Raw genomic sequence first — 55,622 nt, forward strand, 5'->3', positions numbered from 1 at the left:
GATTCGACTCATGGTGCGCGCGCCCTTCTACGCCACTTCGGGCGTACAGCATCTTAAGTCCAGGCCGGGAATTGTCCTCACGGTTCGCCGAGGTCCCAGTAGTGGTCTGCAGCGCTTAGGCCGGCTAGGTCGCACCTGGAAAGCTCGGATCCAGTTGTCGACGTAATGCCGCGAGGCGCTTGCTCAGTTGTTCGCGCAAGCTCAACAGTCCTTCCCTCGAATGAGCGTAAGTCAGTAGCCTCGATCCTTGGAAGTCAACAGGAGTGTCGGCGCTGTGAGTGAGAAGAATCACTTCCCGCTGAAGAGCATCAGCGAGGCCTATTTCGTACGCAACGTTTGGATTTGAACCTGAAATGTCAGCGACCACAATTCGGCTCCGTGTTAGCGATCGCCAGATGTCTTGAACAAGCATTCGCCCATCGTTGTCCTTTGCTAGGTCCGACTGAAACCCGCAATTCCTGCACGCTTCGGAGATCGTCGCCTCTACCTCCCGCGACCAAGGCATCGAATATGGCATGGCGACGAATACGCGCGCCGTGTCGACCCTTGGAGCGGAGGCACCCAAGAACGAGTTTGTCGGCACTTGCGTACCGGCTCTGAGTCGTTGAGCCAGCACACTGGCTAGATTCCGCCAGATCCTAGGGAACGCGTCTGCAATTGGCTCCAGGCGAGGCCAAGGTATCGTTGCGACAACGGTGCCTTCCGTCGCCACCGCTGTGACGGTGTACTTGGCGGACGGATCAAGCAAAGGTAACTCGCCGAAGAATTCCTCCGGAGCGAGGGACCGAACTAGTGCCCCCTCTCGCCGAAGCTCGACGCTTCCCCCAAGAATCATGTAAATGACTTGGTCGGCGCGATCACCTTCCTTGTAGATCACGTCTTCGCTCGCTACTTCGTATGCCTTAGCAAGCGCAGCTACTTCCTTGGTCACTGAGGCGCAGTCGACGAAGAGCTTCTGCCGAGAGAGAAGGAGATGCAGGGCGCGCCGATTCATCGCGAGCTCCCCGAAGTGTTGCGTGCAGGCTAACGATAACTATCGCCGGACTTGCCCGTTCGTTGCAAGGGCCGCTCGTGGCTGCCGCCGTGCAGCCGTCATCTGCCCGAGGGATGGCTCACGAGCTCAATGGATCCTTGAGTCGCAATGAGCAGCTGAGCCCAGGGCAGCGCCAAAGCGTTCTGAGTCGCGCGCTCTGCCGACGCTTGCCGCCGTGAAGACGCCCGTCAGCTAGTCTCGGGGGGCTCCCCCAGAATCCACGGGGGCGCCATCCAACGAGCCGCCGCCTCCCAGTGCCGCCGCCCGAACTCAACCCTTCCGCGCCGCCCCCCTCGACTTCCGCCCCTTCGCCATCAGGTCCTCCTGCAACGAGGTATCCAACGGCGCCCGGCTGTAGATGTTGTTCACCTGCACCAGCCGCGACAGCATCTCCATGAACTTGCGCTGATCCGCCTCCGACAAGGGCGCCAGGATGCGCTTGTCGCTGCGATCGAGCATCGGGTGGATCTCCTTCAGCAGCGCCGTGCCCTTGCCCGTCACGTTCAGGTGATTGACCCGCCGGTCGGTCTCCGAGCGCGTGCGGGTGATCAGCTGCTTGTCGACCAGGCGGTCGAGCACCTTGACGATCGTCGTCTTGTCGAAGGCGATCATGTTCGACAGGCTGGCCTGGTCGATGCCGGGCACCTCCTGGATCATGTTCAGCGCCGCGTACTGCACCGAGGTCAGGTCCAGCGGCTGGGTCTCCTCGGCGAACAGCGCCATCGAGATCTGGTTCAGCCGCCGGATCAGGTGGCCCGGGCGCGAATAGAACTTTTCGAGCGACATGGGGGGCATTGTAGGCAGCCTCGAAAAAGTGGGAACCACGCTTGACATCCGTCAACCAATGAATAGCATACCAACGATCAGCTGTTCATCAATGACCGGAGACCCGTGATGTTCACCTTCCGTCGCCCGACCCGCCGTCGCCTGCTGGCGGCCGGCGCCGCGCTGCCGCTGGCTGCCGCCTTCGCGCCCGGCGTGCTGGCCCAGGCCTTTCCGAGCCAGCCACTCACCATCGTCGTGCCCTTCCCGGCCGGCGGCATCGCCGACTCCAGCGTCCGGCTGATCGGCGCCAAGCTGGCCGAAGCGCTCGGCCAGCAGGTGCTGGTCGACAACCGCGGCGGCGCCGGCGGGCAGATCGCGGCGTCGGCGGTGAAAGCGGCCAAGGCCGATGGCCACACGCTGCTGCTCGCCAACATCGGCAGCCACGCGATCAACCGCACGCTGTACTCGAAGCTGAGCTACGACCCGGTGAAGGACTTCGAGCCGGTGACCTCGCTGCTGAGCTGGACCCATGTGCTGGTGGTGCCCGCCGACAGCAAGGCGACCAGCGTCGCCGCATTGGTGGCGCAGATGAAGGGCAGCGGCGGCAAGATGAGCTTCGCGTCGCAGGGCGTCGGCTCGGGCGGCCACCTGCTGGCCGAGATGTTCAAGGACTCGGCGAAGGTCGACGCGCAGCACATTCCCTACCGCGGCACCGCGCAGGCGATGCAGGATCTGCTGGCCGGCCGGGTCGACTTCTTCTTCGACGGCGTCGGCATCATCCCCTTCGTCAAGGAAGGCAAGGTGCGCGCGCTGGCGGTCGCCGACGGCAAGCGCCTGGCGCAGTTGCCCGACGTGCCGACACTGGCCGAAGCCGGCGTGCCCGGCGTCGAGGTCACCGCGTGGTTCGGCCTGGTGGCACCGGCCGGCACGCCGAAGCCGGTGATCGCGCAGCTGAACCAGGCGCTGGCCAAGGCGGCGCGCGATCCCGAGGTGCAACGCCGGCTCAACGAGACGGCGATCCGTGTCGGCATCAGCACGCCGGAGACCTTCGCCAGCTTCATGGCCGCCGAAACGGAGCGCCTCGGCAAGGTCGTCAAGGCTTCCGGCGCCCGCGCTGACTGATTCACCCCTGTGGAGTTCAACCCATGATGAAGACGATGTCCCTGATCGTGCTGGCCGCGCTGGCCGCGCCCGCGCACGCGCAGTTCGCCAAGCCCGACGACGCGATCAAGTACCGCCAGAGCGCGATGGCGCTGACCGGCGCGCACTTCGGCCGCTTGGGCGCGATGGCCAACGGCCGCGTGCCCTTCGACGCCAAGGCCGCGGCCGACAACGCCGAGGTCGTGGCGCTGGTCTCGAAGCTGGCCTTCACCGGCTTCACCGACGGCTCGGGGCAGGGCAACACCCGCGCCAAGGCCGAAGTCTGGGGCGAGGCCGACAAGTTCAAGACAGCGGCCTCACGCCAGCAGGAAGAGGCCGCCAGGCTGCTGGCCGCCGCCAAGACCGGCAACCTCGACAACCTGAAGGCCGCCTTCGGCGAGACCGCCAAGACCTGCAAGGGCTGTCACGACAACTTCCGCCGCGAGTGACCCCATGCGGCCGCCTGCGGGCGCGCCGCTCCCCGTGAGGCCCGCGCCGCGGGCCTTCTTTCCCGCCATTTAGTTGGCTTACCGATCTTCCACCATTCATTCACTGTCGTTGGAGACTTCGATGCGCAACACGCCGTCCCGTTACGCCGCTCCCCTGCTCGCCACGCTGGCGCTCGCCGCCGGCCCCGCCGCCGCCCAGTCGGTGACCATCTGGGGCATCGTCGACCAGGGCCTGGTCAAGATGAACGACGGCGCATCGATCGCCGCGAACTCGGGCGCCGGGTTGCGCAACGAGACGGTGGTGAAGCCGGCCTGGCAGAACCGCCTCGGCTTCCGCCGCAGCGAGGACCTGGGCGACGGCCTGGCCGCGTTCTTCGACATCGAGCACCGCTTCTCGGCCGACGATGGCGTGGCCGCCACGCCGTTCTGGACCGGGCGCTCTGTCGTCGGCCTGCGCAGCCCGAAGTGGGGCACGCTGACCTTGGGCCGCGACTACAACCCGGCCTTCTACCCGTCGGTTGCGCTCGATCCGTGGGCCTGGAACACCGTCGGCCAGATGGGCCTGGCGACCACCTGGGCACGCTACGCCGGCAACGACGGCGGGCCGCGCAACAACAACATGATCCAGTGGCGCACACCCGATTTCAGCGGGCTGACGGTGCTGACCATGGTGGCGCTGGGCGAGAACGCAACCAACCGCGGCAACGCCGTCGGTGCCAACGTGGTCTACAGCAAGGGCCCGATCTACGCCGCCGCGGCGGTCGATCGCGCGAAGAACGTCGCCGCCGGCAAGCCCGAAGCCAAGATGTGGTTGCTGGGCGGTGCGTATGACTTCGGTGTCGTGCGGCCGCGGGTGCTGATCGCGCAGTCGACGTCGTTCGCGGGCGTCGACACGAAGTCGGCAATGGTCGGCGCGAGCGTGCCGATCGGCCTCGGCCGCGTGCTGCTCGGCTGGTCGAAGATCAACCCCGACGGCGCGAACAACGATTCGACGAAGTGGGGCCTCGGCTTCCACTACGACATGAGCAAGCGCACGATGCTGTACGCCGATGTCGGCTCGGCCAAGACCGACCGGCAGTCACGCTCGAACGGCTACGACGTCGGCATCAAGCACAGCTTCTGATTCGCACCGAATGCGCGTGCGGTGGCGCTAGCGCGCATGGGCACCGGCAGCCCGCCACCGCGCTGGGCATCCCTTCGCACGCGTCGAGCTTCTTGACACACCACTCGTCGAGCTCGACGCCGAGCACGCTAAGTCCTTGATCCGCCAAGCCCCGCAAGGACTGGTACGAATGTTGCAGCCGGGCGCGAGGTCCGTAATTCCTGAGGAGGATTCATGAACTTCAAAGCCCTGGCAGCGACCGCTGCCGCCCTGTTCAGCCTTGGCGGCGCTCAGGCAGCGGTCACCACGATCAACTTCGACGACCTGGCCGCGCCCTGCCTTTTCTCGGGACAGGCGCCCCTGACCAACCAGTACGCCGCGCTGGGCGTGACCTTCCAGGCCGTGAACGGTCCCGAGATGGAAGTGCTCAACCAGTGCGGAGGCTTCGGTTTCAACGCCCACAGCGGAACCGACTTCCTCGCCTACAACACCGCGGTGACGGGCAGCCAGTTCGACGCCATCATCACGGCGACCCTCGGCAGCGCATCGATCTGGGCCGCGTCCAATCAAGGCGGTACCGCGACGCTCCAGGCATTCGATGCCCTGAACAACCTGGTCGACTCCGATTCCCTGGCGCTGTCGAGCAGCTGGCAGCAGCTTTCCATCAGCGGCAACGACATCGCGTATCTGCGCCTCGTGAGCACCGCGTCGCAGTTCGGCGCCTTCGACGACCTGCAGTTCGACCCGGCCGCCATCCCCGAGCCGGCGACGCTGGCCTTGGTGGGCATGGCGCTGCTCGGCATCCGAGCCAGCCGCCGCCGTTCGGCCACCTGACGCCCGGTCCGGGCGCGTTGGTGCCCGTCGCCAAGCACAGCTTCTGATCACGCCGCGCTGCTCGGCGCCGCCGCCATCGCGAAGCTGTTCTTCCCCGACCGCTTGACCTCGTACATCGCCTCGTCGGCCGCCTGCATCAGCTGGCGGCGCTGCGTGCCGTGGTGCGGGAAGCAGGCGATGCCGATCGACGCGCCGATCTGCACCGGCTCGCCGTCGATCGCCAGCGGCTCGCACAGCAGCGTGACGATGTGCTGCGCGATCTGCGCGACGGCGATGTCCTGCGGACCGCTGTGGGTGAGCGCGACGATGAACTCGTCGCCGCCGATGCGGCCGACCAGGTCCGAGGCGCGCCGCACCGCGGCCTGCAGCCGCTCGGCGCAGCGCTGCAGCACCGCGTCGCCGGCCTTGTGGCCGAGCCGGTCATTGACCTGCTTGAAGCCGTCGAGGTCGATGTACAGCAGCGCCATCGCGCCGCCGGCGGCTGCCGCCTCGGCGATGAAGCGGTCGATCTGCGCCTCGCTCGCGGCGCGGTTCTTCAGCCCGGTCAGCGGATCGTGCTCGGCCTGGTGGCGCGCGTCGTGCTCGGCGCGGCGCCGGTCGGTGATGTCGTACATCACGCCTTCGATCATGTCGCTGCCGGTGGCGGCATCGCCCTGCACCGAGATCAGGCAGTGCACCCAGCGCGCGACCGAATCGCTGCGCATCAGCTCCAGGTCGGCCGACACGGTCTCGCCGCGGGCGATCGATTCGTCGATCATCGCCTCGACGCGCTCGGGCCGCGCGAAGACGCGGCGCACGAACTCGCTGCCGCGCCACTGGCGGATCTGCTCGACCGGCACGCCGATCACCTTCAGCACCGTCGGGTTGCCGTTGATCAGCCGGCCGTCGGGGCCGAGCACGAAGATGCCGGCGCTGGTCGAGTCGAAGATCTGGCGGTACTGCGCCTCCATCGCCTCGACGCTGCCGCGCAGCTCGCGCTCGCGCTGCAGCGCCGCGTCGTTGGTCTCGAGCAGCGCATTGGCACCGGCGATCAGGGTGCCGAGCTCGTCGTCGCGGTGGCTCCACGGCGTCGTCAGGCGGCGGCCGCTGCCCGGCTGGGCCTCGCGCAGCTCGTGCGCCAGCCGCACGATCGGCTGCGACACCAGCCGCGCGCCGAAGACGTACAGCAGCAGCGCCAGCACCACCGTCTGCGCCACCATCGCCGCGGCCAGCGCGCCGGCGCGGCCGCGCGCATCGGCGCGCAGCCGCGCCTGGTCGGCCTCGATGCGCAGGCTGCCGACAATTTCCTTGCTGTCGAAAGGCGCGGCCAGCGGCGTGACGATCACCACGTCGGCGACCTCGGCCGCGCGCGGCTCGCCACGCTGCGCGAGCAGCGTGCCGTCGGGCGCGCGCACTTCCACCCGCGCCACCATCGGGTTGCGCGCCAGGCCCCCGGTCAGCTCGTCGAGCAGGATGGCGTCGCGCGCATAGGCGCCGACCGCCGCGGTCTTCTCCACCGCCTGGGCCATCGCGCCCAGCGCCTCGCGCCGGAAGTCGATCGCCCGCTCGTAACCGAGCAAGTACGCCAGCGCCCCGAACAAGACGCTGACGACCGTCGCGCCGACCACCAGCACCAGCGTGAAGTGCAGCTGCAGGCTGCGCAGGCGAAGCACCGGCCAGCGGCCGTTCACCGCGGCGATCGGCTCGGCACGACCGGAGTCAGCGCCCATCCTTGAGCACCAGCACCACGCGCAGGCCCTTGTCGGCCGGCTCGTGGCCGAGGTAGCCGATCGCGTTCGGGTTGTGCTTGACCAGGTCGACCATCGCCGCCTCGTTCGGCAGCGGCTGCGGCGGCAGCGTCTGGCCGGTGAACATCAGCCGCGCCCAGTAGCTGTTGACCTGCGCCACGCTCTGCCCCGTCAGCGCCTGGTAGAAGCCAGCGCGCAGGGGGCTGTCGCGCGGCAGGTCGAAGGTCTGCGCAAAGTCGCCGCCGGGGAAGCTGCGGCTCCTGCCCATGAAGAGGTCGATCGCCTCCTTCTGCGTCAGCGCCTTCAGCGGGTTCGCCGTGTGCACGATCACATAACTGTCGGCCTGCGCGGCCGTGCCGGCCAGGGCCAGCAGCAGCAGGGGCAGCAGCGCGGCGCGACGCATCGTGGCCTCAGAAGACGAAGTCCAGCGTTGCCGACAGCACGTGCCCGCGTGACGCCAGCGGCCCGGCGCCGCCCCACAGGCCCGAGCCGTTCGGCCCGAAACGCACGCGGTCGAGCTGCAGCTTCAATGCGCGCCGGTCGTGGAAATCCCAGCGCGAGCCGATCGAGATCGAGCGCTGGTCCATCCGCCCGGCATTGCCGCCCGCCTGCGCCGCATCCCCCACGGCCTGCGCCTGCGCCGCCAGCTCAGGCCCGACCAGCGGCGCGAGCTGCTCGGCCCACTGCGGCCGCGCCAGCGGCGCCAGCGACGAGCGCGCGTAGGCGCCGGCCACGAAGAGCGTGAAGTCGCCGAAGCGCCGCCCGACGCTGGCATAGGCATGGCGGCCATCGTTCGCCGTGCGCGCGGCGTCGATGACGCTCACTTCGGCGTGCAGCAGCCAGTCGCCATGCTCGTAGCTGGCGCCGAAGCCGGCATAACGCGCGGTGAACCAGTCGAACAGCAGGTTGCGCTCGAGCTCGGCGGCCTCGGCCGCCAGCGGCAGCGGCAATGCCTGCAGCCCGTGCAGGCCGTCGATCAGCGGCTGGTACAGCGCCGTCGGCTGCAGCCGGCTGCGTGAACGCACGAGGCTCAGCTTCAGCGTCAGGCCATCGGCTTCACGCGTCAGCACCGCGCCGGCGATCGCGTTCGAGCGCAGCACCACGTCGCCGGCCGAGGTCGGGCCGGGGATCGTCTGGCGTCCGCGGCCGGCCAGCAGCTTGGCGCGCCAGCTCGCACCGCCGCCATCGCTCCAGCGCCAGCTGGCGTCGCCGCCGTCGAAGGACTGGAACGGGATCCAGCCGTAGAACTCGGGGAACGGCCGCACCCACGGATAGGCGTAGCCGAGGTGGCGGTAGTCGGCGAGCAGGAAGGCGTCGAGCGCGAGGCGGCCCGCGCGCAGGTCCCAGCCGCCGCCCGGGTGCCAGGCCGCGAAGGCCAGCGTCAGCGCCTCGCGCGCCGGGCTGGTCGGCGCGCGCCGGCTCAGCACGGCCTGCGCCACGACGTCCCAACGCGGGCTCGGGCTCCAGTTGAGCTGCAGGCCGAGGCGGCTGTCGACATCGGCCCGGGTGTCGCGCTCGCTCGCCGGCTGCAGGATCTCGCGCAGGTAGCTGTAGCGCGGGCTCATGTCGGATCTCGCGACGCCGAGCGTGCCGAAGCCTTCGAAGCGCAGCCCGCGGCCGGCGGGTTCGGTCTGCGCCGACACGGCGCCCGCCGCAGTCGCTGCAGCGAGCGCCAGCAGGCATGCCACGAGCCGTCGCATCCGGTGCATGGCGGTCATTCTCAATCGCCGCGTTCGGCCAGCGGCAGCTTTTCGTACAAGGTGGCGCGAGCGATGCCGAGCAGGCGCGCCGCGGCCAGCTTGTTGCCGCCGGTGGCCGCCAGCGCTTCGCGGATCGCGCGGCCCTCGAGCTCGGCGATCGCCTGCGGCAGCGGCTTGATCAGCGGCGGTGCGGCGCCGGCGGCGGCTGGCGCGAGCGCCGGAGCGGGCATGGCGCGCACGACAGGCGCCGCCGGCAGCACGGGCAGGCCGGCGGCATCAGCCGGCATGCGCTGCAGCGCGCCTTCCAGGTGCTGCGCATCGAGCCGCATCTCGTCGGTCATCAGCGCCGCCTGCTCCAGCGCGTTGCGCAGCTCGCGGATGTTGCCCGGCCAGGCGTGCTGCCCCAATCGGTCGAGCGCCTCGGTCGACAAGGTCTTGTGCGCCAGGCCGCTGCGCCGCGCGATGTCGTCGAGCAGCGATTCGGCCAGCGCTTCGAGGTCGGTCAGGCGCTCGCGCAGCGCCGGCAGCCGGATCGGCAGGACATTGAGCCGGTAGTACAGGTCGGCGCGGAAGAGGCCCTGCGTGACCATCGCGCCCAGGTCGCGGCTGGTCGCGGCGATCACCCGCACGTCGATCTTGATCACCTGGTTGCTGCCGAGCGGCTCGACCTCCTGCTCCTGCAGCGCGCGCAAGAGCTTGGCCTGCAGCGCCAGCGGCATGTCGCCGATCTCGTCGAGGAACAAGGTGCCGCCGTCGGCCAGCTTGAACTTGCCGTCGCGCCCCTTGCGCTCGGCGCCGGTGTAGGCGCCTGGCGCCACGCCGAAGAACTCGGCTTCGAGCAGCGTGTCCGGCACCGCGGCGATGTTGACGCCGACGAAGGGCCGCGCGGCGCGCGCCGACGCCGCATGGATGGCATGCGCCAGCAGCTCCTTGCCGGTGCCGGTCTCGCCGAGCAGCAGCACGGTCGACTCGGTGCCGGCGACGCGCCGCGCCTGGCGCTTGACTTCCAGCGCCGCCGGGCTGGCGCCGATGTAGCCGGCGATCGTGTACTTCGAGCGCCGGTTGCGCGTCTGCTCGGCGGCGAGCTGGCGCTGCGTGGTCTCGAGCTCTCGCTGCAGGCGGCTGAACTTGCCCATCAGCGGCTGCATCGTGCTTTCCGGGTGGTCCATCAGCACCATGCCGAGCGCGCCGATGACCTCGCCGGCCTCGTCGCGCAGCGGCACGCGGCTGACCAGGAAGGTGCCGGCCTTGTTGGTCAGCAGGTCGACCATGATCGGCTGCCCCGTCTCGATGACCTGCGCCATCAGCGTGTTGGGCACCACCTCCTCGACCCGGTGGCCGACGAACTCCGACTCGGCCTCGAAGCCCAGCGCCGGCAGGAAGCGCTTGTAACCCTCGCTGATCCAGACGATGCGGTGCTCGCGGTCGACGACCATCATGCCCTGCACCGTCTGCGCGTAGAGGTCGAACATCGAGCGCGCCGCCAGCTTCAGCAGGCTGTCGGCGTCCTGGGGCAGGCGCGGGGTCTGTGCCATGCGCGGCACTCTAACGCGCCGGGGCCTGACGAATCGGCGGCCGCGTCGTCCCTCACTCACGATGACTTTCACGATGGCTTTCACCTGCAGCGCCCTGCCCCTCTCCCCGATTGGCCCCGGCTTGTGGCATCGTGCCCCGATGGACCGGCATGATTTCATGCGCGCCTGCAGCGCCGGCGGCCCGCGCATCGCCGAGGCGCTGCGCGAGCTGCAGCGCGACTACGGCCGCGCGCTGCTGCACGAGGCGATGGCCGCGCTCGGCGAGCTGCAGGCCGCGCGCGACCTGCTGCAGGACACGCTGATCAAGGCCTGGCAGCGCTGTGCGCAGTACCGCGGCGAGTCGGAGCTGTTCCCGTGGCTGAAGAGCGTGCTGCGCCATGGCGCGGCCGACCAGCTGCGCCGCCGGCGCCCCGAGGAGCCGCTGGCCGATGAGCAGGGCCAGGTGTTCGCCGAGGTCGAGGCCGCGCTGCAGCGCCACGCCGCGCAGCCGACGGCGCCGGACCAGCTGATGAGCATCGCCGAGCTCGAGCGCGTGTACCGCGCCTGCCAGGCCCGCTTCCAGCGCGACCACCCGGCGGCCGCCAACGTCGTGCGCTGGATCGCCGAGGACGACCTGGAGCCGGCCGAGATCGCCGTGCTGCTGCAGCGCAGCCCGGGCGCGACGCGCGAGTACCTGTCGCAGTGCCGCAAGAAGGCGCGGCTGTATTTCCACGAGTGGTACCTGCTCGCCAGCGGCAGCGCGCCGCCACGCGAAGCCGACTCACCGCGAAAGGCCGCCGATGAATCCGTCTGACGATGCCGAGGACTGGGCGGCCGCATTGGCCGGCAGGCCGCGGCCCGGCACCGCGCCGGCGACCGTGCTCGAAGCGCAGCTGTTGCGTGCCGCCGCGCGCAGCTGGCGGCCCGAGCTGCAGGCCGAGCCCGCGGTTGATGCCGAAGCCCGGCTGCTGCAGGCCGCGTCAGCCGCCGGGCTGCTGCAGCAGCGCCGGCGCTGGTGCGCCGGCTGCGCCGAGCGCTGGCAGCGCTGGCGCGCCTGGCTCGGGGCTTCCCGCGCCTGGGGCGGCGCACTGGCGGCGGGCTGCGTCGGGCTCGTGCTGCTGCTGCCGCTGCTTCAACCCCCGGAGCCGGAGGCGCCGACCGTCCTGCGCGGCGAAGCAATCGACGGCGTGCAGCTGCTGCGCGATGCCCGGCCGCAGGCGCGGCGCGATCAGCTGGCGGTCGAGCTCGAAGCCCTTGGCGCGAGCGTGCGCCGCTATGAGCGGCTCGGCCGCTTCGGCCTCGATGCAGAGTGGCCGTCGCCCCTAACGCCTGATGCGAGCGCCCGACTGGCGCAGCGTGGCTTCGTGCGCGGCGCCGACGGCAGCGTGCGCATCGAGATCGAAGCGGCACCGTGAAACGCTGGCTCGCCGCGCTGGGCCTGGCTGCCTTCGCCGCGGCCGCGCCGGCGCAGCCGGCCGATGCCTGCGCGGGCGTGCCGGCCGCCGAAGCGGCGTGGCTCGCCGCCGACGCCGAGACGCTGCGCCGCAACCACCCGGCCGCCGCATTGGCGCGGGCCTGCGCGCGGCAGACCGCGGACGCCGCGCCGGCCGAGCGCCTGCAGCTTGCGCAGGCGCTCACCGCCAACGGCCGCTACGACACCGCCGCCGCGCTGCTGCAGCAACTGCTCGCGCAGACGCCGCCGGCGAGCCTGTTCGCCGCCGAGCTCGCGATTGCGCAGGCGACGCTGGAAGCCGACCAGGGCGCCTACGCGCGCGCCGCGCCGCACTACGAGCGGGCGCTGGCGCTGCTGCGATCGCTGAACCAGCGCGGCCGGCTGCTCGCCCATGCCGCCATCGGCCACGCGCAGGCGCTGCGCACGCTGCGCGAAGCCCCCGATGCGTTGGACCGCGCCGAGGCGCTGCTGGGCGAAGCCGAGCGCGAGCTGCACGACGCGGGCCTCGCGAAGAGCCGCGAGATGGGCGACCTGCTGAACCAGCGCACGATGCAGGCTTATGCCCGCCAGGACCTGGCCGCGGCGATCGGCCATGCGCGCGCCGAGGTCGCCCTGATCCGCGAGCTCGACGGCGCCGATGCGCCGGACGCCTTCGACGCGCTGGCCAGCCTCGGCGCGATGCTGTCGCAGCTCGGCCGCGGCGACGAGGCCGAGGCCGCGCTGCGCGACGGCCGCCGGCTGATGGCGCTGCATCCTGCCGTCTCGCCGGCAGCGCAGCTCGGCGTGCTGAACAACCTGTCGGCACTGCACCAGGACCGCGGCCAGTACGAGCCGGCGCTGGCGGTGGCCGAGGAGGCCGTTGCGTTCGCGCAGCAGCGCTTCCCGAAGACACCGGCGATGCACCTCGTCGCGCTGAACAACCGCGCCACCTGCCTGATGCACTTGTCGCGGCTGGCCGAGGCGCAAACGCGCTTCGAGGAGGCGCGCGCGCTGCTGCGCGACAACCCCTCGATGCCGGCATTGCGCCGGCTGCGGCTGCTCGACAACCTGGCCGAGCTGTACGCGCGGCTCAACGACGCTGAAGCCGCGCAGGGCGTGATCGACGAGGGGCTGGCCGTCGCCGGCCGCGACGCGAGCTTCGGCTACTGGCACGGCCGGCTGCTGCGCCTGCAGGCGACGCTGGCCGCGAGCCAAGGCCGCTGGGCCGAGGTCGATGCGCTGCACGCGCGCTCGATGCCGCTGATCGCCGCGGCGATCGGCGAGCGCCATGTCTTCGTCGAGGTGTCGACGGTGCACCGCTGCATCGCGCAGGTGTCGGGCCGGCTGACGGGCGAGGCCTGCGACGCGCTGCGGCAACGGCTGCCGGCGCTGAATGACGTCGTGCCGCTGCACCGCTTCCGCGTCCATCATGCGTTAGGACTCGCCGCCGATGCCGCCGGCCGTGGTGCCGAGGCGCGTGAGCACCACCTGCGCGCGCTGGCCGCGGCGCAAAGCGCCGGCACCGCCCATCCGCTGTGGATCGCCCACGACGCGCTGGCGCAGCACCTGCGGCGCAGCGGCGCGCGCGCATTGGCGATCAGCTTCGGCAAGACGGCGGTCGAGCAGATCGAGGCGATGCGGCGCGATTTCTCGCGCACCGCGCGCGACAGCGAGCGCCAGTTCGTCGCCGACAAACATGCGGTGTACCGGCGCCTGGCCGACTGGCTGGCCGAGGACGGCCGCATCGACGAGGCACTCGACGTGCTGCGATTGCTGAAGACCGAGGAGTTCCTCGACTTCGTGCGCCGCGACGGCGCCGCCGCGCTGGCGGGCGGCCCGGCGCTGACGCCGCGCGAGGCGGGCTGGCGCGCCCAGTCGCCCAAGGCGGGCGGCGACGGCGCCGCAGCCGAAGCCGCGCGGATCGCGTCCTGGCAGGCGCTGCTGCGCGAGGCCGCCGACGAGCCGCCGGCGCCGGCGCGCGCCGCGCGGGCACCGGGGCGCACACGCCCGCCGCCGGGCACGCTGGCGGTCTGGTTGTTCGGCAGCGCGACGCACCTGAACCTGGTGCTCGACAGCGCGCAGCGCCGCGACGTGCAGCGCCTGCCGATCGACCCGGCGGCGCTGGCGCGCGACATCGGCCGGCTGCTGGCGCAGATCGGCCGCCGCGACGATGCGCTGCCGCTGCTGCAGTCGCTGCATGCGGCGCTCGGTGCGCCGATCGTGCGCGCCGCGCAGGCCGCACGCGCGCAGCGCCTGGTGCTGCATCTGGACGGCGCCCTGCGTTACCTGCCGTTCGCCGCGCTGCACGATGGCCGGCAGTACCTCGGCGAGCGCTTCGCGATCGAGCAGCGCATCGAGCCGCTGGAGGCGGCCGCCGCGGCGCCGGGCGCGTCCGCTCCCACCGCGCCACGCGCGGCCTACGTTCGCGCCTTCGGCGTCAGCCGCGCGCTGGCCGGCTTCCCGGCGCTGCAGGCGGTGTCGCGCGAGCTCTGCGGCATCGTCGACGGCGAGGTCACCGGCCTCGACGCGGCAGACGGCCCCTGCGAGCGCGGCCTGCTGCCGGGCGTCGGCTGGCTCAACGAGCGCTTCACGGCCGAGCGGCTGCGCGCCGCCGCCGACAGCGTGCGCACCCAGCCCGCCGCGCGCCGCGAGCTGCTGCACCTGGGCACGCACTTCGTGCTGCGGCCCGGTCACATCGGCCGCAGCTGGCTGCTGACCGGCGATGCGCAGCGCCTGTCGCTGGACGCCTTCGCCGCGATCGACTGGCGCGGCCAGGCGCTGATCACGCTGTCGGCCTGCGAGACCGGCCTCGGCGGCGCACACGGCGCCGACGGCCGCGAGGTCGACGGCCTGGCGGCACTGCTGACGCGGCGCGGCGCCGGTGCGGTGATCGCCAGCCTCTGGCGGGTGGAGGACTCGAGCACCGGCGCGCTGATGCGCGCGCTGTACCACGGCCTGCGCGCCGACCCGGACCCCGCACGCGCGCTGCAACGCGCACAAGCGCGGGTCCGCACCCGCACCGACGGCACCTGGCGCCACCCCTTCTACTGGGCCGGCTTCATGCTCAGCCGCCCCGACCAGCACGCGCCCTGACGTTCATCCGACTCGCGCCGTCTCTGCCTTCGTCCGCGCCTCACGCGCGATCCATCCCGACGAAGGAGCCTTCATGCCCTACTTCCGTGTCAACCCGGTCGCCGTCAGCGAAGGCAGCGCCTTCGTCACGCTGACGATCACGCTCGACCAGGCCTCGACCAACGAGATCAAGGTCAACTACGACACCGTCAACGGGCTGGCCTTTCACAACAGTTCGGCCCCCGACTTCCAGCGCAGTTTCGGCACGCTGGTGTTCGCGCCCCTCGAGACCAGCAAGACGCTGCAGGTCAACATCGTCAACAACACCACCGCCGAGGGCGCCGAGCTGTTCTGGCTCGACCTGAACACCGCCGTCAACGCCACGATCGCGCAGCGCTACACGCCGATCCAGATCCAGGACAACGACGGCACCAGCGGCACGCCGGCGATCGCCGTCGGCGACCGGATCGTCGACGAGATCAACGGCACCGCGAGCTTCTTCGTCACGCTGAACCGGCCCTCGACCGGCACGGTGAGCGTTCGCTACGACACGGCCGACGACTCGGCCGTGGCGGGCAGCGACTTCACGGCCGCGGGCGGCACGCTGAACTTCGCGCCCGGCGAAACGGTGAAAACGGTCACTGTCAGCATCGCCAACGACAGTGCCGCGGAGGCCGACGAGTTCTTCCGGCTGCAACTCAGCGATCCGGCCAACGCGACGATCGTCGATGCGATCGGGGTCGCACAAATCGGCCGCAATGACGGCAATCCGGTCAGCGCGCCCTTCATCACGGCCAAGCCGATCGCCGGCGACGAGAGCCAGCCGATGCTGCACTACGTGGTGCAGCTCAGCGCGCCGTCGACCAACGAGGTCAAGGTCGACTTCGACATCGTCAACGGCACCGCGTTCCACAACAGCTCGGCGCCCGACTTCCAGCGCAACCTCGGCACGCTGGTCTTCGCGCCCGGCGAGACCACGCGCATCGTCAGCGTGCCGGTGATCGACAACACCGCGCTGGAGATCGCCGAGCTGTTCTGGCTCGACCTGAACACCCCCGTCAACGCCACCGTGCCGCAGCGCTACACCCCGGCGCTGATGATCGACAACGACGCCACCGCCGGCATGCCGGCGATCGCCGTCAGCAATGTGGTGCTCGACGAGAGCAGCGGCACCGGCAGCTTCTTCGTCTGGCTGAACAAGCCGTCGACCAGCGTCGTGACTGTCGACTACGCCACAGCCACGGCCACCGCCGCTGCGGGCAGCGACTTCCGCGCCGCGGCCGGGGTCCTGAGCTTCGCGCCCGGCGAGGTCGTCAAGACGGTGACCGTCGACATCCATGACGATGCCGAAGCCGAGGCCGACGAGGTCTTCCAGCTGCTGCTCACCAACCCGGCCAACGCCACTCTCGTCGACGGCAGCGGCCGCGCGCAGATCGGCCGCAACGACGGCAATGCGGTCAGCGCGCCCTTCATCACGGCCAAGCCGATCGCCGGCGACGAGAGCCAGCCGATGCTGCACTACGTGGTGCAGCTCAGCGCGCCGTCGACCAACGAGGTCAAGGTCGACTTCGACATCGTCAACGGCACCGCGTTCCACAACAGCTCGGCGCCCGACTTCCAGCGCAACCTCGGCACGCTGGTCTTCGCGCCCGGCGAGACCACGCGCATCGTCAGCGTGCCGGTGATCGACAACACCGCGCTGGAGATCGCCGAGCTGTTCTGGCTCGACCTGAACACCCCCGTCAACGCCACCGTGCCGCAGCGCTACACCCCGGCGCTGATGATCGACAACGACGGCGTCGCCGGCACGCCGGCGATCGCGGTCAGCGACCTGAGCGTCGACGAGAGCGCCGGGACCGCGAGCTTCTTCGTCAGCCTGAACCGGCCCTCCATCAGCGCCGTGACGGTGACCGCCGCGACCACCGACGACACCGCGCAGGCCGGCAGCGACTACCGCGCGGTGAACGAGACGCTGAGCTTCGCGCCCGGCGAGGTCGTCAAGACCGTGACGATCGATCTCTTCGACGACGGCCAAGCCGAGGTCGACGAGTTCTTCAAGCTGACCCTGACCGGTCCGAGCAATGCGACCCTCGCCGACGGCAGCGGCGTGGCGCGGATCGGCCGCAGCGATGGCGCGCCGGCCAGCATGCCCTACGTCACCACGCATGCCATCGCCGGCGACGAAAGCCAGGCGAGCTTGAGCTTCGTGGTGCAGTTGAGCGCGCCGTCGACCAACGAGGTCGAGGTCGACTTCGACATCGTCAACGGGCTGGCCTTCCACAACAGCTCCGCGCCCGACTTCCAGCGCAATCTCGGCACGCTGGTCTTCGCCCCCGGCGAGACCACGCGCGTGGTCACCGTGCCGGTGATCGACAACACCGCCATCGAGAACGGCGAAGCCTTGTGGCTCGACCTGAACTCGCCCGTCAACGCAATCGTTCCGCAGCGCTACACGCCGGCATGGCTGTTCGACAACGATGCCGTCGCCGGCACTCCCGCGATCAGCATCGGCGACGCGGTGGTCGACGAAAAGGCCGGCACGGCGAGCGTGCACGTCTGGATGAACCGGCCGTCGGTCAGCACCGTGACGGTCAACTACACCACCGGCGACGACACCGCGCTGGCCGGCAGCGACTACCGCGCCGCGTCAGGCACGCTGAGCTTCGCGCCCGGCGAGGTCTCGAAGACGATCACGCTGGACATCAGCGACGACGGTCTGGCCGAGTTCGACGAGGCGCTGCGACTGACGCTGAGCAACCCCGTCGGCGGCAGCCTGGCCGATGCGGTCGGCGCGGTGCTGATCGGCCGCAGCGACACCGCGCCGGTCAGCCAGCCGCGGGTGAGCTCCAGCCCGATCACGGTCAGCGAAGGCGACGTGCTGGCCGGCTTCCTGGTGCAGCTCAGTGCACCCTCGGGCAACGAGGTGAAGGTCGGCTTCGACCTGGTCAACGGCACCGCCTTCCACAACAGCTCGGCGCCCGATTTCCAGCGCCTGCTCGGCACGCTGGTCTTCGCGCCCGGGCAGACGACGCATGTCGTCTCGGTGCCGCTGATCGACGACACGACGACCGAGGCCGCCGAGACCTGGACGCTGAGCCTGAGCGCGCCGGTCAACGCCACGCTGCCGCAAGCGCAGACCGGCGGGCTGATCGTCGACAACGACGGCGCGACCACCTTCAGCCACGGCCTCGGCCCCGACAGCTACAGCGTCACCAGCGCGCTCGACCGCATCGCCGAGAGCGTGAAGGGCGGCATCGACACGGTGCGCTCCAGCGTCAGCTACACGCTGCCCGACAACGTCGAGAACCTGCTGCTCAGCGGCGCGGCGCTGAACGGCACCGGCAATGCCGGCAACAACCTCTTCCGCGGCACCGCGGCGAACAACACCTTCGAAGGCGCCGGCGGCATCGACACGGCGGTGTTCAGCAGCCCGGCAGCGGCGTACGGCATCGGCGGGTCGATCACCCAGCTGACGGTCAGCGGTGGCGGCGACGGCAGCGACACGCTGTTCAACTTCGAGCGGGCGCGCTTCAGCGACGTGCTGCTCGTCGCCGACACCGCGCCGGGGCAGAACACCTACCTGGCCTACGCGATGCTCAACGCGGCCTTCGACAGCGCGCCGAGCACCGCGCTGCTGAGCCAATGGACCGCGACGCTGGACCGGCTGGGCTCGCTGGAAGACCTGGCGCAGGCGATGATCAACTTCTACGCGCCGGGCGTGCCGAACGACGTGCTGGTCGCCCACCTGTGGAGCACGATCGTCGAATCGCCGATCCCCTCCGACGCACTGGCGCTGTACACCGGCCTGGTCAACGACGGCACCTTCACGCAGGCCTCGCTGCTGGCGCTGGTGACGACGCTGGACCTGAACACCGTGGAGGTCGGCATCGTCGGCCAGGTGCTGCCGCTCGACCCGGCGTGGTTCCCGGTGCCGGGTTGAGCACTACGAACGGCGTCGCGCGGTCTTGCGGGGCCGCGTCGCCGGCGCGACCCACGGGTTGACGGTGGGCACGCCCGTCGGCAGGAAGTCCGCTTCGTTGCGCGTGGCGACCGTCATGCCGTGCACCAGTGCCGTGGCGGCGATCAGCGCATCGCGCTCGGCGCGCGGATCGGGCACGTGCAACCGCGCGCAACGCAAGGCGACGGCGATGTCGACCGGCAGGATGCGTCCTTCGAATTGCGGCAGCACTTGCCCGTCCATCCATGCGCGCAGGGCGTCGCCCTGCACGGCATCGCGGCGCTGCAGGCGCAGGATGCCCAGCTCCAACTCAAGCACGGTGATGACGGACAGGTGGAGCTGCGCGGCCGACATGTCGGCTGCCCAGGCCAGAACGTTCGGATCGGCTCGGGCGGGACGCCGCAGCTCGCTGACCACGTTCGTATCGAGCAGGATCATGCGCCGAGGTCGGCCGGTTTCACCAGGCCTTCGACGCGAGGCGGATCGAAGTCGAAGTCGCCGCCGTCGCGCTGTGCCAGCGCATCGAGCAAGCTGACGCCCCGGCCAAGAAGGCGCTCGTAGTCGCGGTAGGTGAGTAGGACATGCGACGGGCGTCCCCGGTCGGTGATCACCACCGGCCCTTTGCGCGCTGCTTGCTTGGCGCGGCCGGTGTCCTGATTGAAGTCGCGGCTGGAGAGCGTGGTGGTCGTCATGACGCGGCCCGAGTTCGAGTACGTAGCAACGTTACTACACTCTGGCGTCCTGCGGCAAGCTCGCGGTCGATCAGCTCACCAGCACCCTGCCGCTCTCGGCAGGCAAGGTCAACGACAGCGTTGCCGATCGCGCAGTCAGCGGCGCTCCATCGGCATCCCGCCACTCGGACACCTCGACCGGCAGCGCCTTCAGCGGCAGCTGCACCTCGATCGCCGGCCCGCGGTTGACCACGACGATGCTCACCGCCTGCGCGGTGTAGCGCGCGAAGGCGAGCCAGTGTTCGCCCTGCGCGAGCACCTGGAATGCGCCGTCGCGCCATTCGCGGCGTTCGCGGCGCAGCGTCGCGAGGCGCTTGACGTGCGCCAGCAGCTCGCGGTCCCAGCTGGCGCCGGTCCAGTCCATGCAGCGGCGGCAATCGGGGTCGGCGCCGCCTTCCATGCCGACCTCGTCGCCGTAGTAGAGACACGGCACGCCGGGGTAGGCGAACAGCAGCGTCATGCCCAAGCGCGCCTTGGCGTGGTTGCCGGCCAGGCGGGTCAGGAAGCGCGGCGTGTCGTGGCTGCCGAGCAGGTTGAACTGCACCAGCGCGGTGTCGTAGCCGATCGCGCTGCGCGCGCGGTTCAGCCAGGCCTCGAACTGCAGCGTCGACAGCGCGGCCGGATGGCCGTTGACGTCCTGGCCGGCGAGCCAGGCCCACAGCGGCTGCGCGAAGCCGTAGTAGTTCATCGACGCATCTTCCTGATCGCCCTGCAGCCAGCGCGTCGCCTCGCTGAAATGCTCGCCGAGCATGTAGGCGCTGGGTTGCTCGGACTTGATCGCCTGGCGGATCTGGCGCACGTGGTGCGCGTTGTTGCGCGCGCCGCGGCCCTCGCCGAGCATGTGGATCACGTCGAGCCGCCAGCCGTCGATCGAGTACGGCGCGCGCAACCACTTCTTGACGATCGCGTCGGGCCCTTCGTACACCGCCTCGCGCAGCGCGGCGTGCGAGAAGTCGAGCACCGGCAGCGAGTCGTGGCCCTTCCAGTAGATCGGATGACCGGCGTCGTTGAAGGCGTACCACTGCCGCCACGGCGATGCGTCCGACTGGTCGGCGCCGACCCCCTCGTGCCGGCCCCAGCGGTTGAACCACGGGTGGTTGGTGCTGGTGTGGTTCAGCACCGCGTCGAGCACCAGGCGCATGCCGCGCGAGTGCATCGCCGCCGACAGCCGCTCCAATGCGGCGTTACCGCCGAGCGCCGGATCGACGTTGTCGTAGTCCTCGGTGTCGTAGCGGTGGTTGCTGCCGGAGGTGAAGACCGGGTTCAGGTAGACCGCCGTCGCGCCGACCGCCTGCTGCAGGTGGCCGAGCTTCGCGCGCAGGCCGTCCAGGTCGCCGCCGTAGAACGAATTCGCCGCCTGCGCCGGGTCGAGCGGCGCGCCCCACTCCAGCTGCTGCGCGGCCTGCGGCCGGCTGCCGTAGACCGTCTCGCCATCGCGGTTGGGCGGGCTGTCGCCGAGCGCAAAGCGGTCCGGGAAGACCTGGTAGAAGACCTGGTCGCGCACCCAGGCCGGCGGCAGCTCGCGCACCACGCGGAAGTGCTGCGCCTCGGGCGGAACATGCGGATGCAGGCCATCGGCGCCGAGCCAGCGCTGGCTGTCGCCCGCCAGCACCTCGAAGCTGTACAGCGTGGCCGGGTTGCCGCCGTCCCACGGCATCTCGCCCGTCCAGGCGTGCAGCGCGCCGGCGCGGCCGGCCGCCTTCATCGGCAGCAGGTATTCCTCGTTGTCGGGCAGCACGCGCAGCCAGACGGCCTGCAGCGCCGGCTGGTCGGTCAGCAGCGTGACGCGGCAGCCGGTCTCGGTGCGGACCAGCCAGGGCGCGATCGGGGGGTGCAGCAGCAGCATCGGGGCACTCTTGTTGTGATGATGTGCGGCGATTCTTCGCTCCGGGGCAGCGCGCTGGCGTCCACCGGGGGGGTGGATGATCGCGGTGGACCGGTATAACCCTGTCGCGGCGAAGCGACGTCAGGCCGATCCGGGTCTCCCGGTCGGCCGGCTCCCCCTTGGGGGGGCGACGCCGAAGGCGTCTTGGGGGCCAGGTTCAGCTAGGGTGCTGCAAGTGATGCGCGCGCTGAACGGCTTCGGCGCGCGAGCCAATGGAGAGCTTGCCGTAGACGCGGTTGATGTGCGTCTTGACCGTCGCCAGCGAGACGTTCAGCTGGTTGGCGATCTGCTCGTTGGTGTAGTGGCGGCCGATCAGCTGCAGGATTTCCCATTCGCGCAGCGTCAGGTCCGCGGGCGGTGCGCCGGGTTCGACCGGCGCAGCGGCCGGCGCCGGCGGCGGCGCCAGCATCTGCTGCAGCAGGCGCTGCGCGAGCGCGCGCTCGGCCGGATGGCGCACGATGGCCGGCGTCGTCAGCAGCGCTTCGAGCACCGTGGCGAGCTTCGGTGCCAGCCACGCGGCGTCCCACGGCCCTAGGTCGGCGGCCTGGTCGGTCAGCCAGCCGAGCAGCGGATCAGTGTCCGGCGGCGCGCCGATGGCCTGGATCAGCGCGAGCCGCTGCTGCAGGCGCTGCAGGCGGCGCGCGCCGAGCTGGGCTTGCCAGGCCACGAGCAGATCGGCGGCGAGCGGCCGGCCGGCCAGCGCGGCGGCCGCGGCGGCGAGCACGGCCTGGTGCAGCTCGACCAGTGTCGACGCGTCGTCGACCGCCGGCTGCAGCGCCATCGCCTCGGCCAATACCGCCGGCTGCGGCCGCCGCGCCAGCCACCACAGGCGCGCGTGCAGGTGGGCGTTGCGCCACTTGTGGCAATGGAAGGCCTGCGCCTGGCGGCGATCGAGTGCCTGCAGCGCCTCGGTCGCGGCGTCCAGCGCATCGGCCTGCAGCAGTTCCAACGCGTCGAGCACCAGGTTCGGGAAGGCTTCGTAGGCGGTCGGGGGCAGCGCCGGTGCGAGCGGCGTTTCGTTGCGGCGCTCGGGCTCGGCGAAGCTCGCGCGGCGCAGGCCTTGCAGCCGGCGCAGGCGCTCGAGCAGCTGCAGTGCCGGCGCGTCGTCGATGCCGTGCTCACGCGCCAGCGTCTGCGCCGCGGCCAGCGTCGCCTGCAGGCCCGGCGCGTCGCCGAGCTCGTCGTGCGCGCGCGCCAGCGCGGCGAAGGCGTCGAGCGCCAGCATCGGCAGGCCGTCGCGCCGGCAGGCCCGCACCAGCGCGGCCAGCGGCTCGAGCGCCGCATGCGGGTGTCCTGCGTCGACCAGCGCGAGCCCGAGCGCATAACGCGCCAAGAGCGCGGCCGGGGTCAGGTCGTTCGGATGGCCGGTGACGGCCTGGCGGGCCCAGCGCAGCGCGCCGCGCGCGTCGTCGAAGACTTGCGCCAGCCGCGAATGCACGGCGGCGCGCAGCGGCAGCGGCAGCGCCGGGTCGTCGGTGGCGGTGTGCTGCAGCCGGCGCTCCGCAGCATGCGGCACGCGTTCGACCTCGACCCACCACGCCAGCTGCAGCGGCAGCACCGCATCGGCCCCCGGCTCCATCGACACGCTCGCCAGCAGCGGCCCGAGCACCGCGCGCCGCGGCCGCCACAGCAGAAGCCAGCCGGCGTCGTCGAGCAGCGCGAGCCGCTGCGCTGTGGTGCCGAAGGCCAGCGCCAGCGGCGCCGCCTGCTCGACGCGGCCCTGGCTCTGCAGCCAGGCCAGCGCCCGTGCGAAGGTGCGCGCGGCATCGTCCGGCGCGGCGCGGAACCACTCGGCCAGCGGCGCGGGGTCGACGGCCAATTCGATCGGGCCGGCAGCACGCACCTCGTGCACCGGCCAGCCGAGCACGGTGGCGAGCTCGGTCGCATCGTTCGAGCCGGCCAGCACCGCGGCGGCCCGCACGGCCAGCGCGGTGGAGGAAGCGATCGGATCGGTGGGCAACTTCTGAGCGGGGAGAGGCGAGCGACGCAGCAGTCTATGGGACGTATGCTCGCCGAGATGTATGCCCCGTCGTTCGGGCTGGCGCGCGAGCCGTTCTCGATCGCCCCCGATCCCCGCTTCCTGTTCATGAGCGAGCGCCACCGCGAGGCGCTGGCGCACCTGCTGTTCGGGCTGCAGGGCGGCGGCGGCTTCGTGCTGCTGACGGGCGAGATCGGCGCCGGCAAGACCACCGTCTGCCGCTGCTTTCTCGAGCAGTTGCCGGCGCACTGCAATGTCGCCTACATCTTCAACCCGCGGCTGACGGTGACCGAGCTGCTGCGCTCGGTGGCCGACGAATTCCGCATCGAAGGCCTGCCGCCGCACGCGAGCGCCACGGTCAAGGACTACCTCGATCCGTTGAATGCCTTCCTGCTGCGCGAGCACGCCGCCGGCCGCAACAACGTGCTGATCATCGACGAGGCGCAGGATCTGACGCCGGAGCTGCTGGAACAGCTGCGCCTGTTGACCAACCTCGAGACGGCAGAGCGCAAGCTGCTGCAGATCGTGCTGATCGGCCAGCCCGAGCTGCGCACGATGCTGGCGCGGCCCGCGCTGGCCGCGCTGGCGCAGCGGGTGATCGCGCGCTACCACCTGCAGGCGCTGTCGGCCGCCGAGACCGAGGCCTACGTGCGGCACCGGCTGGCGGTGGCCGGCGGCACCGGCCCGCTGCCCTTCGACGCCGGCGCGCTGCGGCGCATCCACCAGCTCGCGCGTGGCGTGCCGCGGCGCATCAACCTGCTCGCCGACCGCGCGCTGCTCGGCGCGTGGAGCCGGCGCCGCGAACGTGCCGACCGCGGCATCGTCGACAACGCGGCGCGCGAGGTGTTCGACGAGGCGGTGCCGCGGCCCCGGCGCCTGGCGCTGGCCGGTGCGGGGCTGCTCGCGGCGGCGGGGCTGTGGGCGGCGGCAGCGCATTGGCCGATGACCGCGCCCGCCGAGGCCCGGCGCGTGGTTGCCGCACCGGCGGCGTCGGCAGTCAGCGCCGCGACGGCGCCGAGCGCGCCGGCCTCGGCCGCAGCGATCGCGCCGGTCCCGGCGATCGAGCTCGATGCGCTGTGGCAGCGCCTCGACAGCGACGAAGCCGCCGCCTGGCGTGCGCTCGCCGCGCTGTGGAGCGACAACCCGCTCGCTGCCGACCCCTGCGCTGCCGACCAGCCGCTGCGCTGCCAGCGCAGCACCTCGCTGACGCTGGCGCAGATCCGCGCGTTGGACCGGCCGGGGCTGATCACGCTGGTCGATCCCGGCAACCGCGCGCGGCCTGCGCTGCTCGTCGGGCTGCGCGATCGGCACGCGCTGCTGCGCCTGGGCGATCACACGCACGCCGTGGCGATCGACGCGCTCGCCGCGCGCTGGCGCGGCGACTTCGCCACCTTGATGCGCCGCCCGGCGGACAACGAAGGCATGCCCGACTGGATCGCCGCGCAGCTCGGCGCCGGCGAGGCCGATGCCGCGGCACTGCGCGCGCGCATCGCCGCCTTCCAGCGCGCGCAGGGGCTGCCGGCCGATGGTGTCGCCGGGCCGCTGACCTTGATGCAACTGAACCGCGCCGCCGGCATCGACGAGCCGCGCCTGATCATCGAACGTTGAACGTCATGAGAACGAGAAACCGGTGCTTCTCCCATGGTCAGCAGTGAGTCCGGCGCACGACTGCCGTGGTGGACCCTCGTTGCCACTGCCGCAGGCGGTGTTCTCACGTACTGCGGCGTCGGAATCCTCCTGATCGGGTTTCGATTTCTGCCGGACCTGATGAGCCTCGCAGAAGATCCAGCACCTTTCTTCGCCGGCAATGATCCTGAAGTCCTGGCGCCCTTCGTCCTGCTGCTCATTCCCGGAGTACTTGGCGCCATCGGCACGCGCCACATGCTGCGCATGGCGATCGAGGGCGTTCGAAGTGGAGAGTCGTCGAAAATGATCGCCAGAGCGATCGGCGCGTTTCTGTTCTCAGCGCTGTTGCTGGTCATCGCCGCGCTGTTCACCAGCGGTCGGGTGCAGCGCTGAACGTGACGAGATAAGCAAGCAGCATGTCCTACGTCCTCGATGCCCTGCGCCGCGCCGATGCCGAACGCCAGCGCGGCGCGCTGCCCGGGCTGCAAAGCCAGCCGCTGGCGCCGGCCGATGCCGCCGCGGCACGCCCGACCGGGCGCCGGATGGTGCTCGGCGCTGCGGCGCTCGGCCTGCTGGTGATCGGTGCCGGCGCGGCCTGGTGGGCGCTGCTGCCGCAGCCGCCAGCGCCGACCGTGCCGGTGGCCGCGGCGCCGGCCCTCGTCACGCCCACGCCGGCCCCAGCGCGGCCGGCATCGGTCGCCCCCTCGCCCGCGCTGCCCTTGCCACTGCCGGTCGCGCCGCCAGCCGCGAAGGCCGAACCGGCCTATCTCCCGAAGTCAGCGGCCAGCGCGGCCGCACCCGCGCCACCCGCAACGCCCGCGCCGCCCGAGCGCCTGCCGACACTCGCCGAGCTGCCCGAAGCCGTGCGCCGCACGCTGCCCACGCTGCAAGCCGGCGGCGCGATGGATTCGCCGCAAGCCTCGGCACGGCTGTTGATCCTCAACGGCCAGCCGTTCCGCGAAGGCGACCAGCTGGCGCCCGGCCTGACGCTGCAGACGATCCGCCTGCGCAGCGCCGTGCTCGACTACCGCGGCACCCGCTTCGAACTGAAGTACTGAGCGACCGACCTACCAGCGATCCGAGCGGATCTGCGGCAGCCACGCACCATCCTTCAGCAGGTACACCGCCACCGCCGAATAACGCTGCTCGCCATCGGCCGCGAAGCGCATCGAGCCGGTGACCGGCGCGTGGCCGTCGAAGGACGGGTTCTTCAGCCGCTCCAGCAGCTTCTTGCGGTCGGCGGTGTCGTTGCGCGCCATCGCGTCGGCGACCAGGTGCACCGCGTCGTAGGCGTAGTGCGCGCCGTAGATCGGATCGCCCTTGAAGCGGGTGCGGAAGCCATCGAGGAAGGGTTTGCCGTTCGGGAACTCGCGCGCCTCGACGATCGGCGACGTGGCATAGACGCCGGCGATCAGCGGCGCCACCTTGTTGAGCTTGTCGGTCTTGATCGTGTCGCCGCCGAGGATGCGCAGCCGCGTCAGCCCCGCCGCCGCAGCCTGCTTGATCAGCGCCTCGACCTGGAAGTCGCCCAGCGTCGTCACCAGCACGTCGGTCTTGGTCTTGGCGAGCTCGGCGATCAGCGGCGCGAAGTCGGTGCGCTTGTCGTCGAGCGACTGGCGCAGCGTGACCTCGCGCTGCTGTTGCTTGATCGCGCCGGCGGCGTCGTCGGCCAGGCCCTTGCCGTAGGGCGTGCTGTCGTCGACCACCGCGAAGCGCTGTGCGCCGGCCAGCTGCGCGGCGTAGGAGCCCATCGCCTTGGCCTGCAGGTTGTCGTTGGCCACCAGGCGCAGCGTGGTGGCCAGATCCTGCTGCGTGTAGCTCGGCTTGGTGGAGATGGCCAGCTGCGGCACGTTGGCCTTGGCGTAGATCGGCGCGGCGGCGATGCTGACGCCGGAATTCAGGTGCGCGATCGCGACCGTGATGCCGGCATCGACCAGCGTCTGCGCCGCTGCTTCGCCGGTCTTGGCATCGGCCTTGTCGTCGGCGGTGACGATCTCCAGCTTCGCGCGGCCCGAGCCCAGGCGCACGCCGCCCTTGGCGTTGATCTCGTCGACGGCCATCTTGGCGCCGTTGACCATGTCCTGGCCCAGTGTCGCCAGGTTGCCCGACAAGGGCTGGCTGACGCCGATCTTGATGACCTCGGGCTCGCCGCTGCAGCCGGCCAGCGCCAGCATGGCAGCCACTGCACCCGCGCCGATCAATCGCCGCTGCCCATTCATCCTGCCGCCCTTGCGCTGAAAACCAGCCATCGTGTGATCCTCGTGAAACGCGGCTCCCAAAACGCCGCGCGCGGATTCTGGCGAGCACTTCGCCGCTGCGGGTCGGGACTTGCCCGCGTGCCGGCTGAATTCGGTGAGCTTGCACAGTTGGTGTAGCGTGCGCGCGTGATTTCTTCAGCAACTGCCCCGGCGAAACCGAGAGTCCGCGTGTTCGCGGTCGCCGGCGCCTGGCTGCTGGCCGTCGCGCTGGCCTGCGCCGCGGCCTACCACTTCAGCGCTGAACGCGCCGGCGCGGCGCTGCGTGCGAAGGCCGAACGCCATGCCGCGGCGCTGGCGCTGGACCTGAACGGCGCCCTCGAGAAGGTCGAGACGCTGCCCTTCGTGATTTCCCTGCAGGCCCAGGTGCAGCAGGGCCTGCAGCATCCCGGCGACGCCGCGCGCATCGACGCGCTGAACCACTACCTGGCCGAGGTGCAGCAGCGCGCGCAGGTCGCCGCCGCCTACGTCATCGACCACAACGGCCTGACGATCGCCGCCAGCAACTGGCAGGACGTGCAGACCTTCGTCGGCAACAACTACGGCTTCCGCCCGTATGCGCGCGCCGCGCTGGCCGGCGACGTTGGCCGCTTCTACGCCATCGGCACGACGACCTCGCTGCCCGGCTACTTCCTCGCCCACCCGGTGGCCGACCCCGGCGGCTCCCACGGCCGGCCGCTCGGCGCGGTGGTGCTGAAGATCAGCCTCGATGCCTTCGAGCGCAGCTGGGCCGGCGGCGACGAGCGGGCGGCGCTGGTCGACCGCAACGGCGTGCTGTTCCTCGCCAGCCAGCCGGACTGGAAATACCGCAGCCTGAAACCGCTGGACGACGCGGCGCGGCGCGAGATCGCCGCGTCGCAGCAATACACCGGCCGGCGCATCGATCCGCTGCCCGCGGCCGCGGCCGCGCTGCCGGTGGTCGAGCAGCCGGTCGGCCCGCTGGGCTGGCGGCTGATGCTGTTCGTCGACCCCGCGCCGGCGCGCCAGGCCGCGCGCGCGATGGCCTTCGGCACCGCGCTGCTGCTGCTGGCCGCGGCGCTGGGCGCGCACGCCTGGTCGCAGCGGCGCGCGCATGCGCGATCGCTGGATGCGGCGCGCGCGGCGCTGAGCGAGGCCTCGACCCAGCTCGAGCAGCGCATTGCCGAGCGCACCGCCGAGCTGGTGCGCGCCAACCGCGACCTGGCCGAGCGCTACCGCGAGCTGCAGCAGGCCGAGCAGCTGCTGCGCGAGACGCAGAACGAGCTGGTGCAGGCCGGCAAGCTCGGCATGCTGGGCCAGATGGCCGCCGGCATGACGCACGAGCTGAACCAGCCCCTGACGGCGGTCAAGGCCTTCGCCGACAACGCCGTCGCCTTCCTCGACCACGGCGACCCCGACAGCGTGCGCGAGAACCTGCAGCACATCAGCGATGCGTGCAGCCGCATGGGCCGGCTGATCGGGCAGCTGAAGGGCTTCGCGCGCAAGAGCGAGGACCTGGTCGGCCCGGTCGACCTGGCAGCGTCGATCCGCAATGCCGCGCTGCTGCTGGAAGCCGATTACCGCCAGCACGGCGCCGCGCTGTCGATCACCGCACTGCCCTCGGCGCGCGTGATGGGCGACAGCCTGCGCATCGAACAGGTGCTGGTGAACCTGATGAAGAACGCGCTCGACGCGGTGGCCGGCGCCGACGAGCGCAGCGTGCACCTGGTGCTGGCGCGCGACGGCGACGACGCCGTGGTGACGATCAGCGACAGCGGCCCCGGCCTGGCGCCGCAGGCGCGCGCGCGGCTCTTCGAGCCCTTCTTCACCACCAAACCCTCGGGCCAGGGCCTCGGCCTCGGGCTGGCGATCTCGTCGTCGATCGTGCAGGCGATGGGCGGGCAGCTGGCGGCAACTGACCCGCCCGGCGGCCGCGGCGTGGGCGGCGCGCAATTCGTGCTGCGGCTGCCGCTGCTCGACACGGAAGAGGAGACCGCCTGATGCCCGGCGTGCTGCTGATCGAGGATGAAGCCAGCGTGCGGCTGGCGACGGTGCAATCGCTGAAGCTGGCGCAGCTGCCGGTCAACGCGGTCGAGACGATGGAAGAAGCGCTCGACCAGCTGACGCCCGAGTTCGATGGCGTCGTGGTCAGCGACGTGCGCCTGCCCGGCCGATCCGGGCTCGAGCTGCTGGCCGAGGCGCAGCGCATCGACCGCGAGCTGCCGGTGATCCTCGTCACCGGGCATGGCGACGTGGCGATGGCGGTGCAGGCGATGCGCGACGGCGCCTACGACTTCGTCGAGAAACCGTTCCGGCCCGACCACCTGGTGGCGGTGGTGAAGCGCGCGCTCGACAAGCGCCGGCTGGTGCTGGAGAACCGGCGGCTGCAGGACCGTGTTCGCAGTGGCGAGGAAGTGCACCTGCTGCTTGGCGAAGGCGTGGCCATGCAGCGGCTGCGGCAGTTCGTCGCGACGATCGGCCCGAGCGGCGCCGACGTGTTGATCAACGGCGAGACCGGCACCGGCAAGGAGGTGCTGGCGCGGGCGTTGCACGCGGGAAGTTCGGGCCCCTTCGTCGCGATCAATTGCGCGGCGCTGCCCGAGACGATGTTCGAGAGCGAGATGTTCGGCCACGAGGCCGGCGCCTTCACCGGCGCGCAAAAGCGGCGCATCGGGAAGTTCGAATACGCCCGTGGCGGCACGGTGTTTCTCGACGAGCTGGAATCGATGCCGCTGGCGTTGCAGGCCAAGCTGCTGCGGGTGCTGCAGGAGCGCTGTGTCGAGCGGCTGGGTGGCAATGCCTCGGTGCCGATCGACTGCCGCGTCGTCTGCGCGAGCAAGGCGGATCTGGCCGAGATGTCGGCGCAGGGGCGGTTTCGGGCCGATCTGTACTACCGCATCGCCACCGTCAACGTCGACCTGCCGCCGCTGCGCTCGCATGCGGAGGACATTCCGCTGCTGCTCGCGCACTTCGTGCAGCAGGCGTGCCGGCGCTACCAGCGGCCGGTGCCGGATTGGACCGCGCAGCAGATGGACGAGTGGCGTGCGCGGGCATGGCCGGGGAATGTGCGGGAGTTGAAGGCGTTTGCGGAGCGGCTTGTCTTGGGTGTGGCCGGTGCCGATGCTGCGCCCGCGGATGGCAGCGCGCTGCCACTGCCGAAGCGATTGGAGCTGATCGAGAAGCGGTTGCTGCGGGAGGCGCTGGCGGCGGCCGATGGGCAGGTGGCGCTGGCGGCGGAGCGGTTGGGGATTCCGAAGAAGACGCTGTATGACAAGTTGAAGAGGTTTGAGATTGAGGGGCGATAGTGTGAGGACTCCATGCAGCACTTCGTTGCGCAATACAGCATCGCGATTCAGACGCTCGGATCCGCACTGCTTGCGCTCGGACCGAGCCGGGCTGCGAAGAAGGCGGCCCCTTTACCTCAAACGCCTACCGTCAAGAAGACCATGCGCCTCGCCCTGCAGTTCGCACTTCTCCCTTTCCTGATTGCCGCCTCCGGCTGCACTACTCCGCCAGAGCAGTACATCATTGTCAACACAGGTTCACCCGCACTCAGAACGCAGGGCGAAGCAGAAGCGGAATTCTTGATCAATGGCCTCTTCGGAAATCGCTGGAGTCAATACGATACGCGTCCCAAGATTCTTTACGCTGAGCTCCCCAAGTATCCAATCGCAGCGCGGCGTGCAGGAGCTGAAGGCCCCGTCGAATGCATCGTTACCATTGCGCCTTCAGGGAAGGTTTCGGAAGTCAAGGTCGTCCGCTCTCCGCATCCGTTTCTGACCGAAGAGGTTCAACGGGCCGCTCGAACATGGGAGTTCGAACCCATCCTCAAGAATGCGATCCCGGTGGAAGTGAAGGTGCCGTTTCGGTACATCTACCGTCTGCAGTGATTGACGGCCGACCGCTCCATCGGGACGACTTTCCTCGAGCTCCTCCTGTGGAACATGCCGAACGTCAGCCGGCACTTGGACCTCCTGTATCGTGCTAAAGCTACTTCGCTCGCTGGTCACTCCGAAACCGTCTGCTGAGGTCGGGGCAGCACCGGCGCTCTCGCCGCCACCCGTCGCGATCTCGGCGGAAGGGTCGCATGACTTCGGCGTCACCGAAAACCTGGTCGACGCGAATGGTCTGCCTCTGCTTGACTGGAACGCCGCCCAGCAGTGGGTAGATGGCATCACCGACGCAGCCGTACAGGCTCGCGCCTGGTCCGATTGCGAGCGTGCATGGCTCGAGCATTTGCGCGCTGCGCTTGGGCCCGCCTATCGGCTGCGCGAGCAGGGTAACGCGATGCTCCTCTCGACACTGCAGAACAATGTCGCCGAGGCCACGCTCACGTTCGTCAACAAGACCCTTCAGCGGGTCGTGCGCATCCTCGATGGCGTCGCGAATGTGCCGGAGTGGGGTCACGACATCCTTGTCGTATTCGACGATGACGACACCTACTACAGGTATGTCGCCCACTACTACCCACAGACTGGAGAATTCGCCGGCAGCGGGGGCATGTACATCAACGCCGGCTGCGGCCACTTCGCGACCGTAAAGGCAGACCTGCGGTCCATCGAGCCAGTCATCGCGCATGAGTTGACGCATGCATGTCTGAGCCACCTACCCATCCCTGTGTGGTTGAACGAGGGCATTGCCGTCAACACCGAGCATCGGCTTTGCCCGCCGAGTTTCGCTGTTTCAACGCCACAGCAAATGCATGCGCGGCATCGCGGGTTCTGGGGGCCAACGCAGATCCAGCAGTTCTGGTCCGGCGAGTCCTTCCTGCGCTCGGATGAAGGCAACGAACTCTCCTACGATCTGGCAAGGATCATCGTTTTTCAGTTGAGTGCCACATGGGATCGCTTTCGTCCCTTTGTGCTCTCGGCCACCGTCGAGGATGGCGGTGCGTCAGCAGCATCCGAGCATTTGGGGGTGCACCTCGGCGAAGTCGCGTCCGCTCTGTTGGGACTTGAGCCCTCCCCTCAGTGGGCACCAAACCCGGCCGCATGGAGCGGCTACGGGCCGAACAAGACGCCTTTCGCGGCCCTGGTCGAGGCGGCGATCAACAGGGATGCACTGATGCTGTTTCGCTAGGATGCAGGCGTCTTGCGCATGTCCAAAGAGCTTCCCTCTTCGTCGATCCCGGGTCTTCGCGCGATCGAACTGACGCCCGATCGGGAGTCGGACCTGCAGCGTTTCTTCGAGGCCAACCCGGCGTACTTCCTCGCCGTCAATGGCCAGCCCGCCAGTCCGAACGAAGCGCATGAAGAAATCCACGGCCAGGTGCCCACCGGTTGGAGCTTCACGAAGAAATGGCTCATCGGCTACCTCGATGCGCAGGACTCGCTGGTCGCAATGGCGAATGTCATTTCCGACCTGCTCGCCCCGCGCGTCTGGCACATCGGCCTCTTCCTCGTTGCCACGTCGCGCCACGGAAACGGCGATGCGCAGGTGCTCTATCGGGATCTCGAGACCTGGGCCGCGTCCAATGGCGCCCACTGGCTACGGCTGGGGGTCGTGCAAGGCAACGCGCGAGCCGAGCGCTTCTGGAAGTCGCTGGGCTATGTGCAGACGAGAACGCGTGAAGATGTCGACATGGGCGCGCTGACCAATACACTTCGCGTCATGTTCAAGCCGCTTGCAGGCGGCACGTTGGAGCAGTACCTTGCGCTCGTCCCGCGTGATCGGCCCGAGCTTCCGAATGCGCACTGACCACCATGCGTCGTCGGGCAGAAACTGCGCAACCTGGATGTCGCCTTGCACGAGGACCGCCTCAGAATCGCCCTGCCTTGGCGTCGAGGCGACAGGTATGTCGAGTTCGTCAGGAGTGCCCCATGATGAAGAAGACGCTGATGTACGTGGCCAACCGGATCTGGCTGATCCTCGGGATCTATGCCGCAAGCCTGCTGGCCGGTGCTGCCACGTTCGCCCTGCTGGAAGGAAAGAGCTTCGGTGACGGGCTCTGGTGGGCGACCGTCACCGCACTGACGATCGGCTATGGCGACCTGACGCCCGTCACCCCGGCCGGCCGTGTCGCCGGCATCTTCTTCGGGCACTTCTGGATCTTCATGGTCATTCCGATGATCATCGCGAACATCATCCTGCATCTGGTCGAGGACCAGAACCAGTTCACCGACGAGGAACAGAAGGAACTGATGCAGCGGCTCAGGAATGTGGAAGCGCTGCTGAATACAGGCCCCGCGGCAGCGCGGCGCGATGATGCCTCGCTGGGTCGAGGGGACGCATGACCACGCTGGTACCGATGACCGCGGCGGAGTTCGAACGCTACCTGGAGGTGGCGATAGCGGAGTTCGCGCGCGACAAGGTGGCATCCGGCCAGTGGACTGAAGCGTCGGCACTGGAGTTGTCGCGCCGGGACTATGCAGAGTTGCTTCCGCAAGGAGTCTCCACGCCGGGCAACTTCATCTACACGATTCGTGATGACACAGCGCAGGAAACCGTCGGGATGATCTGGTTCGCCGTTCAGGAGCGCGGAGGCCAGCAGGTCGCCTATGTCTACGACGTTGCTGTCGACGCCGAACATCAGCGCAAGGGGCATGCAAGCCGCGCGTTCCTTGCACTGGAGCACGAGGTCCGCAAGCAGGGCCTTGCTGGAATCGCCTTGCATGTCTTCGGTCACAACCGCGGAGCGCTCGCCCTGTATGAACGGCTCGGCTACGTTCCGACCAACATCAACATGTTCAAGCCGGTCGGGAATGCGGGTGTCTGATCGGCCACGCCTCGAGACAGCGTCGTTGGTGCTGCGCGCATTCGCACCCAGCGATGCCCCGAGGATCTTCGCACTGAGTCAAGAAGACGGCATGAGGAAATGGCTGTCGAACCAGGTCTATCGAGATGAAGCCCACGCCGCGTCAGTGCTCGCATTTCTTGCAGCGCAGTACCGTGCCGATATCGACCTCGAGGCGTCGCCCTATGTGCTGGGCATCGAACTGAAGACCACCGGCGAGTTGGTCGGGCACGTCGGACTCAGCCCGCTGCGCGGCGAGGTCGAAATCGGCTTCGCCGTTGCGCAGGCGCACCAGCGCAAGGGCATCGCCACCGCGGCCGTGCGCGCGCTGTGCGAATGGGCGGCCGAGAAGGCCCCGACCACGCGTATCCTCGGAATCGCCGCACGACAGAACAGCGCTTCTCAGCGCGTTCTCGTGCGAGCGGGCTTCCAGCGTCAGGCAGAGACCGAGATGCTCTTTCAGGGCATTGAACAGCCGGTCATGGTCTTTGCCTACGCACCGCAGAGACAGTCCGACCAATGAGCACCTTCACCTCCTGACGAGCGAGCAGCGATGCGCTTCAACCACCGGGACGCGGCCGAGGGCGACCTTCCGCGAATCGTCGAGATCTACAACGCCGCCGTGGCGACACGCGAGTGCAGTTGCGACCTGGAACCCACGACCGTGGAGCAGCGCCACGCGTCGTTCATCCGGCACACGCCCGACCACCGCCCGCTCTGGGTAGCGTTCGACGCCGACGCGGCGTCGGCCGGCGTGATCGGGTACCTGGGGTTCTTCCACTTCATGAACGAGCGCCCGGGCTACTTCATCACCGCAGACCTGGCGATCTACCTGGACCCGCGCTACCAGAAGCAGGGGCTGGGTACCTACCTGCTCGGCCAGGCCATCGCACACGCACCGCGGCTCGGCATTGAAGTCCTGACCGCGACGATCTTTGCTTCGAACACGGGAAGCATTCGCCTCTTCGAGAACCACGCCTTCGAGCGCTGGGGCTACATGCCGCGCGTGGCACGGCTCGAATCGCTGGAGCGCGATCTGGTGCTGGTCGGTCGCAGGTTGACGCCATGACGGCCGCTCAAATGCGCCGCGCCGCACTCGCAACCGTCCTCCTGTCCGCACTTTCAGCGCAAGCGGGCTACCTGAGGGTGACGCTTTCCGACAACAACACCCGACTGACGCTGACCAAGACCGGCGGCGTGAACGTGCTCGCGCCGGCGTTTGCCGAACAGGTCGGATTCAGCGAGGTCAAGCTGTCCGCCGATGGCAAGCATGTCGGCTGGCTGGCGCTGTTTCCGAACTGCTGCACGTCCTATCCCATCGCGCTGAAGCTCGTGGTGCTGGACGATGCAGGCCGGCTTCATACCTTCGATGGCGAAAAGCTGGCCATCTTCGACTGGTGCTTCGTGCCCACCCGACGCGCGGTCGCGTTCCGGCAAGGCGTGCTGCACGGCACCGACGCGCAGCACTTCGAGCTGCGCCGCATCGAAGACGACCATCGCATGGCCCAGTACGACTATCCGCACGACGAGCAGCGGCAGGCGCATGCGCGAAGCAGGGCGCCGCGCTGGCTGCGGTGTGTTCCGGAATGAAGCTCTCGCTGTTGTTCGCTGATTGCGAAGTCGCCTCGGTCGATCACGCAGACAGCGGCGTCTCGATTCGCCTGTCGGCGGCGCACGTCGAGCAAGCGGCCACGTCGCAGACCGAGAAGCCTCTCTCCGGGTTCTCTCGCGGCGTCAACCTGTTCCTCGAAGGCGCAACGCTGCACGAAGCGACCGCACTCTTCGGCCGCGTCAGCGCCGGTCGTGTCCAGCTGGCCGGGCAATGGAAGTCTTCAATTCCACTCCCTCTGCTGCACGTCGGTCCCGTCACCCTCGAACTGGCCTTCGCAAACCAGTCGCAGCTCACGGTTTCGGCGCATGGCCTTCAATGCCGGTTCAATGGCGACGCCAACTTCGCAGAGTCCTACTTCTGCTAGGCTTTCCAAGACATCGACGTCATCAGCCGCACATGGACCTTGCCTTCCTTGTCCCGCGCACGGAGCTGACCAGCCTGCTCGAAGTTGTGCGACGGAAGTACGGCGGATATCACGTGCTCGACCACTGGAGGCAGGGCGAGTTTCACCATGATGTCGTGCTCCAGGTAGAACACCCGCACCCCGACATCCCGGGAAGGGTTCTGGTCCTGGGCACCAACTGCAACGGCGGCATCAAGGAGGTGCTGTGCTTCGCGGATCTCCCTGACCGTTGGGCGCTTTGGCACTACCGGTGCCCCGAGAACCCGGAGTTCAGCGGCGAGTTGCCCTCGCTCCTTGGATCCGCACGCACGAAGATCTGGTACGACCCGTGCGGCCTGCTGGGAGAGGATGGGCCGAGTGAACTGAGGCCGGAGTACCGACAGCGCATGCGTGGTGGCGGTTGGTGCGCTTCGGAGGCAATGCCACCCGAACGCGGCCAGGGACAGGAGTAGGCCTGACCTAGGCTTGACCAGGCGCGTTCCCGTGCGCCGCCCGCGGCACCCAAAAACAACGCCCACCGCGCTACACACCGTGACAAGATCGCGGCCGACGTTCTTCCAGCGCGGAGGCAGTGGCGAATGTCCGCTCGGGCGCCGTCGGCGCTCCTTCATCCCGCAGGCCGCCTGGCCTGCGTGCTGTGCTGCGCGGCCGCCTGCGCCACGGCCGGCGCCGCCACCAGCCGCATCGACGAAGACGATCTCGACCAGGCCTACGGCGACAAGGCGCTGATCAGCATCGCCACCGGCTCGCCGCAGCCGCTGCGGCGCGCACCATCGGTGGCCAGCGTGGTCACCGCCGAGGACATCGCCAACGCCGGCGCGACGCAGCTCGACGAGGCGCTGCTGCTGGTGCCCGGGCTGCACGTCGGGCGCAGCGCGATCGGCTACGTGCCGATGTACTGGGTGCGCGGCATCACCGGCAGCGTGTCGAATCCGCAGCTGCTGCTGCTGCACAACGGCTTTCCGTTCATCAACATCTACAACGGCGACAAGGGCAACCAGTGGACGGCGATGCCGCTGGCCAATGTCGCGCGCATCGAGGTCATCCGCGGCCCGGGCTCGGCGCTCTACGGCGCCAACGCCTATGCCGGCGTGATCAACGTCATCACGCGGCCGGCGAGCGCCACGCCGTCGACCACCCTTGGCGCCCGCGTCGGCTCCTTCGACACGCAGGACGCCTGGCTGCTGCACAGCGGCGCGATCGGCGGCTTCGATCTGGCCGCATCGCTGCAGATCGGCCGCAGCGACGGCCAGCGCCGGATCATCGAGGCCGACAACCAGACCCGGCTTGATCGCCTGTTCGGCACCCGTGCGAGCCTGGCGCCGGGCCCGGTCGACACCGGCCGCGACCTGCTCGATGCCACGCTGGAGGTCGCGCGCGGTGCCTGGCGCTGGCGCAACGACTACAAGCGGCGCGAGCACGTCGGCACCGGCGCCGGCGTGTCGTCGGCGCTCGACCCGACCAGCGAGATCAGCGCCGAATGGTTCAGCAGCGAGCTGTCGTGGAGCGAGCCGCAGTTGGCACCGCACTGGAGCGCCGGCGCGGCGCTCGGCGGCCAGTGGTCGGCCGACGTCAATCCGCGCCTCGTGCTGTTCCCGCCCGGCACGCGTTTTCCGACCGGGCTGTTCCCCGAAGGCGTGATCGGCGGACCGAACCGCTGGCAGCGCGGGCTGCGCGCGTCGGCCTATGCGCTCTACAGCGGCTTCGCGGGCCATCAGGTGCGCATCGGCGCCGGCCACGACGATGTCGAGCTCTACCGCGCCGAGACCTGGAAGAACAACACGTTGAACGCAGCCGGCCTGCCGGCGCTGACCGGCCCGCAGGTCGAGTACTCGGCGATCCAGCCGCACATCCTGCCGGCGCGCCGGCGCGTTCACCACCTGTACCTGCAGGACGAATGGAGCTTCGCGCGCGACTGGACCCTGACCGCCGGCGTGCGCCACGACCGCTACTCCGACGCCGGCCCGACGACGCATCCGCGGCTCGCGCTGGTGTGGGACGCGAGCGCCGCGCTGACGCTGAAGCTGCTGTACGGCAGCGCCTTCCGCGCACCGGCCTTCAACGAGCAGTACGGCATCAACCCGGTGGCCAGCGGCAATGCGGCGCTGAAACCGGAGACCATCCGCACCTGGGAAGCGGCGCTGAAGTGGCAGCCGGCGCTCGAGTGGCAGCTGACGCTGAACGCATTTCGCCACCGCATGCGCGACATCATCCGCACGGTGCCGAACCCGGCGCCCTCACCGGGCGCGATGTGGCGCAACATCGGCGAGCAGCACGGCCGCGGCGCCGAGCTCGAGCTTGCGTGGGAGCCGCGGCGCACGCTGCGCTTCAGCGGCCACTTCTCGTACCAGGTGTCGACCGATCCCGCCACCGGGCGCGACATCGGCTATGCGCCGCACCGCCGGCTCTACGCCCGCGCCGAATGGCGGCCGGCGGCGCGCTGGCTGGCGAGCGCGCAGCTGAACCATGTCGCCGACCGCCGCCGCGCAGCGGGTGACGCGCGCCCGCCGATCGCCGACTACACGACGCTGGACTTGACCCTGCGCCGCCTGCGCGGCGATGCCGCGCACTTCGGACATTGGGAATTCGCCGCCGCCGTGCGCAACCTGACGAATGCCGACGTGCGCGAACCCAGCCTGGCGCCGGGCGTGATCCCGAACGACCTGCCGCTGGCGCCGCGCGCGTTCTACCTTCAGGCGAGCCGCGAGTTCTAGTACGGGATGTACACGCGGTCCCGCGCACCCTGCCGGTCCGGGCCCAGCAAGCCGCACACCTTCTGCAACGCCGTGCGCAACGCGTCGCGCTCGCCAGCGGCAATGCGGTCGACGGCGGCCTGCAGATCCTCGTCGTCGGCCGCTTCGTGGAGCTGACAAAGCAGCACCTCGAGCGTGCTGCGCTCGGCGTTCCGCCCGGAGCCGGGCTTCAAGGGGAACTGAAGAACCATGCCGGCATGCTAGAAGCCGCCGGGCCGCCCGCGGAGTGACTTTTGCCATCCGCTGCCCCCCTCGGTCACGCGGATCCGACCGTGAATAGTTCACCGAGGTCGCCGCCAACGACCTGCGTCGGCGCCGCGCGCGCCGTGGATGCCGGCGAGCCGGGCGTTCTGATGTTCAGCGCCGATCCAGCGCCACGACCACCATCGCGATCACCACGCCGTAGGCGACCAGGCCGATGCAAAAGCGGTGCGCGTCTGCCAGGCGCGTGCGCAGCGCCGCGCCGTCGAGCACCGTGCCGGGCGCCGGCGTCACGGCGGGCATCAGGCGACTGGCGATGACGGTCGTCAGCACCGCGACGACCAGCCCGGTGACGTTCCACCACATCCAGAACAGCGTCGCGCCGAGCCCCCAGTACAGCGCCAGGTTGACCAGCAGCCCGAGGGCGACACCGGCGAGCACCGCCGGCCCGCGCGCGCGCCGGTCCAGGATGCCGCACAGGAAGGCCGCCAGCAGCGGCCCGTAGAACAGCGCGCCGACCTGGTTGATGCCCTCGACGAGGTTGTCGGCCAGATCGCCGACGAAGAGGCCGAAGACGACGATCAGCGTGCCCCAGAACGCGGTGATCCAGCGGCTCGCGACGAGGCGGCGCGAGGGCGTGATGTGCGGCTCGACGAAGTCGCGCATCGTCGCCGCCGACAGGCTGTTCAGCGCCGAATCGCGGCTCGACATCGCCGCCGCCAGGATCGCCGCGACCAGCAGGCCGCGGATGCCGGACGGCAGGTACATCGTGATGAAGTACGGGATCAGGTAGTCCGGCTTGCCCGCCGGCACGGCGGCGCGCAAGGCCTCGTGCTGTAGGTAGACCGCGCCGACCGCAACGCCGAGCCCGGCGTACAGCAGCGTCAGCGGAAAGCGCGCCAGCCCGTTCAGCCACAGCATCCGCTGGGCCTCGTGCACGCTGACGGCAGCGAGCTGGCGCTGCACCTGGCTCTGGTCGACGCCGTAATAGCTGATGTACAGCACGAGCCCGCCGGCGACGAAGCCCCACAGCGGCGCGCGGGCACCGTCGCCGATGCCATGCGCCCATTGCACCGCGTCGAGCCGCGACGGATCCAGCGCTGCCAGCACCGGCGCCACGCCGCCGGCCAGTTGCAGCGCGATCGCACCGCAGGCGACGATGCCGAGGACCATCAGCATCATCTGCATCACGTCGGTCCAGACCACCGCCTGCATGCCGCCCATCGTGTCGTAGACCACCGTGACGCCGCCGACGATGACGACGCACCAGGCCAGCGGCAGCCCGGTGCACACCTCCACGAGCACCGCCACCGCATACAACGCGACGCCGGTCGCCAGCCCGCGCGACAGCAGGAACACGCCGCTCAGCACCAGCCGCGTCGGACGGTCGAAGCGCAACTCGAGGTATTCGTAGACGCTGATCAGCCGCAGCGTGCGGAACACCGGCATCAGCAGCACCGCGATCACCACCATCGCCAGCGGCAGCATCAGCTCGTACTGCAACCAGCTCAGGCCGCCGCCGGGCACCAGCGCGACGAAGGCCGGGATGCCGATGAACGAGTTCGCCGACGACTGTGTCGCCAGCGTCGACAGCGCAAGCGCCCACCAGGGCATCGTGCGGCCACCGACGTAGTAGTCGTCCGGCGAGAACTGCCCGCGCGCGAGGTAGGCGCTCATGCCGAGCGTCAGTGCCAGGTAGGCGGCGATGACGATCCAGTCCAGTGTCGACATCGCACCCGTCTCCTGTTCAGCGCGTCACGGCACCGGGCCGCAGCACCTGGTAGACGAAGTGAGCGTCATCGTCGACCGGGTTGTCGGGCGCCAGCGGCCCCTCCGCGATGCGTTCGAACCCGGCACGTTCGAGCACGCGCCACGAGGCCTCGTTGTGCGCGCTGACCGGCACGATCACCGAAGGCGCATCAGGATAGTCGCGCCAGGTCGACTCCACCAGTGCGCGGATCATCGCCGCGCCCAGCCCCTGGCGCAGCAGGGTCGGCTCGCCGATGAAGTAGTCGATGCTCAGCGCCTCGCCGGGCGCGTGCACCACCGGCGCCAGCTCGTCGATGTAGGCGGGGTTGTCGTCGAAGCGGTAGCGCTGGATCAGCCCGATCGGCCGGCCGTCCTGCAGCGCGATGTAGATGTCGGCCGGATCGGCGCCGTCGATCGGGGCACCGAAGTCGGCTTCGACGGCCTCGGGCGATGGATCGTGGTGCCACCAGCGCTGCACGTGCGGCACCGCGAGCCAGTGCGACAGCAGCGCAAAGTCCGCACGCGTCAGCCGGCGGAATTCCAGCGCCATCGGCCGGGATGCCTTCAGCCGCCGCTGGTCGTCGCGCCCTTGATCGCCGCCAGGCGTTCGCCGAACTGCTGGCGCAGCTCCTTGCGCAGCTTGGCTGCCTCGTAGCGCCGGCGCTCGTCGTCGGTCTGCGGCTCGAAACGCGGCACCGCCACCGGCTTGCGCGCATCGTCCACCGCCACCATCGTGAAGAAGCAGCTGTTGGCGTGGCGCGCGGTGCGCGCGGTGATGTTCTCGGCCATCACCTTGATGCCGATCTCCATCGACGAGGTGCCGGTGTGGTTGACCGATGCGAGAAAGGTCACCAGCTCGCCGACGTGGATCGGCTCGCGGAACATCACCTGGTCGACCGACAGCGTGACGACGTAGCGCCCGGCGTAGCGGCTGGCACAGGCGTAGGCCACCTGGTCCAGCAGCTTCAGGATCGTGCCGCCATGCACGTTGCCGGCAAAGTTGGCCTGGTCCGGCGTCATCAGCACGGTCATGGACAACTGGTGGTTCGGGGTCGGCAGGGCGGCGTCGGTCATGGCGTGAGGTGGCGGTCGGTTATTCGAGCTTCAGCTTCTGCTGCTCGACGACGCGTTTGTACACCTCGAACTCGGCGCGGGTCTCGGCGCTGAACTGCTCGGGCGTGCCGGCGATGATGATCGAGCCGGTGTCCTCGATGCGCTTCTTCACGTCGGGCTGCTCCAGCGTCTTCTTCACCGCCGCCGAGACCTTGGCGACCACGTCCTTCGACAGACCCTTGGGCCCGTGCACGCCGTAGTAGGCCATGCGGTTGACCGGCTCGAGGCCGAGCTCCTTGAAGGTCGGCACGTTCGGCAGCATCGGCAGCCGCTGCGGCGCGGCAACGGCCAGCGCGATCAGCCGGCCGTCCTTGATGAAGGGCAGCGCCGAGGGCAGGTTGTCGAAGATGATCGGCACCTGGCCGGCCACCGCGTCGTTCAGCGCCGGGCCGGCGCCGCGGTACGGGATGTGGGTGACGAAGGTGCTGGTGAGCGACTTGAACAGCTCCATCTGCATGTGGCCGATGCCGCCGGTGCCCGAGCTGGCGTAGGTGTACTTGCCGGGCGCGCCCTTGACGATCGACATGAAGGTCTTGAAGTCCTTCGCCGCGAAGGACGGGTGCACCGCCAGCACGTTCGGCGTCGCCGCGATGTTGATGATCGACGTGAAGTCGGTCAGCGGGTTGTAGCTCGTCTTCGGATTGATCGCCGGCACCGACGCGGTGGTCGACACCGTGGCGATGCCCAGCGTGTAGCCGTCGGGCACGGCGCGGGCGATCTCGCCGGCGCCCAGCAGGCCGCCGGCGCCGGCCTTGTTGTCGACCACCATCGTCTGCCCGAGCGCCGGCTGGATCTGCTGCGCAACGACGCGGGCAATGATGTCCGTCGTGCCGCCCGGCGCGAACGGCACGACGACGCGCACCGGCTTGTCGGGGTAGGACTGGGCCTGCGCGAGCGGCGCGGCGGCCAGCGCGGTCAAGGCAAGGACGTGCAGCGAAAGGACACGGCGGTTCATCGAGGTCTCCTGGGTGGGGGAAAGGTCGGCGCCCGGATCGTCGCCCGGGCTGCACCGGACAAGCCTTAGCAGCGTGCGTGCCAGGCACGCAGCGCGCCGCCTGAAGGCGTCGCTACCGAGGAGAACGGCGCGCGGCAGCCGCGGTCGTCGCCGCGCGCGGCGTGCGGTCGGCCGGAATCGCGGCCGGCGCGCGTGCGGTTCGCCGGACAGGCGCGGTCGCGCCGCGCGCTTCCGCCAGCACCCAGTCGCGGAACTGCAGTGCCTCGGCCGACAGACCCGGGCCGCGGCCCGCCGGCCAGACGACGTACATGCCGACGCCGGTCTCGTAGGGCTGCGCATCCAGCACGCACAGGCGGCCCTCGGCCAGCTCGTCCTGGATGAAGGGCGGCGGCACCAGCGCAACGCCCTGCCCGTCCAGCGCGGCGGCGATGACCATCACGGTGTGCGAGAAGTGCAGCCCGCTGCCGGTGTCGATGCCGGCGACGCCGGCGCGCTCGAGCCAGCCCGGCCACCACGGATGCCCGACCTCGTGCAGCAGCCGCGCGCGCGGCCAGCCGCGTGCCGGCCCTTGCTTGAAGTGGCGCTTCGCATAGGCCGGCGCGCACACCGGCACGACCTCCAGCCCGAACAGCCGCTCGGCCTCGGTGCCCGGGTAGCGGCCCTGTCCCTCGCGGATCGCCAGGTCCCAGTCGCCGCTGCCGAGATCGAGCAGACGGTGGTCGGCATCGACCTGCACGTCGACATCCGGGCAGCGGTCCATGAACCGCTGCAGCCGCGGCACCAGCCAGCGCACCGCGAAGCTCGCCACCGTCGTGATGCGCACGCGCTGCTCGCGCGGCCGCACCTGCTCGGCCGCTTCGGCAATGGCGTGCAAATGACGCGTCGTGCCGAGGTGCAGCTGCCGGCCGGCCTCGGTCAGCACGACGCTGCGGCCCTGGCGCTGCAGCAGCGGCACGCCGAGCGAGCGCTCGAGCTGCTTGACCTGCTGCGTCACCGCCGCCGGCGTGACGAACAGCGTCTCGGCGGCGGCGCGGATCCCGCCCAGGCGGGCCACCGCATCGAACATCCGCAGCGCATGCAGGGGCGGCAGCTTCATCGTTAAGCCATTCTGAACAACCGAGCCAGAAAACATCGCTTGTGTCGTCAAGCGGACATTGACAGTATGCGGTCCATCGGGGCGACCGCCCCGCCCCGGAACTGCCCCATGCCCTGGATCGCCGATCTCGTCCTGTTGTCCGCGCTGTGGGGCGGCTCGTTTTTGCTGATGCGCCTGGGCGCACTCGAGTTCGGCGCGCTCGGCACCGCGTTCCTGCGCGTCTTCCTCGCCGCGCTGATGCTGCTCGGCCTGCTGGCGGCGCGGCGCGAGCTGCACCTGCTGCGCAGCCACTGGCGGCCCTCGCTCTTCGTCGGCGTGATCAACAGCGGCATCCCGTTCGTGCTGTTCTCGTTCGCGGTGCTGTCGATCCCGACCGGGCTGACGGCAATCCTCAACGCCACCGCGCCGATCTGGGGCGCGCTCGTCGCCGCCGTGTGGCTGCGCGAACGGCTGGCCGCGCCGCGCGCGGCCGGGCTGCTGATCGGCGTGGTCGGCGTGGCCGTGCTCAGCTGGGACAAGGTGGCCGGCAACCAGGGCGCCGCCGCGTGGGCCGTGCTCGCGGTGCTGGCGGCGACGCTGTTCTACGGCATCTCGGCCAGCTTCACGAAGCGCTACCTGCCCGGCGTGCCGCCGCTGGCCACCGCGGCCGGCAGCCAGCTCGGCGCGACGCTCGGGCTGGCGCTGCCGGCAGCCTTCACCATGCCGCCGCTGGTCGGTGCCGGCGCCCCGGGCCTGCGCGCTTGGGCTGCGGTGATCGCGCTCGCCGCGCTGTGCACCGCGCTGGCCTACGTGCTGTTCTTCCGCATCATCCAGCGCGCCGGCCCGCAGCGGGCGCTGACGGTGACCTTCCTGGTGCCGTTGTTCGGCGTGCTCTACGGTGCGCTGCTGCTCGACGAACGGCTCGATGCGCGCGCGCTGGGCGGCGCGGCGATCATCCTCGCCGGCACCGCGCTGGCGGTCGGCGTGGTCAAGTGGCCGCGCCGCCGCGAGGCCGCTCCGGTCGGGCGCTAGCCGCCTGCAGGCGGCGGCTCGTCGAGCACGTCGACCAGCATGCCCCAGCGCGCGAACTCGGGCGCGAAGTCATCCAGCGTCAGCAGTCCCGCGCAGGGCATCGCGCCGATCGGCAGCGCCTCGCCGTGGGCCAGCCGGCGCGCGAGCAGGATCGCGGCCATGCACGGGATCTCGGGGCCGTGGTCGTTGCCGGCAGTGACGTGCCAGCTGCGCCGGGCCGGGTTGCCGGCGGCGTCGCTGCCCTGCACGCGCAGCACCATCGCGCCGGTGCCGCCGCGCGCGAACGGGTCCAGCCAGTCGGCCGCGCGGTGCAGCAGCCGTGCCAGGCGCTCGGGCCGCCGCAGCAGCCCGGCGCGGCGCAAGGCCGCCAGTGCCGCCAGGCCGCGCTGCGTGATCGACAGCTCCAGCGCAGCGCGAAAGCCGACTGCTTGCACGCCGGGATGGCGCGCCGGCAGCAGTTCCAGGTCGGGCACGTCGCACAGCGCACCGAGCCGTGGCTGCAAGCGCGCAAAGTGCACGGCCACCGGATCGGCCCAGCCGGTCTGCTCGATCCAGCGGCCGTCTTGCCACACGCGCACTGGCGCGCCGCAGTAGCCGAGCACGGCCTCGAGCGTCGCGACGCCGCGCGGCGCGGTCTGCGCCGGCGCGATGCAGCTGTGAATCGATTCGATGCGCTGCCAGCCGCGTGTGAGCTCGTCGACCGCCGCGGTCGACAGCGCCGGCAGCGTGCTCGCGCCGGTGATGGCGCTGCGCCCCGCGGCGCGAAAGCGCGCGTCGAGCGCACCAGCGAAATCGCAGACGAAGCGGCGGCCATCGGCCAGGTCGATGTAGTGCGCGCCGGCCGCGGCCGCGGCTTCGGCGACGCGCCAGTCCTGCTGCTGGAAGGGACCGGCGGTGTGGACCACCAGGCCGACGCCTTCGCGCTTCAATCGCGCAGCCAGGTCGTCGGCCAGTGCGTCGATGCCGAGCGCTTCGGCGCCCAGCGCGGCGGCCGCCGCTGCGGCGCGGTGGGCATCGCGCCCACCCACGACCAGCGCGATCTGGGGGTCCTGCGCCAGCGCCCGCGCGATGCGCGCACCGAAGTTTCCATAACCACCGAGAACGAGGGTGCGCAGGCGGTGGTCAGGGTTCACTCGGATGAAAGGCGGAGGGCAGCGGACGGGCCGGATTATCCCGACCCGTCCGCCGCGCCGCCGCGGCGAGCGCCGACCCGTTGAACGCCCGCCGCCCCCTCGCTGGTCCTAGAACGTGAAGCCCACGGAGAGCTCGTACGAGCGCCCGAACAGCGGCCGCGCGAGGAACACGCCGTTCTCGTCGGCCCCGGCGCCCGGCGCGCGGAAGTTGCCTTCGGTCAGGCCGATTTCATTGGTCAGGTTGCTGCCGGTGAAGCGCACTTCGATGCCGTTGTTCATCTGCGCGACGATGCCGGCGTCCAGCGTCTTGTAGGCCGGCAGCTTCAGCACGTTGTTGTTGGCCGCGAAGCGTTCGCCGACGTAGCTGTAGGTGCCGAAGAAGCGGAACGCGCCGAATTCGGTCGGCAGCTTGTAGCTCGGCGTGAAGCGGTAGTACAGCTTCGGCTGGCGCGGCACGATGTTGCCCGTCTGCGTGCCGAAGTCGGTGAACTCGCTCTTCTGGTAGTTGCCGATCAGGTCCAGCGTCAGCCCGCGCAGCGGCCGCAGCGACGCTTCGAACTCGACGCCGGTGGCCTTCGAGCTCGCCCGCTCCACCGTGTTGCCGGCATTCGTGAACTGCTGCGACTGCGAGTTCTTCAGCCGGTTGTGGTACGCGGTGACGAAGGCGGTGTACAGCGGCGTCGCGGTCTTCAGGCCGATCTCGACCTGCGAGATGTCCTCGACCGGCGAGGTCGGATCGCTGGCGGCGCGGCCGCGCAGCACGTCGAAATCGGGCAGCCGGTGGCCGCGGTTCAGGCGGCCGAAGACGCTGAACGAGCGCGACAGGTTGTAGTTCGCACCGAAGGTCAGCGAGGTCTCGCGCAACCGGCTGACACCGCCCGGTGCGAGCTGGCTGGTGGTGCCGGTGAAGTACGACAGGTTGTTGTTGTAGAGCGTCAGCGGGTCGCCGTCGATGTCGCCACCGGTCGAGTCGGCCAGCGTGCCCGACATGCGCTGCTGCTCGAAGCGCACGCCGCCATCGAGGCGCAGCTGCTCGTTGACCTTCCACTCGTCGGCGACGTAGATCGCGGTGTTGGTGCCGTTGTACTTGCCGTCGAGGTTGAACGAGAACGGCGGCGTGACGAAACCGCGGCCCGAGGCGCGCACGCCGTTGTTCAGCGTCACGTCGATCAGCCGGGCATGCGGCTCCACCGTCATCAGCTGCGCCTGGCCGAGCATCCACTGGTCGTGCGACGAGTAGTCGGCCAGGTACAGGCCGAACGTCAGCGTGTGGCCGCCGCCCACTTCACGCGATAGGCGGGTTTCGTTGGTGAAGGACTGCATGTCCTTGTCGACCGCCCACATGCCGTTGACGACGACCTGGCGGTTCAGGTCGGTGATCTCGGTGCCGCCATTGACGAAGCGCGCCGTGCCGCCGGTGGCCGCCGCGCCGGCCGCGTTGCGCACGCGGGCGCTGTCGTTGGCCGCGGTGACCTGCGCGTTGATGTACGAGCCCAGCGTCTGCGGATTGGCGCCCGAGAAGAGCGCGTAGGTCGGCACGCTGCCCGAGGTGTAGCCCAGCTTGTTCGACAGCGACCAGCTGCCGAGCCTGGTGTCGAGCATGGCGCCGAAGGTGTTGACCTTGGCGCCGCGGCCTTCGGCGAAGTCGCGCGTGGTCGTCTCGCGGGCGATTTCCGGCGTGCCGTCGGCGCGTTGCCGGCCGGTCGCGCGGCCGCCTTCGAGCGTCACGTGGCGCAGCTCGTTGCCGTAGTAGTAGGCGGTGAGTGCGTCGAAGCCGGGGAAGCTGGAGACGCTCTTGCCGTCGTTGCTGCCGACCACCGGGATGGCGGTGTAGAACGCGTTCTTGTCGTTCATCGCGCGGGCATAGACGCTGACCGAGCCGCCGTCGTCGAGCTTGCGCGTCAGCATGCCGCTGAACTGGCCGCCGCGGTCGGCCGGGAATTCGGTGTCGCGGATGCCGGACGAGGAACGATAAAAGCCGCCGACCATCGCCGACCACTTGTCGCCGAGCGGCGCGCTGAAGACGCCGTCGATGCGGCGGAGGTTTGCCGTGCCGGTGCTCAACCGCAGACCACCTTCGGCGGCGTCGCCGCCCTTCTTCTGGATGAAGTTGACGGTGATGCCGGGCTGGCCGCTGCCGAAGATCGGGCTCGGGCCGCCGCGCAGCACCTCGACGCGCTCGATCGTGTCGTCGAGGCGGAACATCTGGGATTGCTCGAAGAACGACAGCGTCGGCAGGCCGAACAGCGCCGAGCCGTTGAGCTGGAAGGTGGAGTACGGGCCGTCACCGGGCGTCGGGAAGCCGCGCACGCGCATGTTGGCGCCGGACTGGCCGCCGGTCGTCTCGACGAACACGCCGGGCACGATCTTCAGCAGGTCGGCAGTCGACGACGGCGCGGCCTGCTTGATCTGCTCCTCGTCGGCGGTGGTGATCGAGAAGCTGGCCTCCAGCTTGCGCAGGCCCTCGCGGCGCGCGGTGCCGGTGACGATGATCTGGTTGACTTCCTTGGTCGCCGCGTCCTCGGCGGCCTTCGCGGCCGGCTTGGCCGCAGCGGCAGGAGCCGGCTGGTCGGCCGCCTTTTCGGCGCTAGCCTGCGCCACCTGCTGCTCGGCCACCGGCTTGGCCGGTGCCTCGGCCGCCGACGCGGCCGGTGCAGGTGCGGCCGGTGCCGCCGGCTGGTCTGCCGCATGCGCCCGCTGCGCCGCGAGCAAGGCGGCCAGTGCCGCGGTCGCGAGCAGCGTGCGGCTCGGCATGGTCGTCCGTGTGTTCATCGTTTGTCGCCCCACCATCGTTGTCTTGATTCGAGCGGTCCTCGGGACCGCCCGGCGCCTGAGACAGCACCACTCGGCTACTGTTCGGGGGCGACTGTAGAAATCGCATGCCAACCGATGATTTTCTTTGTCGCGCCGGCCGCGGAAACTCGATTTCAAAGCTGCGCGCCGGCGCGTAACTTTCGAAATCTCGGCGCCGATCCCGGCCGGCGGCGGTTTACAACTGCGCGCCGCCACTGCGGTCAAAGTGCCGGTTTGAGCAGCTTTTGCAGTCCTGTTCGAGCGCTCGATTCGAGACCCCACCGTTAGCATTCACTTACCGAGCCGGGCTCCCACGCCCGGCTTCTTGTTGTTGCTTGGATGGCGGGACGGCAGATGGGCGGGATTCGGTTTCTGCGCGCGATCGGGGTTGGTTTGGCCCTCGCCTGGGCGGCCTGCTGCGGCGCTGCCGAGCAGCGCCAGGCCGATTTCGGCGGCCAGCCGGCGTCGGCTGAAGCCCGCGCCGTCGCGCAATGGGCCTACGCCGAACGCAACGCCGAAGGCCGGCCGTTCGCGGTCGTCGACAAGAAGAACGCCCGCATCCACGTCTTCGGCCCCGACGGCCGGCTGGTCGGCGCCTCGGCAGCGCTGCTCGGCCTGGCGCGCGGCGACGATTCGGTGCCCGGCATCGGCGCCCGCCCGGTCAGCCTGATCGCGCCGCAGGAACGCACCACCCCTGCCGGCCGCTTCGAGTCGGTTCCCGGCCGCAACGACAAGGGCGAGGCGGTGGTCTGGGTCGACTACGAGACGGCGATCGCGATCCACCGCGTACGCCCCGGCCCGGCGGCCGAGCGCCGTGCGCAGCGCCTGGACAGCGACACCCCGGCCGACAACCGCATCTCGCTCGGCTGCATCGTCGTCAGCGAAGGCTTCTTCGAGCACGTGGTCGCGAAGACGCTCGGCCGCGGCCGCGGCGTCGTCTACGTGCTGCCCGAGACCCGCGACTGGCAGGCCGAGTTCGGCCTGCGCAGCCCGCTTCAGCTGTGAACTTGATGTTCGCCACCGCCACCCGATCGATGCGCCGCCTGGGGGCACTGCTCTTCAGCGCGCTGGCGCTGCTGCCCGCCGGCGCCGCCGACCTGACGAAGATCGAGCAGCGCTGGCTGCAGGGCGCCGCGCCGGTGCTCGAATTCGCGCGCCAGCACAAGCTGCCGCTGGACATCATCGTGCAGCCCAATCCGCTGCCCGGCGTTGCGCCGCTGGCGCTGGCCTACATCAAGGGGCGCTGCAAGCTGGTGCTGTCGATGCGCGGCAATCCGGAAGCGCAGGCGACGCTCGAGCGCATCGAGCCCGAGCTGCTCGACGCGGCGCTGGAGATGATGGCCGCGCACGAGCTCGGCCACTGCCGGCGTTATGTCGACGGTGCCTGGCACGGCCTGCCGGCCGGCTTCTCGGCGCCGGACGCCAGCGTCGTCAGCCCCGAGCTGCGCGCCACCTACCTCGGCATGCGCGCGGCCCGCCGCGAAGAGGGTTACGCCGACCTGGTCGGCCTGGCCTGGATCGAACAGCGCCGGCCGCGCGAGTACGCGCGCCTCTATGCCTGGCTGCGCGCTGAACGTGAACGCGACCTGCTGCCCGGCAGCCACCACGACACGCTGGCCTGGCTGGATCTGTCGCGCAGCGGTGTCGCGCGCGGCGCGGACTCGATCTTCGGCGCCGCGCAGCCGATGTGGACGGCCGGGCTGGCCGTCGAAGACTGAGCCGTACCAGGCCGCTCGCAGCGGTCGCACGCGCTGGGCGGTTCGCCCGCTTGCGCGCCGCACGGCGGCTCTGGCAAGCTGCGAGCCGCTCGCCCGCCGGAGCGTGGCACTCGGGAGCTGTATGACCCCCTCGATTCCCGCGCGATGAGCTACCTGCTGCAGGTTTGGCAACAGCCGGACGACGTCACCGTGCCCGGCAGCCTGGATGCGGCCGTTGCGCTGGTCGACCGCCTGCACCACGGCGCGGCCGCGCCGAGCCCGCGCTTCGGGACGCTGGCCGAGCAGCTGAACTGCCGCTATCCCGGCAGCGGCCGCGACAGCGTCTGGGCCGATGGCCGGCTCGATCCGGCCCGCGCGGAGGCGCCGGTGTGGCCGATCGACCTGGCGCGCAGCGACCGGCTCGACGAAGTGCAGGTGCTGGTGGTCGCGCGCGCGACGGCGCTGGGCCTGAACGTGCTGGACGAGCAAGCCGGCGAGGTGCACCTGGCCGATGGCCGCGTGTACTCGCTCGGTGCGCGCGGGCCCTGCGTCAAGGGGTTCGCGGCGCGGCTGGATGGCAATCACGCAGCGGCACTGGCCGAGTTTCGTCCGCTGGCGGCCGATGGCAACCGGCAGGCGCAGTACGCACTGGCCGAAGCCTTCCTGCATGGCCTGGGGGTGCGCCAGAACAGCGTCGTCGGCTGTGCGCTGCTGTGCGCGGCGACCGGCTGGCAGCCCGGCGCGCTGGGCGGCGCGCAGGCCCCGCGCGACGCCCGCGACGCGGCGATCGGACGCCGCGTGCGCGAGCAGCTCGGCAGCGCGACGGCCGCGGCGGCCGACCAGCTGATGCGCCGCTTCGACTCGAGCCCCGGCGGCCTGCTGCTGGCGATCGACACCTGCTGCGCCGAGGTCGACTCGCGCTTCGAGGAAGCCGACGAGGCCTTGCGCCGCGGCGACGATGCGCTCGCGCTGCGGCTGCTGAGCCCGCTGGCCGACCAGGGCCACGAGATCGCCCAGCACCTGTTGGCCGGCATGGTCGCCGACGGCCGCGGCGTGCCGGCGGATGCGCAGCTCGCCGCGCGCTGGACCCAGCGTGCGGCGAAGGGCGGCCACGCGGCGGCACAGACGACGCTCGGCGGGCTGTACGAGGACGGCGAGGTGCTCGGGCAGGACCGGCTGCAGGCCGAACGCTGGTACCGCAGCGCGGTGGCGGCGGGTGATCCGGCCGCGCTCGACGCGCTCGATCGCCTGCTCGGCCGGCGCAGCGCGCCGGCCGACAACGATGCACAGGTGCAGTACACGCTGGGTCGCGACGCCGAAGCGGCCGGCGATTTCAGCACCGCGGCGCGCTGCTACGGCCTGGCGGCGAAGCAGGCGCATGCCGCGGCGCGCACCGCGCTCGGCCACCTGTGCCGGCGCGGCGACGGGCTGCCGCGCGACGACGCGCAGGCCGCGCTGTGGTTCGAGCTGGCCGCCGAACAAGGCATCGCCGGCGCGCAGTACGAGCTCGGCCTGATGCACCGCGACGGCATCGGCGTGCCGAAGAACGAGATGAAGGCCTACCAGTGGTTCGGCCATGCCGCGAACCAGCTGCACCCGGAAGCGCTGTTCGAGCTCGGCCTGATGACCGGCCAAGGGCTGGCCGTCGAGCGCGACCTGGTGGCCTCGAAAGCCCTGTGCCTGCTGGCCGAGCGGCGCGGTGCGACGCGGCAGCGCGAGGCGCACTACGCGCCGGGGGAGCTGGACGAAGTGCAGGCGCTGGTCGACACGCTGCTGGACGCACCGTCGGTGCTCGGCGCGCTGCTCGCGCGCCGGCGCCGCCTGCGCGATGCGGCGGTGCGCCGGCCGCCGCCCGCCGAGCCGGCGTCCGCGCTGGCCCCCGGCACGTGGCACCGGGGTCATGCCGCGCTGCTGGCGGCGCTGGCAGGCGTGCCGCTGGCCTTGCTGCTGAAGCCGGGCACGCTGGGCGCGCGCGGGCTGTGGGTGCTGGCCGCGATGCTCGGTGCGTATGGCGCGCTGCGCATCGGCCGCGAGCTGCTGCGGCGCCATGCGCGCGGCGAGCCACGGCCGCGCGACTAGAGCCGGAACTCCGCCAGCGTCTTCACGCGCTCGCCTTCCAGCGTGCACACCGACAGCGCCTCGACCGCGCCGGCCATCACCAGGCCGCCGGCGTTCAGCTCGTCGCACAAGGCCTTGGCCTCGGCGCGCCACGGCGTCGTGCAGACGGTGATGTGCGGCACGAAGGGCACGTCGAGCCGCAGGTGCGGCTCGAGCGGCCCGCGGTACAGCGCGTCGTGCAGCAGCGCGAGGCCGCTGAAGCCCTCGTCGGGCACGAGATAGACGTAGGCGGTGGCGTCGTGGTCGCCGGCGCCGAGCATCGCGTAGCGGCAGGCGAAGCGCACCGGCGCCATCGATGCGGCCACCCCGCGCACATGCTCGATGTAGACATCCGCGCCGATCCCGCTGCAGCCGAAGACCAGCGTGAAGTGCGCCGCCACCCGATCGAAGAAACGCGGATCGTGGCGGTGGCGCAGGCGCTCGACGAAATGGCGGTCCTCGTCGCTGAGCGTCGGATAGGCGAGCGTGTAGAGCGTGGACATCGGCGTGGCCGCGATGGCATGCCATTATCGGCACCACCGCGGGACAGGAATCGCCCCGCGCCCTCCGACACACCGACCGATGAAGACCGTCTACGAGGCCGCCAACGCCGTCGAGGCCCACATGCTGCAGGCCCTGCTGCAGCAGGAGGGCATCGCGACGCGCATCGACGGCGAATTCCTGACCGGCGCGCTGGGCGAGCTGCCGACCGCGCGGCTGGTCCGGCTGATGGCCGACGAAGACAGCTACCCGGCGGCGCGTGCGGCGATCGAGCGCTGGGAGGCGACCGATGTGATCGATCCGCTGCCCCCGCTGGCCGAACGCCACCGCGGCAACACCTGGATCGCCGCGCTGGCCGCGCTGGCCGTCGGCATCGCCGGTTCATGGGCCTTCTTCCGCTCGCCGGTCAGCGCCGACGGCATCGACCACAACCGCGACGGCGTGCTCGACGAGCGCTGGACCTTCTCGCCGCGCGGCACGCTGCTGGAGGCCACGGTCGACCGCAACCTCGACGGCAAGGTCGATCACATCGCACGTTATGACCGGCGCGGCCTGATCGAGCGCAGCGAATCCGACGACAACTTCGACGGCGTGTTCGAGACGCGCCAGCAGTACCGCGCGGGCAATGTCGAGACCACCGAGACCGACACCGACGGCGACGGCCTGGCCGACCTGCGCTCGCACTTCGAGCACGGCGTGCTGCGCACGGTGGAGTACGTCGACCCGCGTTCGGGCCTGCCGCTGCGCATCGAGCACCTGCAGCTCGGCCGCGTCGAGACCGCCGAGGTCGACAGCGACGGCGACGGCCGGCTCGACACCCGCGTGCACTATTCGCGCAGCGGCGCGCCGACGCGCTCCCAACGCATCGATGCAACGAGGTGAACCCATGCTGACGACGCTGCTGACGATCGCGGTGCTGCACTGGATGATGCTGGTCACGCCGGGCGCCAACGTGCTGCTGGTGTCGCAGCTGGCGGCCAGCGGGCACCGCCGCAGCGCGTATTTCGCCGGCTTCGGCGTCAGCGCGGTCGCGCTCGGCTGGGCGCTGCTGGCGATCCTCGGCGTGCAGGCGGTGTTCGCGGCGATGCCGCAGCTGCGCCTGGCGCTGCAGATCGCCGGCGGCGTGTACCTGCTGTATGTCGCGCTGCGGCTGTGGCGCGCGGGCGGATCCGGCGACGGCGCAGCGGGCGGCGCGATCGCCGCCGGGGCCGCGTTCCGCCTCGGCTTCCTGACCAACGTGATGAACCCGAAGTCGGCCCTCTTCTTCGGCAGCGTCTTCGCCACCGCGTTGCCGGCCGCGCCCGAGCCGGCGCTGCTCGCCGCGGCCGTCGCGCTGGTCTTCGTCAACGCCCTCGCCTGGCACAGCCTGCTCGCGGCGCTGCTGTCGCAGCCGCGCATCCAGGCCGCCTATGCGCGGCAGCGCCAGCGGCTGAACCGCATCGCGGCGGCGATCGTCGGCGCGATCGGACTGAAGCTGCTGGCGACGACGCTGCACGAGCTGCGCAGCCGGGCCTGAGACACCCATGAAGCGCGCACTGCAACTGATCGGCTTCGGCGGCGCGCTGCTGTTCGGGCTGCTGCTGGTCGTGTCCTTCGCCCACCCGCTGCTGATCGAGCGCGCGGCGCGCGAGGTCGTGCGCATCGAGGTCGAGCGCCGCGTCGGCGAGAAGGTCGAGGCGCTGTCGAACGCGCGCATCGTCGTGCTGGCGCAGAAGGCGCTGGGCCGTACCGACGCCGAGATCGAGGCCGAGCAGCGGCGGCTCGCCGCGGACGTGCCGGCGCGCGTTGCCAACGCCCTGGCCGACCTGCTGAACGCCGATTGCGAGTGCCGCAAGCGGCTGGTCGACGCAGCGCGCAAGTCGCAGGACGAGCGCTTGAAGTCGCTCGGCCAGGTGCGCGAACGCCTGGTTGTGCCGTGCTGAAGCACCTGCACCCTTGACCACTACAACCCGGAGACGATGCGACCGTGAAAGCCGCCCTGTTCCTCTTGCTGATCACCCCGGCCGCCTTCGCGCTCGACGCCGATGTCCTGCGCTGCCGCGCGCTGAAGGACCCGCCGCAGCGACTCGCGTGTTACGACGCGATGACCGTCCCCGCGGTCCCCGCGGCCGGCACGGTGCGTCCGGAGAGCCGCGAGACACCGGCCGAGTTCGGCCTCGACACGCTGGCCGGCGAGCGCCGGCTCGACGCGATCGATTCGCACATCGAAGGACGCTTCGAGGGCTGGAATCCGAAAGACAAGATTCGGCTGGCGAACGGCCAGGTCTGGCAGATCAGCGACGACAGCCGCGGCTTCATCGACAAGCAGGACCCGAAGGTGCGCGTGCGCCGCGGCGCGCTGGGCGCGTACTACCTGGAATTCGAGGGCTCGAACCGCTCGCCGAAGATCCGGCGCGTGCAGTGACGGTGCACGGCAACACCATGCCGAACGACGAGCTGAACGCGCTGCGTGCCGACATCGATGCCGTCGACGCACGCATCATCGACTTGCTGGCCCAGCGCTTTCGCATCACCGAACGGGTCGGCGACCTGAAGGCGAGCAGCGCGTTGGCGCCGGTGGATGCCGTGCGCGAAGCCGCCCAGATGGCGCGTTATCACGCGCTGGCGACCGCCGCC

Annotated in this window: 53 protein-coding genes (1 of these 53 running past the window's edge); 33 read left to right on the forward strand and 20 right to left on the reverse strand. The window is 70.3% G+C overall.

Features of this window, described 5'->3' with window-relative positions; all coding sequences use genetic code 11:
* Positions 1-124: 124 nt before the first annotated feature.
* Both HLB44_RS34420 and HLB44_RS34425 read right to left on the reverse strand, forming a co-directional pair.
* On the reverse strand, positions 125-994 hold the full coding sequence (locus HLB44_RS34420) for a Crp/Fnr family transcriptional regulator (protein WP_173134673.1): 870 nt from the start codon (positions 992-994) through the stop codon (positions 125-127).
* A gap of 309 nt (positions 995-1,303) precedes the next feature.
* Positions 1,304-1,819 carry a MarR family winged helix-turn-helix transcriptional regulator gene (locus HLB44_RS34425; protein ID WP_173134676.1) on the reverse strand — a complete coding sequence of 172 codons (516 nt, stop codon included), beginning with the start codon at positions 1,817-1,819 and terminating at the stop codon, positions 1,304-1,306.
* A 108-nt stretch (positions 1,820-1,927) separates the two neighbouring features.
* Between HLB44_RS34425 and HLB44_RS34430 the strand changes: the two genes are divergently transcribed.
* The 4 genes from HLB44_RS34430 to HLB44_RS34445 all read left to right on the forward strand — a co-directional run bounded on the left by HLB44_RS34430 (position 1,928) and on the right by HLB44_RS34445 (position 5,323).
* The gene (locus tag HLB44_RS34430) at positions 1,928-2,920 is read left to right on the forward strand and encodes a Bug family tripartite tricarboxylate transporter substrate binding protein (RefSeq protein WP_173134679.1); all 993 of its coding nucleotides are present in this window, start codon (positions 1,928-1,930) and stop codon (positions 2,918-2,920) included.
* 26 nt (positions 2,921-2,946) lie between these two features.
* Entirely contained in the window at positions 2,947-3,387 is a 441-nt protein-coding gene (locus HLB44_RS34435) for a c-type cytochrome (protein ID WP_173134680.1), read from the forward strand.
* Between the two features lie 121 nt (positions 3,388-3,508).
* Positions 3,509-4,510: a porin gene (locus HLB44_RS34440; protein ID WP_173134684.1), complete on the forward strand. Its 1,002-nt coding sequence runs from the start codon at positions 3,509-3,511 to the stop codon at positions 4,508-4,510.
* A 213-nt stretch (positions 4,511-4,723) separates the two neighbouring features.
* A complete protein-coding gene (locus HLB44_RS34445) occupies positions 4,724-5,323 on the forward strand; it encodes a PEP-CTERM sorting domain-containing protein (RefSeq protein ID WP_173134687.1) in 600 nt (199 codons plus the stop codon).
* A 47-nt stretch (positions 5,324-5,370) separates the two neighbouring features.
* On the opposite strand, the gene HLB44_RS34450 is transcribed toward HLB44_RS34445, so the two are convergent.
* The 4 genes from HLB44_RS34450 to HLB44_RS34465 are packed head-to-tail and all read right to left on the reverse strand — an operon-like array spanning position 5,371 to position 10,285.
* Positions 5,371-7,032 carry a sensor domain-containing diguanylate cyclase gene (locus HLB44_RS34450; RefSeq protein WP_173134697.1) on the reverse strand — a complete coding sequence of 554 codons (1,662 nt, stop codon included), beginning with the start codon at positions 7,030-7,032 and terminating at the stop codon, positions 5,371-5,373.
* The gene (locus tag HLB44_RS34455; RefSeq protein ID WP_217283930.1) at positions 7,022-7,453 is read right to left on the reverse strand and encodes a type 2 periplasmic-binding domain-containing protein; all 432 of its coding nucleotides are present in this window, start codon (positions 7,451-7,453) and stop codon (positions 7,022-7,024) included. The genes HLB44_RS34450 and HLB44_RS34455 overlap by 11 nt, the downstream gene beginning before the upstream one ends.
* A 7-nt stretch (positions 7,454-7,460) precedes the next feature.
* Complete coding sequence (locus HLB44_RS34460; RefSeq protein WP_173134699.1) at positions 7,461-8,759, reverse strand: hypothetical protein; 1,299 nt, start codon at positions 8,757-8,759, stop codon at positions 7,461-7,463.
* A gap of 11 nt (positions 8,760-8,770) precedes the next feature.
* Complete coding sequence (locus tag HLB44_RS34465) at positions 8,771-10,285, reverse strand: sigma-54 interaction domain-containing protein (protein ID WP_173134702.1); 1,515 nt, start codon at positions 10,283-10,285, stop codon at positions 8,771-8,773.
* Between the two features lie 139 nt (positions 10,286-10,424).
* Between HLB44_RS34465 and HLB44_RS34470 the strand changes: the two genes are divergently transcribed.
* The 4 genes from HLB44_RS34470 to HLB44_RS34485 all read left to right on the forward strand — a co-directional run bounded on the left by HLB44_RS34470 (position 10,425) and on the right by HLB44_RS34485 (position 18,708).
* A complete protein-coding gene (locus HLB44_RS34470) occupies positions 10,425-11,078 on the forward strand; it encodes an RNA polymerase sigma factor (protein ID WP_173134704.1) in 654 nt (217 codons plus the stop codon).
* A complete protein-coding gene (locus HLB44_RS34475) occupies positions 11,065-11,679 on the forward strand; it encodes a hypothetical protein (RefSeq protein ID WP_173134707.1) in 615 nt (204 codons plus the stop codon). The genes HLB44_RS34470 and HLB44_RS34475 overlap by 14 nt, the downstream gene beginning before the upstream one ends.
* Positions 11,676-14,789 carry a CHAT domain-containing protein gene (locus tag HLB44_RS34480; RefSeq protein WP_173134710.1) on the forward strand — a complete coding sequence of 1,038 codons (3,114 nt, stop codon included), beginning with the start codon at positions 11,676-11,678 and terminating at the stop codon, positions 14,787-14,789. The genes HLB44_RS34475 and HLB44_RS34480 overlap by 4 nt, the downstream gene beginning before the upstream one ends.
* 73 nt (positions 14,790-14,862) lie before the next feature.
* Positions 14,863-18,708, forward strand: coding sequence for a Calx-beta domain-containing protein (locus HLB44_RS34485; RefSeq protein ID WP_173134713.1), 3,846 nt, complete (start codon positions 14,863-14,865; stop codon positions 18,706-18,708).
* 3 nt (positions 18,709-18,711) lie between these two features.
* On the opposite strand, the gene HLB44_RS34490 is transcribed toward HLB44_RS34485, so the two are convergent.
* The 4 genes from HLB44_RS34490 to HLB44_RS34505 all read right to left on the reverse strand — a co-directional run bounded on the left by HLB44_RS34490 (position 18,712) and on the right by HLB44_RS34505 (position 23,302).
* Entirely contained in the window at positions 18,712-19,164 is a 453-nt protein-coding gene (locus HLB44_RS34490) for a type II toxin-antitoxin system VapC family toxin (protein WP_173134716.1), read from the reverse strand.
* Positions 19,161-19,418: a type II toxin-antitoxin system Phd/YefM family antitoxin gene (locus HLB44_RS34495; protein WP_173134719.1), complete on the reverse strand. Its 258-nt coding sequence runs from the start codon at positions 19,416-19,418 to the stop codon at positions 19,161-19,163. Before HLB44_RS34495 ends, HLB44_RS34490 begins: the two co-directional genes overlap by 4 nt.
* A gap of 70 nt (positions 19,419-19,488) precedes the next feature.
* The gene (gene malZ, locus HLB44_RS34500; protein WP_173134722.1) at positions 19,489-21,303 is read right to left on the reverse strand and encodes a maltodextrin glucosidase; all 1,815 of its coding nucleotides are present in this window, start codon (positions 21,301-21,303) and stop codon (positions 19,489-19,491) included.
* A gap of 196 nt (positions 21,304-21,499) precedes the next feature.
* Positions 21,500-23,302 carry a LuxR C-terminal-related transcriptional regulator gene (locus HLB44_RS34505; protein WP_173134725.1) on the reverse strand — a complete coding sequence of 601 codons (1,803 nt, stop codon included), beginning with the start codon at positions 23,300-23,302 and terminating at the stop codon, positions 21,500-21,502.
* A 57-nt stretch (positions 23,303-23,359) separates the two neighbouring features.
* On the opposite strand from HLB44_RS34505, the gene HLB44_RS34510 reads away from it, so the two are divergent.
* Genes HLB44_RS34510 through HLB44_RS38070 form a run of 3 tightly spaced genes read left to right on the forward strand, consistent with a single transcriptional unit; the run spans position 23,360 to position 26,004 of the window.
* Positions 23,360-24,928, forward strand: coding sequence for an ExeA family protein (locus HLB44_RS34510; RefSeq protein ID WP_173134834.1), 1,569 nt, complete (start codon positions 23,360-23,362; stop codon positions 24,926-24,928).
* A gap of 33 nt (positions 24,929-24,961) precedes the next feature.
* Entirely contained in the window at positions 24,962-25,339 is a 378-nt protein-coding gene (locus HLB44_RS34515; protein ID WP_173134728.1) for a hypothetical protein, read from the forward strand.
* 23 nt (positions 25,340-25,362) lie between these two features.
* Entirely contained in the window at positions 25,363-26,004 is a 642-nt protein-coding gene (locus HLB44_RS38070; RefSeq protein WP_173134730.1) for a general secretion pathway protein GspB, read from the forward strand.
* Between the two features lie 9 nt (positions 26,005-26,013).
* Here the strand turns inward: HLB44_RS38070 and HLB44_RS34525 are convergent, their stop codons facing one another.
* Entirely contained in the window at positions 26,014-27,195 is a 1,182-nt protein-coding gene (locus tag HLB44_RS34525) for a branched-chain amino acid ABC transporter substrate-binding protein (RefSeq protein ID WP_246312641.1), read from the reverse strand.
* A gap of 177 nt (positions 27,196-27,372) precedes the next feature.
* Between HLB44_RS34525 and HLB44_RS34530 the strand changes: the two genes are divergently transcribed.
* From HLB44_RS34530 to HLB44_RS34590, 13 genes are all read left to right on the forward strand, one after another.
* Positions 27,373-29,160: a sensor histidine kinase gene (locus HLB44_RS34530; protein ID WP_343051747.1), complete on the forward strand. Its 1,788-nt coding sequence runs from the start codon at positions 27,373-27,375 to the stop codon at positions 29,158-29,160.
* Complete coding sequence (locus HLB44_RS34535; protein ID WP_173134733.1) at positions 29,160-30,464, forward strand: sigma-54-dependent transcriptional regulator; 1,305 nt, start codon at positions 29,160-29,162, stop codon at positions 30,462-30,464. The genes HLB44_RS34530 and HLB44_RS34535 overlap by 1 nt, the downstream gene beginning before the upstream one ends.
* A gap of 12 nt (positions 30,465-30,476) precedes the next feature.
* Positions 30,477-31,049 (forward strand): energy transducer TonB, encoded by a 573-nt coding sequence (locus HLB44_RS34540; protein ID WP_173134736.1) that lies wholly within the window; start codon positions 30,477-30,479, stop codon positions 31,047-31,049.
* 91 nt (positions 31,050-31,140) lie between these two features.
* On the forward strand, positions 31,141-32,238 hold the full coding sequence (locus HLB44_RS34545) for a hypothetical protein (RefSeq protein ID WP_173134739.1): 1,098 nt from the start codon (positions 31,141-31,143) through the stop codon (positions 32,236-32,238).
* 18 nt (positions 32,239-32,256) lie between these two features.
* A complete protein-coding gene (locus HLB44_RS34550) occupies positions 32,257-32,856 on the forward strand; it encodes a GNAT family N-acetyltransferase (protein ID WP_173134742.1) in 600 nt (199 codons plus the stop codon).
* Positions 32,857-32,981: 125 nt separating this feature from the next.
* Positions 32,982-33,392, forward strand: coding sequence for a potassium channel family protein (locus HLB44_RS34555; RefSeq protein WP_173134744.1), 411 nt, complete (start codon positions 32,982-32,984; stop codon positions 33,390-33,392).
* The gene (locus HLB44_RS34560) at positions 33,389-33,874 is read left to right on the forward strand and encodes a GNAT family N-acetyltransferase (protein ID WP_173134748.1); all 486 of its coding nucleotides are present in this window, start codon (positions 33,389-33,391) and stop codon (positions 33,872-33,874) included. Before HLB44_RS34555 ends, HLB44_RS34560 begins: the two co-directional genes overlap by 4 nt.
* Complete coding sequence (locus tag HLB44_RS34565; RefSeq protein ID WP_246312642.1) at positions 33,861-34,415, forward strand: GNAT family N-acetyltransferase; 555 nt, start codon at positions 33,861-33,863, stop codon at positions 34,413-34,415. Before HLB44_RS34560 ends, HLB44_RS34565 begins: the two co-directional genes overlap by 14 nt.
* A gap of 30 nt (positions 34,416-34,445) precedes the next feature.
* A complete protein-coding gene (locus tag HLB44_RS34570) occupies positions 34,446-34,961 on the forward strand; it encodes a GNAT family N-acetyltransferase (protein ID WP_173134753.1) in 516 nt (171 codons plus the stop codon).
* The gene (locus HLB44_RS34575) at positions 34,958-35,482 is read left to right on the forward strand and encodes a hypothetical protein (protein WP_173134755.1); all 525 of its coding nucleotides are present in this window, start codon (positions 34,958-34,960) and stop codon (positions 35,480-35,482) included. Before HLB44_RS34570 ends, HLB44_RS34575 begins: the two co-directional genes overlap by 4 nt.
* The gene (locus tag HLB44_RS34580) at positions 35,479-35,868 is read left to right on the forward strand and encodes a hypothetical protein (protein WP_173134758.1); all 390 of its coding nucleotides are present in this window, start codon (positions 35,479-35,481) and stop codon (positions 35,866-35,868) included. Before HLB44_RS34575 ends, HLB44_RS34580 begins: the two co-directional genes overlap by 4 nt.
* 32 nt (positions 35,869-35,900) lie before the next feature.
* Positions 35,901-36,359 (forward strand): hypothetical protein, encoded by a 459-nt coding sequence (locus HLB44_RS34585; RefSeq protein ID WP_173134760.1) that lies wholly within the window; start codon positions 35,901-35,903, stop codon positions 36,357-36,359.
* 126 nt (positions 36,360-36,485) lie between these two features.
* Positions 36,486-38,621, forward strand: coding sequence for a TonB-dependent receptor plug domain-containing protein (locus HLB44_RS34590; protein WP_173134762.1), 2,136 nt, complete (start codon positions 36,486-36,488; stop codon positions 38,619-38,621).
* Here the strand turns inward: HLB44_RS34590 and HLB44_RS34595 are convergent.
* The 6 genes from HLB44_RS34595 to HLB44_RS34620 all read right to left on the reverse strand — a co-directional run bounded on the left by HLB44_RS34595 (position 38,618) and on the right by HLB44_RS34620 (position 43,774).
* Positions 38,618-38,851 (reverse strand): hypothetical protein, encoded by a 234-nt coding sequence (locus HLB44_RS34595; protein ID WP_173134765.1) that lies wholly within the window; start codon positions 38,849-38,851, stop codon positions 38,618-38,620. The genes HLB44_RS34590 and HLB44_RS34595 overlap by 4 nt on opposite strands.
* A 166-nt stretch (positions 38,852-39,017) precedes the next feature.
* The gene (locus HLB44_RS34600) at positions 39,018-40,592 is read right to left on the reverse strand and encodes a sodium:solute symporter family transporter (RefSeq protein WP_173134768.1); all 1,575 of its coding nucleotides are present in this window, start codon (positions 40,590-40,592) and stop codon (positions 39,018-39,020) included.
* A gap of 16 nt (positions 40,593-40,608) precedes the next feature.
* Entirely contained in the window at positions 40,609-41,160 is a 552-nt protein-coding gene (locus HLB44_RS34605) for a GNAT family N-acetyltransferase (RefSeq protein WP_173134771.1), read from the reverse strand.
* A 14-nt stretch (positions 41,161-41,174) separates the two neighbouring features.
* Entirely contained in the window at positions 41,175-41,684 is a 510-nt protein-coding gene (locus HLB44_RS34610; RefSeq protein WP_425500894.1) for an acyl-CoA thioesterase, read from the reverse strand.
* A gap of 19 nt (positions 41,685-41,703) precedes the next feature.
* Positions 41,704-42,678 carry a tripartite tricarboxylate transporter substrate binding protein BugE gene (locus HLB44_RS34615; protein WP_173134774.1) on the reverse strand — a complete coding sequence of 325 codons (975 nt, stop codon included), beginning with the start codon at positions 42,676-42,678 and terminating at the stop codon, positions 41,704-41,706.
* A 112-nt stretch (positions 42,679-42,790) separates the two neighbouring features.
* The gene (locus HLB44_RS34620) at positions 42,791-43,774 is read right to left on the reverse strand and encodes a LysR substrate-binding domain-containing protein (RefSeq protein WP_173134778.1); all 984 of its coding nucleotides are present in this window, start codon (positions 43,772-43,774) and stop codon (positions 42,791-42,793) included.
* A gap of 108 nt (positions 43,775-43,882) precedes the next feature.
* On the opposite strand from HLB44_RS34620, the gene HLB44_RS34625 reads away from it, so the two are divergent.
* A complete protein-coding gene (locus HLB44_RS34625) occupies positions 43,883-44,785 on the forward strand; it encodes a DMT family transporter (protein WP_246312643.1) in 903 nt (300 codons plus the stop codon).
* Here HLB44_RS34625 and HLB44_RS34630 read toward each other — a convergent pair.
* Both HLB44_RS34630 and HLB44_RS34635 read right to left on the reverse strand, forming a co-directional pair.
* The gene (locus tag HLB44_RS34630; RefSeq protein ID WP_343051752.1) at positions 44,782-45,918 is read right to left on the reverse strand and encodes a saccharopine dehydrogenase family protein; all 1,137 of its coding nucleotides are present in this window, start codon (positions 45,916-45,918) and stop codon (positions 44,782-44,784) included. The two genes, HLB44_RS34625 and HLB44_RS34630, sit on opposite strands and share 4 nt — an antisense overlap.
* A gap of 108 nt (positions 45,919-46,026) precedes the next feature.
* Positions 46,027-48,690, reverse strand: a complete 2,664-nt coding sequence (locus tag HLB44_RS34635) for a TonB-dependent receptor (RefSeq protein WP_173134784.1) — start codon at positions 48,688-48,690, stop codon at positions 46,027-46,029.
* 414 nt (positions 48,691-49,104) lie between these two features.
* Here HLB44_RS34635 and HLB44_RS34640 point away from each other — a divergent pair, with 414 nt between their 5' ends.
* From HLB44_RS34640 to HLB44_RS34650, 3 genes are all read left to right on the forward strand, one after another.
* Entirely contained in the window at positions 49,105-49,716 is a 612-nt protein-coding gene (locus tag HLB44_RS34640) for a L,D-transpeptidase (RefSeq protein WP_173134787.1), read from the forward strand.
* 5 nt (positions 49,717-49,721) lie between these two features.
* Positions 49,722-50,429, forward strand: coding sequence for a hypothetical protein (locus HLB44_RS34645; RefSeq protein WP_246312644.1), 708 nt, complete (start codon positions 49,722-49,724; stop codon positions 50,427-50,429).
* Positions 50,430-50,573: 144 nt separating this feature from the next.
* A complete protein-coding gene (locus HLB44_RS34650; protein ID WP_173134790.1) occupies positions 50,574-52,487 on the forward strand; it encodes a tetratricopeptide repeat protein in 1,914 nt (637 codons plus the stop codon).
* Here HLB44_RS34650 and HLB44_RS34655 read toward each other — a convergent pair.
* On the reverse strand, positions 52,484-53,008 hold the full coding sequence (locus HLB44_RS34655; protein ID WP_173134793.1) for a 2'-5' RNA ligase family protein: 525 nt from the start codon (positions 53,006-53,008) through the stop codon (positions 52,484-52,486). The genes HLB44_RS34650 and HLB44_RS34655 overlap by 4 nt on opposite strands.
* 79 nt (positions 53,009-53,087) lie before the next feature.
* Between HLB44_RS34655 and HLB44_RS34660 the strand changes: the two genes are divergently transcribed.
* The 5 genes in view from HLB44_RS34660 to HLB44_RS34680 are tightly spaced (at most 44 nt apart) and all read left to right on the forward strand, a layout consistent with a single transcriptional unit that may run on beyond the window.
* Positions 53,088-53,888, forward strand: a complete 801-nt coding sequence (locus tag HLB44_RS34660; RefSeq protein WP_173134796.1) for a putative signal transducing protein — start codon at positions 53,088-53,090, stop codon at positions 53,886-53,888.
* A 4-nt stretch (positions 53,889-53,892) separates the two neighbouring features.
* Complete coding sequence (locus HLB44_RS34665; RefSeq protein WP_173134799.1) at positions 53,893-54,522, forward strand: LysE family translocator; 630 nt, start codon at positions 53,893-53,895, stop codon at positions 54,520-54,522.
* A 7-nt stretch (positions 54,523-54,529) separates the two neighbouring features.
* Positions 54,530-54,928 (forward strand): hypothetical protein, encoded by a 399-nt coding sequence (locus HLB44_RS34670; RefSeq protein WP_173134803.1) that lies wholly within the window; start codon positions 54,530-54,532, stop codon positions 54,926-54,928.
* A gap of 44 nt (positions 54,929-54,972) precedes the next feature.
* Entirely contained in the window at positions 54,973-55,410 is a 438-nt protein-coding gene (locus tag HLB44_RS34675; RefSeq protein ID WP_173134805.1) for a hypothetical protein, read from the forward strand.
* 2 nt (positions 55,411-55,412) lie between these two features.
* Positions 55,413-55,622 carry the 5' portion of a chorismate mutase gene (locus HLB44_RS34680; protein WP_343051753.1) on the forward strand. Its footprint extends 84 nt past the window's final position, so 210 of the gene's 294 nt are visible here — the first part of the coding sequence; its start codon is at positions 55,413-55,415; the stop codon falls past the right edge of the window.

The sequence above is a fragment of the Pseudaquabacterium terrae genome (assembly GCF_013266755.1).
GTDB lineage: Bacteria > Pseudomonadota > Gammaproteobacteria > Burkholderiales > Burkholderiaceae_C > Pseudaquabacterium > Pseudaquabacterium terrae.

Bases quoted from the DNA above. Each gene is read 5' to 3' on its own strand.
- HLB44_RS34465 (WP_173134702.1), bottom strand. From the start codon at position 10,285: ATGGCACAGACCCCGCGCCTGCCCCAGGACGCCGACAGCCTGCTGAAG.
- HLB44_RS34510 (WP_173134834.1), top strand. From the start codon at position 23,360: ATGTATGCCCCGTCGTTCGGGCTGGCGCGCGAGCCGTTCTCGATCGCC.
- HLB44_RS34590 (WP_173134762.1), top strand. From the start codon at position 36,486: ATGTCCGCTCGGGCGCCGTCGGCGCTCCTTCATCCCGCAGGCCGCCTG.
- HLB44_RS34650 (WP_173134790.1), top strand. From the start codon at position 50,574: ATGAGCTACCTGCTGCAGGTTTGGCAACAGCCGGACGACGTCACCGTG.
- HLB44_RS34525 (WP_246312641.1), bottom strand. From the start codon at position 27,195: ATGGCTGGTTTTCAGCGCAAGGGCGGCAGGATGAATGGGCAGCGGCGA.
- HLB44_RS34580 (WP_173134758.1), top strand. From the start codon at position 35,479: ATGAAGCTCTCGCTGTTGTTCGCTGATTGCGAAGTCGCCTCGGTCGAT.
- HLB44_RS34645 (WP_246312644.1), top strand. From the start codon at position 49,722: ATGTTCGCCACCGCCACCCGATCGATGCGCCGCCTGGGGGCACTGCTC.
- HLB44_RS34535 (WP_173134733.1), top strand. From the start codon at position 29,160: ATGCCCGGCGTGCTGCTGATCGAGGATGAAGCCAGCGTGCGGCTGGCG.
- HLB44_RS34670 (WP_173134803.1), top strand. From the start codon at position 54,530: ATGAAGCGCGCACTGCAACTGATCGGCTTCGGCGGCGCGCTGCTGTTC.
- HLB44_RS34515 (WP_173134728.1), top strand. From the start codon at position 24,962: ATGGTCAGCAGTGAGTCCGGCGCACGACTGCCGTGGTGGACCCTCGTT.
- HLB44_RS34460 (WP_173134699.1), bottom strand. From the start codon at position 8,759: ATGCACCGGATGCGACGGCTCGTGGCATGCCTGCTGGCGCTCGCTGCA.
- HLB44_RS34635 (WP_173134784.1), bottom strand. From the start codon at position 48,690: ATGAACACACGGACGACCATGCCGAGCCGCACGCTGCTCGCGACCGCG.
- HLB44_RS34560 (WP_173134748.1), top strand. From the start codon at position 33,389: ATGACCACGCTGGTACCGATGACCGCGGCGGAGTTCGAACGCTACCTG.
- HLB44_RS34575 (WP_173134755.1), top strand. From the start codon at position 34,958: ATGACGGCCGCTCAAATGCGCCGCGCCGCACTCGCAACCGTCCTCCTG.
- HLB44_RS34625 (WP_246312643.1), top strand. From the start codon at position 43,883: ATGCCCTGGATCGCCGATCTCGTCCTGTTGTCCGCGCTGTGGGGCGGC.
- HLB44_RS34485 (WP_173134713.1), top strand. From the start codon at position 14,863: ATGCCCTACTTCCGTGTCAACCCGGTCGCCGTCAGCGAAGGCAGCGCC.
- HLB44_RS34450 (WP_173134697.1), bottom strand. From the start codon at position 7,032: ATGGGCGCTGACTCCGGTCGTGCCGAGCCGATCGCCGCGGTGAACGGC.
- HLB44_RS34425 (WP_173134676.1), bottom strand. From the start codon at position 1,819: ATGTCGCTCGAAAAGTTCTATTCGCGCCCGGGCCACCTGATCCGGCGG.
- HLB44_RS34495 (WP_173134719.1), bottom strand. From the start codon at position 19,418: ATGACGACCACCACGCTCTCCAGCCGCGACTTCAATCAGGACACCGGC.
- HLB44_RS34615 (WP_173134774.1), bottom strand. From the start codon at position 42,678: ATGAACCGCCGTGTCCTTTCGCTGCACGTCCTTGCCTTGACCGCGCTG.
- HLB44_RS34660 (WP_173134796.1), top strand. From the start codon at position 53,088: ATGAAGACCGTCTACGAGGCCGCCAACGCCGTCGAGGCCCACATGCTG.
- HLB44_RS34570 (WP_173134753.1), top strand. From the start codon at position 34,446: ATGCGCTTCAACCACCGGGACGCGGCCGAGGGCGACCTTCCGCGAATC.
- HLB44_RS34490 (WP_173134716.1), bottom strand. From the start codon at position 19,164: ATGATCCTGCTCGATACGAACGTGGTCAGCGAGCTGCGGCGTCCCGCC.
- HLB44_RS34585 (WP_173134760.1), top strand. From the start codon at position 35,901: ATGGACCTTGCCTTCCTTGTCCCGCGCACGGAGCTGACCAGCCTGCTC.
- HLB44_RS34475 (WP_173134707.1), top strand. From the start codon at position 11,065: ATGAATCCGTCTGACGATGCCGAGGACTGGGCGGCCGCATTGGCCGGC.
- HLB44_RS34600 (WP_173134768.1), bottom strand. From the start codon at position 40,592: ATGTCGACACTGGACTGGATCGTCATCGCCGCCTACCTGGCACTGACG.
- HLB44_RS34610 (WP_425500894.1), bottom strand. From the start codon at position 41,684: ATGACCGACGCCGCCCTGCCGACCCCGAACCACCAGTTGTCCATGACC.
- HLB44_RS34605 (WP_173134771.1), bottom strand. From the start codon at position 41,160: ATGGCGCTGGAATTCCGCCGGCTGACGCGTGCGGACTTTGCGCTGCTG.
- HLB44_RS34470 (WP_173134704.1), top strand. From the start codon at position 10,425: ATGGACCGGCATGATTTCATGCGCGCCTGCAGCGCCGGCGGCCCGCGC.
- HLB44_RS34565 (WP_246312642.1), top strand. From the start codon at position 33,861: ATGCGGGTGTCTGATCGGCCACGCCTCGAGACAGCGTCGTTGGTGCTG.
- HLB44_RS34440 (WP_173134684.1), top strand. From the start codon at position 3,509: ATGCGCAACACGCCGTCCCGTTACGCCGCTCCCCTGCTCGCCACGCTG.
- HLB44_RS34620 (WP_173134778.1), bottom strand. From the start codon at position 43,774: ATGAAGCTGCCGCCCCTGCATGCGCTGCGGATGTTCGATGCGGTGGCC.
- HLB44_RS34430 (WP_173134679.1), top strand. From the start codon at position 1,928: ATGTTCACCTTCCGTCGCCCGACCCGCCGTCGCCTGCTGGCGGCCGGC.
- HLB44_RS34595 (WP_173134765.1), bottom strand. From the start codon at position 38,851: ATGGTTCTTCAGTTCCCCTTGAAGCCCGGCTCCGGGCGGAACGCCGAG.
- HLB44_RS34540 (WP_173134736.1), top strand. From the start codon at position 30,477: ATGCAGCACTTCGTTGCGCAATACAGCATCGCGATTCAGACGCTCGGA.
- HLB44_RS34445 (WP_173134687.1), top strand. From the start codon at position 4,724: ATGAACTTCAAAGCCCTGGCAGCGACCGCTGCCGCCCTGTTCAGCCTT.
- HLB44_RS34420 (WP_173134673.1), bottom strand. From the start codon at position 994: ATGAATCGGCGCGCCCTGCATCTCCTTCTCTCTCGGCAGAAGCTCTTC.
- HLB44_RS34550 (WP_173134742.1), top strand. From the start codon at position 32,257: ATGTCCAAAGAGCTTCCCTCTTCGTCGATCCCGGGTCTTCGCGCGATC.
- HLB44_RS34555 (WP_173134744.1), top strand. From the start codon at position 32,982: ATGAAGAAGACGCTGATGTACGTGGCCAACCGGATCTGGCTGATCCTC.
- HLB44_RS34665 (WP_173134799.1), top strand. From the start codon at position 53,893: ATGCTGACGACGCTGCTGACGATCGCGGTGCTGCACTGGATGATGCTG.
- HLB44_RS34655 (WP_173134793.1), bottom strand. From the start codon at position 53,008: ATGTCCACGCTCTACACGCTCGCCTATCCGACGCTCAGCGACGAGGAC.
- HLB44_RS34455 (WP_217283930.1), bottom strand. From the start codon at position 7,453: ATGCGTCGCGCCGCGCTGCTGCCCCTGCTGCTGCTGGCCCTGGCCGGC.
- HLB44_RS38070 (WP_173134730.1), top strand. From the start codon at position 25,363: ATGTCCTACGTCCTCGATGCCCTGCGCCGCGCCGATGCCGAACGCCAG.
- malZ (WP_173134722.1), bottom strand. From the start codon at position 21,303: ATGCTGCTGCTGCACCCCCCGATCGCGCCCTGGCTGGTCCGCACCGAG.
- HLB44_RS34435 (WP_173134680.1), top strand. From the start codon at position 2,947: ATGAAGACGATGTCCCTGATCGTGCTGGCCGCGCTGGCCGCGCCCGCG.